At 58.6% G+C, this 57,671-nt stretch carries 50 protein-coding genes (2 of these 50 cut by a window edge); 2 read left to right on the forward strand and 48 right to left on the reverse strand.

Annotation, left to right across the window (positions count from 1 at the left end):
• From E0E20_RS04450 to rpsO, 14 genes are all read right to left on the reverse strand, one after another.
• Positions 1-847 carry the 5' portion of an SPFH domain-containing protein gene (locus E0E20_RS04450; protein ID WP_130837010.1) on the reverse strand. The gene continues 476 nt to the left of window position 1, outside the view, so 847 of the gene's 1,323 nt are visible here — the first part of the coding sequence; the start codon lies at positions 845-847; its stop codon lies beyond the left edge, outside the window.
• Between the two features lie 133 nt (positions 848-980).
• Complete coding sequence (gene recN, locus E0E20_RS04455) at positions 981-2,669, reverse strand: DNA repair protein RecN (protein ID WP_130837011.1); 1,689 nt, start codon at positions 2,667-2,669, stop codon at positions 981-983.
• A 22-nt stretch (positions 2,670-2,691) separates the two neighbouring features.
• A complete protein-coding gene (gene argR, locus E0E20_RS04460; protein ID WP_130837012.1) occupies positions 2,692-3,141 on the reverse strand; it encodes an arginine repressor in 450 nt (149 codons plus the stop codon).
• A gap of 257 nt (positions 3,142-3,398) precedes the next feature.
• Entirely contained in the window at positions 3,399-4,232 is an 834-nt protein-coding gene (locus E0E20_RS04465; RefSeq protein ID WP_330508793.1) for an NAD(+)/NADH kinase, read from the reverse strand.
• Positions 4,229-5,083, reverse strand: coding sequence for a TlyA family RNA methyltransferase (locus E0E20_RS04470; protein ID WP_130837013.1), 855 nt, complete (start codon positions 5,081-5,083; stop codon positions 4,229-4,231). The genes E0E20_RS04465 and E0E20_RS04470 overlap by 4 nt, the downstream gene beginning before the upstream one ends.
• A complete protein-coding gene (gene dxs, locus E0E20_RS04475) occupies positions 5,080-6,936 on the reverse strand; it encodes a 1-deoxy-D-xylulose-5-phosphate synthase (protein ID WP_130837201.1) in 1,857 nt (618 codons plus the stop codon). Before dxs ends, E0E20_RS04470 begins: the two co-directional genes overlap by 4 nt.
• Before the next feature lie 72 nt (positions 6,937-7,008).
• Positions 7,009-7,905, reverse strand: a complete 897-nt coding sequence (locus tag E0E20_RS04480; protein WP_130837014.1) for a polyprenyl synthetase family protein — start codon at positions 7,903-7,905, stop codon at positions 7,009-7,011.
• 29 nt (positions 7,906-7,934) lie between these two features.
• Entirely contained in the window at positions 7,935-8,195 is a 261-nt protein-coding gene (xseB, locus tag E0E20_RS04485; protein ID WP_130837015.1) for an exodeoxyribonuclease VII small subunit, read from the reverse strand.
• 9 nt (positions 8,196-8,204) lie between these two features.
• On the reverse strand, positions 8,205-9,494 hold the full coding sequence (gene xseA / locus E0E20_RS04490; RefSeq protein ID WP_130837016.1) for an exodeoxyribonuclease VII large subunit: 1,290 nt from the start codon (positions 9,492-9,494) through the stop codon (positions 8,205-8,207).
• A complete protein-coding gene (gene nusB / locus E0E20_RS04495; RefSeq protein WP_130837017.1) occupies positions 9,491-10,006 on the reverse strand; it encodes a transcription antitermination factor NusB in 516 nt (171 codons plus the stop codon). Before nusB ends, xseA begins: the two co-directional genes overlap by 4 nt.
• A gap of 19 nt (positions 10,007-10,025) precedes the next feature.
• Positions 10,026-10,679, reverse strand: coding sequence for an Asp23/Gls24 family envelope stress response protein (locus tag E0E20_RS14410; protein ID WP_330508796.1), 654 nt, complete (start codon positions 10,677-10,679; stop codon positions 10,026-10,028).
• A gap of 107 nt (positions 10,680-10,786) precedes the next feature.
• On the reverse strand, positions 10,787-12,376 hold the full coding sequence (locus E0E20_RS04505) for a peptide chain release factor 3 (protein WP_130837018.1): 1,590 nt from the start codon (positions 12,374-12,376) through the stop codon (positions 10,787-10,789).
• A 197-nt stretch (positions 12,377-12,573) separates the two neighbouring features.
• Positions 12,574-14,658: a polyribonucleotide nucleotidyltransferase gene (locus tag E0E20_RS04510; protein WP_130837019.1), complete on the reverse strand. Its 2,085-nt coding sequence runs from the start codon at positions 14,656-14,658 to the stop codon at positions 12,574-12,576.
• Between the two features lie 110 nt (positions 14,659-14,768).
• Positions 14,769-15,035, reverse strand: coding sequence for a 30S ribosomal protein S15 (rpsO, locus tag E0E20_RS04515; protein WP_130837020.1), 267 nt, complete (start codon positions 15,033-15,035; stop codon positions 14,769-14,771).
• 263 nt (positions 15,036-15,298) lie between these two features.
• Between rpsO and E0E20_RS04520 the strand changes: the two genes are divergently transcribed.
• Entirely contained in the window at positions 15,299-15,673 is a 375-nt protein-coding gene (locus E0E20_RS04520; protein ID WP_130837021.1) for a desulfoferrodoxin family protein, read from the forward strand.
• 138 nt (positions 15,674-15,811) lie between these two features.
• Here E0E20_RS04520 and ribF read toward each other — a convergent pair whose 3' ends face one another.
• The 17 genes from ribF to E0E20_RS04600 all read right to left on the reverse strand — a co-directional run bounded on the left by ribF (position 15,812) and on the right by E0E20_RS04600 (position 34,970).
• Positions 15,812-16,825, reverse strand: a complete 1,014-nt coding sequence (ribF, locus tag E0E20_RS04525; protein ID WP_130837022.1) for a bifunctional riboflavin kinase/FMN adenylyltransferase — start codon at positions 16,823-16,825, stop codon at positions 15,812-15,814.
• Between the two features lie 125 nt (positions 16,826-16,950).
• Complete coding sequence (gene truB, locus E0E20_RS04530) at positions 16,951-17,919, reverse strand: tRNA pseudouridine(55) synthase TruB (protein ID WP_130837023.1); 969 nt, start codon at positions 17,917-17,919, stop codon at positions 16,951-16,953.
• Positions 17,909-18,910 (reverse strand): DHH family phosphoesterase, encoded by a 1,002-nt coding sequence (locus tag E0E20_RS04535; RefSeq protein ID WP_130837024.1) that lies wholly within the window; start codon positions 18,908-18,910, stop codon positions 17,909-17,911. Before E0E20_RS04535 ends, truB begins: the two co-directional genes overlap by 11 nt.
• Positions 18,907-19,359 (reverse strand): 30S ribosome-binding factor RbfA, encoded by a 453-nt coding sequence (gene rbfA / locus E0E20_RS04540; protein WP_130837025.1) that lies wholly within the window; start codon positions 19,357-19,359, stop codon positions 18,907-18,909. The genes E0E20_RS04535 and rbfA overlap by 4 nt, the downstream gene beginning before the upstream one ends.
• A 67-nt stretch (positions 19,360-19,426) precedes the next feature.
• Positions 19,427-22,714 (reverse strand): translation initiation factor IF-2, encoded by a 3,288-nt coding sequence (gene infB / locus E0E20_RS04545; RefSeq protein ID WP_130837026.1) that lies wholly within the window; start codon positions 22,712-22,714, stop codon positions 19,427-19,429.
• On the reverse strand, positions 22,692-23,099 hold the full coding sequence (locus E0E20_RS04550; protein WP_130837027.1) for a L7Ae/L30e/S12e/Gadd45 family ribosomal protein: 408 nt from the start codon (positions 23,097-23,099) through the stop codon (positions 22,692-22,694). Before E0E20_RS04550 ends, infB begins: the two co-directional genes overlap by 23 nt.
• A complete protein-coding gene (gene rnpM, locus E0E20_RS04555) occupies positions 23,089-23,409 on the reverse strand; it encodes an RNase P modulator RnpM (RefSeq protein ID WP_130837028.1) in 321 nt (106 codons plus the stop codon). The genes E0E20_RS04550 and rnpM overlap by 11 nt, the downstream gene beginning before the upstream one ends.
• A 214-nt stretch (positions 23,410-23,623) precedes the next feature.
• Positions 23,624-24,898, reverse strand: a complete 1,275-nt coding sequence (gene nusA, locus E0E20_RS04560; protein WP_130837029.1) for a transcription termination factor NusA — start codon at positions 24,896-24,898, stop codon at positions 23,624-23,626.
• Positions 24,899-24,978: 80 nt separating this feature from the next.
• On the reverse strand, positions 24,979-25,533 hold the full coding sequence (gene rimP / locus E0E20_RS04565) for a ribosome maturation factor RimP (protein ID WP_130837030.1): 555 nt from the start codon (positions 25,531-25,533) through the stop codon (positions 24,979-24,981).
• Positions 25,534-25,602: 69 nt separating this feature from the next.
• The gene (locus E0E20_RS13850) at positions 25,603-25,758 is read right to left on the reverse strand and encodes a hypothetical protein (RefSeq protein ID WP_165443975.1); all 156 of its coding nucleotides are present in this window, start codon (positions 25,756-25,758) and stop codon (positions 25,603-25,605) included.
• A gap of 57 nt (positions 25,759-25,815) precedes the next feature.
• The gene (locus E0E20_RS04570) at positions 25,816-26,952 is read right to left on the reverse strand and encodes a rhamnose ABC transporter substrate-binding protein (RefSeq protein WP_130837031.1); all 1,137 of its coding nucleotides are present in this window, start codon (positions 26,950-26,952) and stop codon (positions 25,816-25,818) included.
• Between the two features lie 99 nt (positions 26,953-27,051).
• Positions 27,052-28,053: an ABC transporter permease gene (locus E0E20_RS04575; protein ID WP_130837032.1), complete on the reverse strand. Its 1,002-nt coding sequence runs from the start codon at positions 28,051-28,053 to the stop codon at positions 27,052-27,054.
• Position 28,054: 1 nt separating this feature from the next.
• Positions 28,055-29,035, reverse strand: coding sequence for an ABC transporter permease (locus tag E0E20_RS04580; protein ID WP_130837033.1), 981 nt, complete (start codon positions 29,033-29,035; stop codon positions 28,055-28,057).
• Positions 29,032-30,552 (reverse strand): sugar ABC transporter ATP-binding protein, encoded by a 1,521-nt coding sequence (locus tag E0E20_RS04585; RefSeq protein ID WP_130837034.1) that lies wholly within the window; start codon positions 30,550-30,552, stop codon positions 29,032-29,034. Before E0E20_RS04585 ends, E0E20_RS04580 begins: the two co-directional genes overlap by 4 nt.
• Before the next feature lie 197 nt (positions 30,553-30,749).
• Positions 30,750-32,633: a sensor histidine kinase gene (locus E0E20_RS04590; RefSeq protein ID WP_130837035.1), complete on the reverse strand. Its 1,884-nt coding sequence runs from the start codon at positions 32,631-32,633 to the stop codon at positions 30,750-30,752.
• Positions 32,634-32,670: 37 nt separating this feature from the next.
• Entirely contained in the window at positions 32,671-34,239 is a 1,569-nt protein-coding gene (locus tag E0E20_RS04595) for a response regulator transcription factor (RefSeq protein ID WP_165443976.1), read from the reverse strand.
• Positions 34,236-34,970, reverse strand: a complete 735-nt coding sequence (locus tag E0E20_RS04600) for an L-rhamnose mutarotase (RefSeq protein ID WP_130837037.1) — start codon at positions 34,968-34,970, stop codon at positions 34,236-34,238. Before E0E20_RS04600 ends, E0E20_RS04595 begins: the two co-directional genes overlap by 4 nt.
• Positions 34,971-35,213: 243 nt before the next feature.
• Here E0E20_RS04600 and E0E20_RS04605 point away from each other — a divergent pair, with 243 nt between their 5' ends.
• Complete coding sequence (locus E0E20_RS04605; protein ID WP_130837038.1) at positions 35,214-36,245, forward strand: DegV family protein; 1,032 nt, start codon at positions 35,214-35,216, stop codon at positions 36,243-36,245.
• Here the strand turns inward: E0E20_RS04605 and clpB are convergent, their stop codons facing one another.
• From clpB to E0E20_RS04685, 17 genes are all read right to left on the reverse strand, one after another.
• Positions 36,246-38,915: an ATP-dependent chaperone ClpB gene (gene clpB / locus E0E20_RS04610; RefSeq protein ID WP_130837039.1), complete on the reverse strand. Its 2,670-nt coding sequence runs from the start codon at positions 38,913-38,915 to the stop codon at positions 36,246-36,248. It abuts the gene before it with no gap.
• 2 nt (positions 38,916-38,917) lie between these two features.
• Positions 38,918-39,070 (reverse strand): hypothetical protein, encoded by a 153-nt coding sequence (locus E0E20_RS13855; RefSeq protein WP_165443977.1) that lies wholly within the window; start codon positions 39,068-39,070, stop codon positions 38,918-38,920.
• A 211-nt stretch (positions 39,071-39,281) separates the two neighbouring features.
• Positions 39,282-39,956, reverse strand: a complete 675-nt coding sequence (locus tag E0E20_RS04615; RefSeq protein WP_130837040.1) for an HdeD family acid-resistance protein — start codon at positions 39,954-39,956, stop codon at positions 39,282-39,284.
• A complete protein-coding gene (yihA, locus tag E0E20_RS04620; RefSeq protein WP_130837041.1) occupies positions 39,953-40,564 on the reverse strand; it encodes a ribosome biogenesis GTP-binding protein YihA/YsxC in 612 nt (203 codons plus the stop codon). Before yihA ends, E0E20_RS04615 begins: the two co-directional genes overlap by 4 nt.
• A gap of 44 nt (positions 40,565-40,608) precedes the next feature.
• Positions 40,609-41,919: an ATP-dependent Clp protease ATP-binding subunit ClpX gene (gene clpX / locus E0E20_RS04625; protein ID WP_130837042.1), complete on the reverse strand. Its 1,311-nt coding sequence runs from the start codon at positions 41,917-41,919 to the stop codon at positions 40,609-40,611.
• 9 nt (positions 41,920-41,928) lie between these two features.
• Positions 41,929-42,528, reverse strand: a complete 600-nt coding sequence (clpP, locus tag E0E20_RS04630) for an ATP-dependent Clp endopeptidase proteolytic subunit ClpP (protein WP_130837043.1) — start codon at positions 42,526-42,528, stop codon at positions 41,929-41,931.
• 185 nt (positions 42,529-42,713) lie between these two features.
• The gene (gene tig / locus E0E20_RS04635) at positions 42,714-44,018 is read right to left on the reverse strand and encodes a trigger factor (protein ID WP_130837044.1); all 1,305 of its coding nucleotides are present in this window, start codon (positions 44,016-44,018) and stop codon (positions 42,714-42,716) included.
• Positions 44,019-44,215: 197 nt separating this feature from the next.
• Positions 44,216-45,130 carry a CPBP family intramembrane glutamic endopeptidase gene (locus E0E20_RS04640; protein WP_130837045.1) on the reverse strand — a complete coding sequence of 305 codons (915 nt, stop codon included), beginning with the start codon at positions 45,128-45,130 and terminating at the stop codon, positions 44,216-44,218.
• Positions 45,102-45,875, reverse strand: a complete 774-nt coding sequence (locus tag E0E20_RS04645) for an HAD hydrolase-like protein (protein ID WP_130837046.1) — start codon at positions 45,873-45,875, stop codon at positions 45,102-45,104. The genes E0E20_RS04640 and E0E20_RS04645 overlap by 29 nt, the downstream gene beginning before the upstream one ends.
• Entirely contained in the window at positions 45,872-49,825 is a 3,954-nt protein-coding gene (gene addA, locus E0E20_RS04650; RefSeq protein WP_165443978.1) for a helicase-exonuclease AddAB subunit AddA, read from the reverse strand. Before addA ends, E0E20_RS04645 begins: the two co-directional genes overlap by 4 nt.
• Before the next feature lie 104 nt (positions 49,826-49,929).
• Positions 49,930-53,403 (reverse strand): PD-(D/E)XK nuclease family protein, encoded by a 3,474-nt coding sequence (locus tag E0E20_RS04655; RefSeq protein WP_130837048.1) that lies wholly within the window; start codon positions 53,401-53,403, stop codon positions 49,930-49,932.
• A gap of 75 nt (positions 53,404-53,478) precedes the next feature.
• The gene (locus tag E0E20_RS04660; protein WP_130837049.1) at positions 53,479-54,348 is read right to left on the reverse strand and encodes an HAD-IIA family hydrolase; all 870 of its coding nucleotides are present in this window, start codon (positions 54,346-54,348) and stop codon (positions 53,479-53,481) included.
• Between the two features lie 68 nt (positions 54,349-54,416).
• On the reverse strand, positions 54,417-54,926 hold the full coding sequence (locus E0E20_RS04665; protein ID WP_130837050.1) for a GNAT family N-acetyltransferase: 510 nt from the start codon (positions 54,924-54,926) through the stop codon (positions 54,417-54,419).
• A gap of 35 nt (positions 54,927-54,961) precedes the next feature.
• On the reverse strand, positions 54,962-55,456 hold the full coding sequence (locus tag E0E20_RS04670) for a GNAT family N-acetyltransferase (RefSeq protein WP_165443979.1): 495 nt from the start codon (positions 55,454-55,456) through the stop codon (positions 54,962-54,964).
• Positions 55,457-55,508: 52 nt separating this feature from the next.
• The gene (locus E0E20_RS04675; RefSeq protein ID WP_130837052.1) at positions 55,509-56,069 is read right to left on the reverse strand and encodes a GNAT family N-acetyltransferase; all 561 of its coding nucleotides are present in this window, start codon (positions 56,067-56,069) and stop codon (positions 55,509-55,511) included.
• Between the two features lie 183 nt (positions 56,070-56,252).
• Positions 56,253-56,615 carry a GNAT family N-acetyltransferase gene (locus E0E20_RS04680; protein WP_242622660.1) on the reverse strand — a complete coding sequence of 121 codons (363 nt, stop codon included), beginning with the start codon at positions 56,613-56,615 and terminating at the stop codon, positions 56,253-56,255.
• Between the two features lie 56 nt (positions 56,616-56,671).
• On the reverse strand, positions 56,672-57,671 hold the final stretch of the coding sequence (locus E0E20_RS04685; RefSeq protein ID WP_130837204.1) for a DEAD/DEAH box helicase. It continues 1,262 nt past the right edge of the window; 1,000 of the gene's 2,262 nt are visible here — the last part of the coding sequence; its start codon lies beyond the right edge, outside the window — the gene reads right to left on this strand; its stop codon occupies positions 56,672-56,674.

Consider the following 57,671-nt stretch of genomic DNA (forward strand, 5'->3'; position numbering starts at 1 on the left):
GCGCCGCATTCATCTGAAGCTGCTTGATTCTCTCCTCATCTTCCTCCGACGCCTTGATGGAGCTCATGCCGAAAGCGACGATACGGATTCCGCGCAGCTTGCTCCAGTTCTCGGAGAGCTCCTCATTCAGCGCGTCCGCCATCTCGGAGGTATGGCCGGGAACCGCGCTGTAACGGACACCCATCGCGGAAATTTTAGCAAACGCGGGCTGCAGCGCCGTCAGAAGCTCACTCTTCAGCTGGCTGTCGATCTGGTCGCGCGTGAACTCACTGCTGACATTCGCGCACACATTGGTATAGAACAGGATCGGATCCACGATGCGGTAGGAATATTCACCGAAGCAGCGCACCGAAATATCCACGTCCAGCCCGATATTCTGATCGACGACACGGAACGGAACCGGATTTGCCGTCCCGTACTTGTTGCCCATCAGCTCTTTTGTATTGATGTAATAGACTCTCTGATCCTTTCCGGAAGCGCCGCCGAACGTGAACCGGCGTCCGATGCTCTGGAACGTCGCGGCAATGCTGTTCCCCAGATCTCCCGCAAAGATGCTGGGCTCCGTCGAGCTGTCCCATGTAAACTCGCCGGGCTCCGCGCAGAGCTCCACCACCTTACCCTGCTCCACGATCAGCATGCACTGTCCGTCTCCTACGGCAATCACCGAGCCGTTTGAAATGATATTGTCGTCTCCCTTGCTGTTGGAGCCGAAATGCTTATTTCCGGTCTTTTTGCGCCCGCGCGTCATCAGCACGTTTTCCGGAAGCGCATCACAGTAGAAAAATTCTTTCCACTGCTCGGAAAGTGTTCCGCTTACCGCTGTTACCGCTGCCTGTATCAGTCCCATAATCCATCTCCTGCCGAAGCGCTTTATGAGAGGCTCACCGCCGGGACCTCTCTCCTCCCGCCTGTGAATGACCGCCGCCCGGGCTCCGTGTCGGGCGGGCCGCCATACCTCCTTTGACGATCCCTGTCACACTTTACGAATCTGCGCGCTTTACGGACTGCGCCATTTCGCGCATCTCCGCGGCATTCCGAAGCGTCGCCTCCGTGACGGCCGCGCCGCCGAGGAGACGTCCCAGCTCGCCGAGGCTCTCCTCTCCCGAAAGCTCCTCGATATGCGTATAGGTTCTCCCCTCCTCGCTGTCCTTGCGGATGCGGAAGTGCGTGTCCGCCATCGCGGTGATCTGCGGAAGATGCGTGATGCAAAGGAGCTGATGATCCCGGGAGAGCCTGCCCAGCTTCTCCGCTACCCTCCACGCGGTCTGGCCGCTGATGCCCGTATCGATCTCATCAAAGATGAAGCTGTGAATCTCATCGCGCCCCGCAAATACCGTTTTCAGCCCCAGCATGATGCGGGAGAGCTCGCCGCCGCTGGCGATCTGATCAAGCGGTCTCGGCGATTCGCCGGGATTCATGGAAATCAGAAACACCGTGCGGTCGATCCCCGTCCCGTCCCCACGGGACTCATCGCTCTCCACCTCGATATTCAGCATGACCTGCTGGAAATTCAGTTCAAGCAGCGCCTGCCGGAGCCGGCCGGCAAACTCCTTTGCCGCCGCGCGCCGCACCCCAGAGAGGTCACGCGCCGCCTGCAGATAGCTTTCCCTTTCCTTATCGAGACGCACACGGAGCTGCCCCCGCGTCTCCTCATAGTCCGTGAGAGCAAGAAATCTCTCCTGCCTCTCCGCGAGAGCCGCAGCAAAGCCGTCCTCCGAAGATCCGTATTTTTCGGACATGCGCCGGATCAGGTTGAGACGTTCCTCCGCCTCCTCCAGTTCCGAGGGATCAAAGGAAAGCTCCTCCGCATAATCCATAAGCGTCCGCGTAAAATCGGACAAAAGGATATCAATTTCTCCGATCTGTTCTGCGACCGGCTCCAGCGCCTCATCCTTGCCCGATACCTCCCGAAGCTCCCGACAGACTCTGGCGATCAGCTCCGCCGCCCCGCCGTCGCCGTCCACAAGCTCCGCGGCAAGTCCGATTTTCTCGCTGATTTTTCCGGCGGAAGCCATTCTGCGGCAGCGCCGGTCCAGCTCTTCCTCCTCGCCCGGCTTTACCGCCGCGGCTTCAATCTCATGAATCTCAAAATCGAGAAGCTCCAGCTCACGGCTTCTCGCCTGTCCGTCCATATCCCCGCGGTTCCACTCCTCCTCCAGCGCGCGCCGCGCCCGATCATGCTCCCGCACGCGCTGCTTCAGCGCCGCGGCTTTTTCTCCCGCATAATCATCGAGAATATCGAGCTGCCGCCCTCTCTGCAAAAGAGTCTGATTCTCCCGCTGTCCGTAGATATCAATGAGGAGAGAACCGATTTCCCGGAGCTGATGCGCGGTCACCGTCTCGCCGTTCACCGTGCATATACTGCGCGAGGGGAGGATTTTCCGCTTGATGAGAATGGTTCCGTCCTCCTCGACCGGCAGGGAAAGCTCCCGGAGCCTGTCGAGCTGCGCCTCATGATCCGCGGCAAAAAGCAGCTCCACCAGAGCGTACTCTGCCCCGTCCCGAATCACGGCCCGATCCGCCTTTGCTCCCAGCGCAAGATTTACCGAGCCGATCAGAATCGACTTTCCGGCTCCCGTTTCGCCGGTCAGAATATTGAGGCCGTCCGTAAAGCTGACCTCCTCCTCGGCGATCAGTGCAAGATCTCTTACATGTAAACTGAGTAGCATATATTCATCCCTTACGCCGCTGTCATTTCACCATTTCCGCCAGCTGCTCCATCACGCGCTCCGTCTCCTCACCCGTTCTTACGGCTGCAAAAATCGTATCGTCCCCGGCGATGCAGCCTGCCAGTCCCGGAAGCTGCAGCTCATCGAGCGCCACTGCGCAGGCCATCGCCATGCCCGACACGGTGTGGAGAACGATGATGTTCTGCGCTCTGACCATCGAGACATAGGCCTCGCGCAGCACACGGATATACTTGTCCGTCATGTGCCCGTCCTCCGACCGGAGAACCACGTATTTCTGGTGTCCCTGTCCGGTCTGCACCTTTGTCAGGCCCAGTGCGCGGATGTCCCGCGATACCGTCGCCTGCGTGACATTGTAGCCGCTGCGCCGCAGTTCGTCCGCAAGCTCTTCCTGCGTCTCGATGTCGCGGCTCTCGATGATCTGTATGATTCTGGCATGTCTGTCTTTTTTCATTGACGGCAAATCTCCATGGCAATCCCTTATGCCGATGCACTTTGTGCAAGGCACGCGCCGCAAAATCCGCGCAGGCGGTTTTGCGGCTGCGATGGGGGCTATTTGGGCTTGGGCACAAATAGCCGTGCGCAAAATCTCTGCGCCGGCGCGCAGAGATGCGAGCCGCTTCGCGTCTCGTGCCGTCCCACTACGTAACAGCACTTTTCGTTCACGGAATAAATCAGCGCATCAGCATGATTTTTCACACTAAAAGCATCCTACCCGGTCATTTTCCGGTGGAGTGTCTCCAGAAAGCTCCTCTGGCTGAGTTTCACGATCCGGACCGTTCTCCTGTCCCTGCAGACGCGTATTTCATCTCCCGGATGGACGATCCGACGGCTCCCGCTCCCGTCAAAATCGACCTCTACCTGCGCGTTCTCTCCCTCCCGGCTCTGCCCGATCACGATGGAGATCACGTCCTCCGCCGAGAGAACGATGCTGCGGGCATTCAGGGTATGCGGACAGATCGGTGTCAGCAGAAGAGCCCGGGCCGACGGCTCGACGATCGGTCCCCCCGCAGACATATTGTAACCGGTAGAGCCGGTCGGCGTCGAGACAATCACTCCGTCCGCCTGAAAGGTATTGAGATACTGTCCGTTGACGTATATCGCGTAGGAGACCATCTGCAGGGACCCGAAGCGCGTGATCGCCACGTCGTTCAGCGCGTGATCGGCGCGGCTCTCCCCGTTGACCACACCCTCGAGCATCATGCGCTCCTCGATCAGATAGTCTCCGGAGAGAAGCTGCCTCAGCGCCTGCTCCCAGCCGTTTTTCTCAATCTCGGCAAGGTAGCCCAGCGTCCCGAGGTTGATTCCGAGGAGAGGCACGCCGCGATCCACGTTCTCCCGCGCGGCCTGCAGCATGGTGCCGTCTCCGCCGAGCACCAGAATGCAGTCCGTATGGTCGCCGGGGCTTTTTTTTGCGCCGTCCGGCGTTTCACAGGCAAAACGGCAGCGCTTTCCCCGGGCCTCAAGAAAATCGGCAATTCTCCGCTGATACCAAAGCTCCGGGTCCTTATTCGTATTTGTGATGATAAAGAACTCTTCCATCATGCCTGCCGATCCAGCTCCTCGTGCGCCGCTCCGACCAGCGCCGCGATGCTCCCGTCCGTAAGCTCCGTCCTCTCCCCCGCGCCGCCGAGCCACAGGAGATACTCGATGTTTCCCTCCGGCCCGCGGATCGGGGAATAATCAAGTCCCCGCACACAAAATCCCGCTGCTTCCGCATATTCCGCGACGCGCCGGATCACCCCTTCGTGAACGGCCGGATCGCGGACGACGCCCTTTTTCCCGACCCTGTCGCGGCCCGCCTCAAACTGCGGCTTGATGAGGCATACCATCTCTCCCTCCATAGGGAGAATATCCCGCGCTGCCGGTAAAATTTTTGAAAGAGAGATAAAGGACACGTCGCAGGAGGCAAATTCCGGAAGCGCTGCCGGATCCTCTCCGCCGGCCTTTTCATCGGCTTCCTCAAGCTCCCTACGGGTAAGATAGCGGAAATTCGTCTTTTCCATACACACAACCCGGGGGTCGTTCCTCAGCTTCCAGTCGAGCTGCCCGTAGCCCACGTCGATCGCATAGACCCGCGCGGCGCCGTTTATCAGCATACAATCCGTAAAGCCTCCGGTGGATGCGCCGATGTCCATGCAGGTTTTCCCTCTGAGGGAAATGGGAAATACCGCGAGCGCCTTTTCCAGCTTGAGCCCGCCCCGGCTCACATACCGCAGCGCCTGCCCCCGGATCTCAATCGCCGTATGCTCCGGGTCCGGGTCAAAGCCGGTTCCCGCCTTGTCCTCCCTCTGCCCGTTCACATATACGATGCCGGCCATGATACAGGCCTTTGCTTTTTCCCGGGTCGGCGCGAGGCCGCGCTCCATCAGAAGAATATCCAGACGAGTTTTCAAATTGATCTCCACGCGGATGCCACGCGCTCCGCCGCCGATTCGGCATCGATGCCGCATTCTTTCCGAAGCTGCGGGACTCCTCCGTGCCGGACAAAGCTGTCCTCAATTCCGATGTTGCAGACGGAAACGCCTGCGTTCCCCGATGTAAAATACTGATCCACCGCCTCGCCGTAGCCACCGCGCAGCTCATTCTCCTCTATCGTGACAATCAGACGGTGCGTCCGGCACAGGGCATCCAGCAGCTCTGTATCAAGCGGCTTCACAAAGCGGGCGTTCACCAGCGAGCAGGAAAGGCCGCGCGCCCGGAGCAGCTCGCGGACCCGAACCGCCTCCCCGACCATATGTCCCACCGCAAGAAGAGCGATATCCTTTTCCTCATACAGAAGCTCCGACCGTCCGTATTCCACCGGCTGACGGAAGCTCTCAAGGCCGTCGTAGGCCTCGCCTCTCGGATAGCGCAGGGCGACCGGCCCGTCACAGACTACCGCAAATTTCATCATGTCCGAAAGCTCCCACTTGTTTTTGGGCGCCATGACCGTCATATTCGGCGCAGAGCTCAGGAATGAAAGGTCAAAGATCCCCTGATGGGTCTCGCCGTCCGCCCCTACAAGTCCCGCCCGGTCCACACAGAAAATCACATGGAGCTTCTGTATGCAGACGTCATGGATAATCTGATCATAGGCCCTCTGCAGAAACGATGAGTAAATACAGACGACCGGGATCATTCCCCCCGCCGCAAGCCCCGCCGCAAAGGTCACAGCATGCTGCTCCGCGATGCCGACGTCAAAAAAGCGCTCGGGGTAGAGCATGCGGAAGCGCTTCAGCCCCACGCCGTCCCCCATGGCCGCCGTGATCGCCACGATCTTCGGATTGCGCTGCCCCTGCTTGACCATGACCGTCGAGAACACATCTGTCCAGTCCGCCCTTGTCTTCTGGCTCTTCGGAAGTCCTGTCCGGATATCAAAGGGACCGGTCCCGTGAAATCTGGCCGGATGATTCTCCGCCGGCTCATAGCCCTTTCCCTTGCGCGTCACCACATGGATCAGCACGCACTTGTTGATACGCCGGGCATCCTGCAGCACGCGGAGCATGGAGTTCACGTCGTGGCCGTCCACCGGCCCCAGATAGGTGATGCCGAGATCCTCGAAATACATACCGGGAATCATGAGCTGCTTGATGGAATTCTTCGCCCTCCGGATTACGCTCACCGCCTTGGGCTGACGGTCGTTGATCGAATAGTAGACCTTGTCCCGCAGATGGATATAGCTGTCGGAGGTCCGTATATCATTGAGATAGCTCGAGAGCCCGCCCACATTCCGGTTGATCGACATCTCATTGTCGTTGAGAACAATGACCATGTTCGTGGTCAGCTTGGCCGCGTTGTTGAGAGCCTCGTAGGCCATCCCGCCCGTCAGCGCCCCGTCGCCGATCACTGCGACGACCGTATTCTTTCCTCCCTGCAGATCGCGCGCCCTCACAAGTCCCAGCGCCGCCGAAATCGACGTCGAGCTGTGCCCCGTGTCAAAGCAGTCGCAGTCGCTCTCGCAGCGCTTCGGAAATCCGCTCATCCCGCCGTACTGCCTCAGCGTGTCAAAACCGGCTTTGCGCCCTGTGAGGATCTTGTGCGTGTACGACTGGTGCCCCACGTCCCACACGATCTTATCCTCCGGAAGATTCAGCGCCAGATGAAGCGCCATCGTCAGCTCGACTGCCCCGAGATTGCTCCCCAGATGACCGCCGGTGACCGAGAGCTTCGCCACGAGAAATTCGCGGATCTCCTGCGCCAGACGGTCGTAATACTCCACCGGAATTTTCTTGATGTCATTGGTCTGTTGAATTGAATCCAGTAAAATACCCATAATTTGCATTCCGCCTGCAAAGCTCCCGCAGACGCCTCATTTCCCTGTCTTCCATGTCCCCGCCGGTCAGTGCGTCCGGCCGGCCAGAGAGACAATCAATTCCCGCAGAAACGGGTTCCTTGCCGAAAGCGCATCAAAACGCCGAAGCGCTTCCTCCGTCATGCGCTCTGCGTCCTCTTTCGCTTTTTCCATGCCGAAAATGGATACATAGGTCGCTTTCGCCTCCTCGGCGTCCTTTCCGAGCGTCTTGCCGAGCTCCTCCGGGTCTCCCTCCACATCCAGAATATCATCCCGGATCTGAAACGCAATCCCGATATCGTCGGCAATCTCCCCGAGGCCCCGAATATCGATCTCCGGCGCACCCGCAAGAATCGCTCCGATCTGGAAGCCGCTGCGTATCATCGCGGCTGTCTTATTGCGGTGAATATAGAGGAGAGTGTCTCCGTCGATCCGCTTTTTCTCAGAATCCAGATCGCAGCACTGGCCGCCCACCATGCCGAAGATCCCGGCTCCCGCCGCAAGGAGCTGCAGCGCCCTCACAACGCGCTCCGTCTCCTCCGCGCTCTGCGCCTCCGCAAAGCTCTTCATCGCCGTCTCGTAGGCATAATTCAGAAGTCCGTCGCCCGCAAGCACCGCCATGCCCTGCCCGTACACCGCATGGGTCGTTTTTTTCCCCCGGCGGTACTCGTCGTTGTCCATCTCCGGAAGATCGTCATGAACAAGAGAATAGCTGTGTATCATCTCCAGCGCCGCCATAAAGGGCTCCGCCAGAGCCGGACGGCTTCCGTACATGGCGCTTGTCTCAGCCGTCAGCATGGGCCGCAGGCGCTTCCCGCCCGCGCGGACGCTGTAATTCATCGCCTCGATGACCGTGCGGGGGTACCCTTTTTCCTCGGGAAGAAAGCGCTCCAGCACCCGATTGCAGTATTCCGTTCTTCCCCTCAGCTCTTCGTCAAATCCCATACCGCCTCCCTGCTTTCCGAATGTTCCCGTCACTCTGCGGACGACTCCTGCTCCTCGCCGCGCAGTGCAAAATCCTCCAGCGAACCGTCCGCGGCGAGCTTCTGCACTTTCTTTTCCACTGCGTCGATCCGCTCGCTGCAGGAGCGTGTAAGGCGCATGCCCCTTTCATACAGAGCAAAAGCCTCCTCGAGGGGAAGCTGCGGATCCTGCATGTGCTCCAGCAGTCCCTGCAGCTCCTCGAGAGACTGCTCTATGGTGTTTTCCTGCATTTCTTCCGGCTTTTTTTTCATAACTGATCCTTACTCCTCCGCGCTCACGCGGTCCACCGTCGCCTCCACGCGCCCGTCCTGCATCCGTATCGTCAGAGCATCCCCCGGCGAAAGCTCCGCCGCATGCTGCACGGCGAGCCCCGACCGACCGGTCACATAGCCGTAGCCGCCGGAGAGGCGCTTCAGAGGAGAGACGCCCTCGAGCTCCGCCGCCGAGAGTGCAAGCCGGTGCCAGAGAAGCTCAATTCTCTTCTGCATCTGCTCCGTAAGCGTTCCGGGAGACAAGGCCTCCGCCGACCGGTGCGCCGCAGCAAGCCGGGCCGTCATTCCGCTTTGCAGCGCCTCCTCCATATGCAGCAGCTCCATGCGCTGTCTGCGGATCCGGCTCTCCGGAGAGAGATGGCGCAGCGCCCGCCCGCAGCCCGCCGCTTCCGCCCGGAGACGGTCGAGGCGGGAACAGATCCCGCGATACAGCCCGTCATGAAAAGCGCTCAGCGTCTCGGCAAAGCGCCGGTATTCAAACACCGCCTTTTCCGCCGCCTCCGAGGGCGTCGCCGCCCGCAGATCGGCCACCCAGTCGGTGATCACGGTGTCCGTCTGATGTCCGACCGCGGAAATGATCGGAACCTTGCAGTCAAACACCGCCTCCGCAACCGCCCGCTCGTTGAACGCCCAGAGATCCTCAATGGAGCCGCCGCCGCGGCCCACGATAATCGTCTCCGGGCGGATCTCCTCCGGCAGCGCGCACAGCGCCCGGATGCCGTTTATGATGCTGCCCGGCGCTTCGTCCCCCTGCACGATGGCCGGATAGAGTATGATGCGCAGAAAGGGATTCCTGCGCAGCGCGATAGAACAGATATCCTGCACGGCGGCGCCGGTCTCGGCCGTCACCACCCCGAGCGTCCGGATGTAGACCGGAATCGGCCTCTTATAGCAGGGGTCGAACATGCCCTGCTCCTCCAGCTCCGCGCGCAGCTTCTCATAGCGCTCCGCCAGAACGCCGATCCCGTCGGCAATAATGCGGCTCGCATAGAGCTGGTACTTCCCGCTCTTTTCAAATACATCCACCGCACCGGCGACAATGACGCCGTCGCCCTCCCGCATGCGGAAAGTGAGACCGCCGCTGCGGGCCGTTCCTGCCCACATCACGCAGGACAGGGTTCCGCCGGCATCTTTCAGGGTAAAATAAATATGTCCGGAAGAATGGTATGTGCAGTTGCTGACCTCGCCTCTCACGAGAATCGACTGCAGCATATAATCCTGCCGGAACATATTTCTGATATATGCGTTTATCTGGGATACGGAATACGGCGTTCTCATTTCTTTGCTTTCACAATGTAGACGTTTGCCCGTTCCCTGTCCCTTGCCTCAGTCTGCTCCCTGCGGGCGAGACGTTTCGCCGCGGCGCTCCGCTCGGCCCGCGCCCTGCCCTCCTCGGTAAAGCGCGAGAGCACGGCGTTGACAAAGGACGGCGCACCCTCCTGTCCGAACTTCTTGCACAGCTCAACCGCCTCGTTGATGGCCACGCCCTCCGGAACAGCACTGTCATAGCGAAGCTCGTAGACCGCAAGACGCAGAATCGTCAACTCCACCTTGCCGATGCGGCTAAGATCCCAGCCCTCGGCAGCCTCCGCCAGCGCGCCGTCAATCCCGGGCAGAAGCTCTGTGATCCTCGCAAACTTCGCTTCGATCTCCTCCCGGTCCTTTTCCGTAAAGGTCACGTCGTCGTTCTGAAAAAAAAGCTTTTTCTGCTCCGCCATCGCCTCTTCGGAGTTAAACTCCACACGGAACAGCAGCTTGAACGTCTGCTCCCGTAAACTTCTTCTGTACATAAATGCTGAAATCCTCTGCTTATTTCTCCGACGGCTCCGTGCTTCCGCCGGGGACGGTGATTCCCGCAATGCGGACATTGACGTCCGTGACTGTAAGACCGGTCATGTTTTCAATCGCCTGCTTGACGCGGCTCTGTACCTTGGAGCTGGTCGCCGGAATATTATAGCCGTAGCCCATGACAATGGAGAGGTCTGCCCGGACGCAGCCGTCCTCCACCTCTACCTTTACCCCGCGCAGCGGATTTCTGTACCCGACTCTGCCGAGCCATTCTCCCGGTGCGGTTCCCGCCATATCCGTCACGCCGTCGATCTCGCGAGCCGCATAGGATGCGATCATGGCGACCACATCATCCGCAATCCGGATCACGCCGACGCCATCCCCGCCGCTCTCCCGCTTTGCGGCAGACTGCTCCTCCGGGCTCTTCCTGCGGAGCCTTGCCCCCGCATCATCCAGCTTCTCCCGAAGATCGCTGGCCGTATTCAGAATGCTCTCCCGGAGCTTTGCCGCCTTGCCGGGGCGCTGCTCCTCTCCCGCCTTTTCCTTTTCGGGCTGTTCCATGCCGATCACTTCGTCCCGCACCGCATCCTCCGGCTCCGCCGAAGTCTGAACTGCCGCATCTCTGGTCGCCTCCGCGGCAGCCTGCACCTCATTGTAGATTCTGTCATCTTCCATCGTTCCACCTCTCGCTGCGTCTGCCCCCTGTGCGGGACACAGATTTCCTGCCCGCCGCACAGTTTATTATGTAAATTGTATCATCGAAAGCATGATTTGCATAGAAATTAGTTTTTGCGGAAGTCGGAGAGCTCCAGTCCGCGGTTCCTCTCGAGCACCATACCCACCGACCACTCGTTGACAAAGAGCAGCAGAGGGTTCCCTTTCAGATCCTCGATCCGCTTCATATCCGAGGTTCCGACTATGCTCTTCACATCGCCGTCCCACTTCGAGACCCAGCGGATATGCTCATAGGGAAGCTGCTCCAGAATGATCTCCACATTGTACTCCGAGCGCAGACGGAACTGAAGAACGTCAAACTGCAGAACACCGACAACGCCGCAGATGATCTCCTCCATCCCCATGCCGATCTCGCGGAATATCTGAATGGCCCCCTCCTGCGCGATCTGATTGATCCCTTTCACAAACTTCTCGCGCTTCATGGTGTCGACCTGCCTGACCCGGGCGAAATGCTCCGGCGCAAAGGTCGGGATCCCCTCGTAGCGGAACCTGTCCTTTGGCATGGCCAACGTGTCGCCGATGCTGTAAATCCCCGGATCGATCACGCCGATGATGTCCCCGGCATAGGCCTCCTCCAGAATCTTCCGGTCGTCCGCCATGAGCTGCTGGGGCTGAGACAGCCGTCCGACCCTCCCGCTCTGCACGTGCGCCACATTCATGCCGGCCTCATACTTCCCCGAGCAGATGCGCATGAACGCGATGCGGTCCCGGTGCGCCTTGTTCATATTCGCCTGAATTTTGAAGATAAATGCGGAAAAGCCACGCTCACAGGGGTCGATCGCTCCGATGTCGGAAATGCGCGCCTCCGGCTCCCGGGCCATCCTCAGAAATTCGTGCATAAAAATCTCCACGCCGAAATTCTGCAGCGCCGAGCCGAAAAAGACCGGCGTCAGCTCTCCGGCGCGCACCTTGTCCGCATCAAAGCTCTCGCCCGCGCCGAGGAGAAGCTCCAGCTCCCCGTCGAGCGTTTCCTTTGCCCCAGCCCCGACCGCCGCGGCAATCGCCCCGCCGTCCCCGTAGGCAATCCTCTCCTCATGCCCCTCCTTGGTTCCTTTCAGCGTCTCCGAATAGGTGAGCACCTCATTCCGCTTCCTGTCATAGATCCCCCGGAAATTTTTTCCGGAGCCGATCGGCCAGTTCATGGGGCAGGTGGCCACACCCAGATTTTTCTCAATATCATCGAGAAGATCAAAGGTATCCAGCGCATCCCTGTCCATCTTGTTGATAAACGTAAAAATCGGAATATGCCGCATTGCGCAGACTCTGAACAGCTTCCTTGTCTGTGGCTCAACACCCTTGCTGCCGTCGATGACCATGACGGCCGAATCCGCCGCCATCAGCGTCCGGTAGGTATCCTCCGAGAAATCCTGATGCCCCGGCGTATCAAGAAGATTCGCCACATAGCCGTCGTATTCAAACTGCAAAGCCGAGCTTGTGACGGAAATTCCACGCTGCTTCTCGATCTCCATCCAGTCGGAAACCGCATGGCGTGCCGTAGCCTTTCCCTTGACGGAGCCGGCGGTGTTGATCGTTCCGCTGTAAAGGAGAAACTTTTCCGTGAGCGTCGTCTTTCCGGCGTCCGGATGCGATATGATAGCAAAGGTGCGCCGTCTTCTGATTTCATCTTGTACTGTCATTGCCTGTCACTGCCTTTCTGTCCGGATTTGGTGCACGGCCGCAGAGCTATCCTCCCCGACAACAAATCGGGGAGGAATGGGCCGCATGGTCTTTAAACGCAAAGATACCCGGCAGAAACAGAGCGGATTTCCGTCCGCCCTGCCGCCGGGTTGCTGCTGCGCACTGCCGCGGCGCGGTCAGCGTGCAGCCAGTATCGTCACTGTGCGTCTTTGATCGAGAAAGAAAGCCGTCCCATCCGGTCCTTGCCGAGGCACTTGACCGTGACTTTCTGTCCGAGCGAAAGGACATCCTCCACATGCGCGATACGGTGATCCGCAATCTTGGAAATATGAACCATACCCTCCTTGCCGGGCGCAAACTCAACGAACGCGCCGAATTCCTTCATCGAGACGACGACGCCGTCCAGAATCTGTCCCTCCTCAAAGTCCATGGTGATGATCTCGACCATCTCCCGCGCTCTCTCGAGAGCCTCCTTATCGGTTCCGCAGATCGAAACCTCGCCGTCGTCGTCAATATCAATCTGGACGCCCGTGCGCTTGATGATCTCGTTGATCGTCTTGCCCTGCTTGCCGACCACGTCTCCGATCTTCTCCGGATCGATCTGGGTGAAGATGATCTTGGGCGCGTACTCGGAGACCTCCTTGCGAGGCTCCGCAATGGCAGGGGTCATGACCGTAGCCATGATATACTCGCGCGCATCCTTGCAGCGCTGGAGCGCACCCTCCACGATTTCACGCGTCAGGCCATGAATCTTAATGTCCATCTGGATCGCCGTGATGCCGTCATGCGTTCCGGTCACCTTGAAGTCCATGTCGCCGAAGAAATCCTCGAGTCCCTGAATATCCGTGAGAAGCACGAAATCCTCGTCCCTCTCTCCCGTCACCAAACCGCAGCTTATGCCCGCGACCTGCTTGCGGATCGGAACGCCGGCTGCCATCAGCGCCATGCAGCTCGCGCAGGTCGATGCCATCGAGGTGGAGCCGTTCGATTCCATCGTCTCGGACACCGCGCGGATCGCGTAGGGGAACTCCTCAATCGAGGGAAGCACCGGCATCAGCGCTCTCTCCGCCAGCGCGCCGTGGCCGATCTCCCGCCGTCCGGGGCCGCGGCTGACTCTCGTCTCACCGACCGAATATGCCGGGAAATTGTACTGATGAAGATATCTCTTGGAGGTCACGTAGGGATCCAGTCCCTCGACCCGCTGCGCATCGCTTAAGGGAGCCAGTGTGACAATATCGCAGATCTGGGTCTGGCCGCGGGTAAACATGGCGGAGCCATGCACTCTCGGAATCAGATCGACCTCCGCCGCCAGAGGACGAATCTGCGTGATCTCGCGGCCGTCCGGTCTCTTATGATCCTTGAGAATCATTTTGCGGATCGTCTTTTTCTCGTACTGATAAACTGCCTCATCGAGCTGCGCGAGATATGCCTCGTTGTCCGCAAAGGCTTCTCTCATCTGCTCGGTGATCTCCACGATTCTCTTCTCTCGCGTCTGTTTGTCGTCCGTGAAGCAGGCCGTCTCCATCTCCTCCGGGGAGACGATCTTCCGCATGGCCTCGAACATCTCCTCCGGAACCGCCACCGAAGTATACTCCTGCTTCGGCTTGCCGGCCTCCGCCACGATCTGGTTGATAAAAGCGATGAGCTGCTTGTTCAGGGCGTCCGCACGGTAAATATAGTCAAGCATATCCCGCTCCGGGATCTCGTTGGCGCCCGCCTCGATCATAATGACCTTGTCGGCGGTCGAAGCCACCGTCAGCATCAGATCGCCCTTGTTCCACTGCTCCTGACCGGGGTTGAAGATCACCTCGCCGTCCACAAGTCCGACCTGCGTCGCCGCGCAGGGCCCGGCAAACGGAATATCCGAAATCGAGGTCGCGACCGACGCGCCGATCATGGCGACAAGCTCCGGCCGGCACTGCGGATCCACGCTCATGACAAGGCACTCCAGCGTGACGTCATTGCGCATGTCCTTGGGGAACAGCGGCCGCATGGGGCGGTCGATGACGCGGCTGGTCAGCATGGCGTTTTCCGAGGGCTTTCCCTCTCTCTTGTTGAAGCCGCCCGGGAATTTGCCGACGGCATAGTACTTCTCGGAATATTCCACGCTGAGCGGGAAGAAATCGATCCCGTCGCGGGGCGCTTTGGATTCGGTCGCCGTGCAGAGCACGGTGGTATCGCCGTAGTGCATCAGCACGCAGCCGTTCGCCTGCTTCCCCACCCGTCCGACGTCGATCGACAGCTGCCTGCCTGCCAGTTCCATGGAATACGTTTTGTACATCTCTCTCTCCTTCTTCTCTTCTGAACTTCCGGTACACGTCTGCAAGAAAAAACCAAAAAGACAACCATCAACCGGAAACCGGTCAATGGCCGTCTCTCTGCATACAGGATTTACTTTCTGAGCCCGAGCTCCGCAATCAGCGTACGGTATCTGTCGATATCTTTTTTCTTGAGATAATCAAGAAGACCTCTTCTCTTACCGACCATCTTCAGAAGTCCGCGGTTGGAATGGAAATCCTTGGGATTCTTCTGCATGTGCTCGGTGAGCTCCTGAATTCTCTCGGTCAGAACGGCGACCTGAACCTCCGGCGAACCGGTGTCCTGCTCGCTGCGTGCATACTTTTTGATCAGCTCTGTCTTCTTCTCTGCGGTAATCATGTCTGCTCCTTTCGCCGGTTCTTTGCCGGCCTGTCTCTTTGCTGTCTCCGGATACCGGGATGCGGTCGGAGTTGTCCGTCACCCAGGCATCGGTCTCCCGCCGTGTCCTGTACAGACACAGCGTAATGATAATAGCACGATTTCTCCGGCATTGCAAAGATTTTCTTTTCTCATCAAAATATACTTCCCTTATGTTAAAATAAATACATCAGCTTTACATCCACAATTTCACGGCATGCCCAAAGCATGAGAAGGAGTACGGAATGAAATTCTACAAGTGCAGCAAATGCGGCAAGGTCATCGAGATGGTGATGGAGACCGGTGTTCCCACCATATGCTGCGGCGAGGCGATGAGCGAGCTCATCCCCGGAACCACAGATGCCGCTCTTGAGAAGCACGTGCCGGTTGTTGCCGTCGACGGAAACCGGATCACCGTCAATGTCGGCGAGGTCACGCATCCGATGCTGGATGAGCACTTCATCGCCTTTATCGCGCTGGAAACCGAAAAGGGCGTGCAGCGCGTCGATCTGAAGCCGGGTCAGGCGCCCGAGGCGGTCTTTGCCGTCGCCGACGGAGACAAGGCTGTCGCCGCCTATGAATACTGCAATCTTCACGGCCTCTGGAAAAAAGATATCTGAAGCGCTGCCGTGCCGTAAGTGAAGCCGTTTCATAGACAGATCATTTTTACAAGAAGATCATTTCTCGGCAGTATTCGCCGAAATGAAAAAGCGGCGTCGGAGGGAAGTCCCCCGGCGCCGTTTTCCATTTCTGCCGTCTCAGTGCCCCGCATGGAATTTTTCCCCCGCTTCGATATCCGCGTCCATCGTCTCACGCAGCGCTTCGAGAGAGGCAAAATGCCGCTCCGGCCGGCGGAACCCGAGGAGCCGGCATTCCGCTGTTCTCCCGTAAACATCCCCGTCAAAGTCATAGAGATAGGTCTCCACGGTGACAGGCGGCCGCTCGCCCGGACGCTTTCCCTCCCGGATCGTGGGCTTGATGCCGATGTTCGTCATGCCGTAATAGCGTCGCTCACCGGCCGGGGCTCCGTCCTCCGGCCGCATCCCTGCCCCTGCCGGCTCCGGTTCGTTCTCCGTCCCGGCGTCCCGGAAGACCACCTCGGAATAGTAGACGCCGAACGGAGGCAGGAGTTTCCCCTCCTCCGGAACCTGATTCAGCGTGGGAATACCGATCGTTCGCCCGATCTGGTTTCCGCGGACAATCTCTCCCAGCACGGAGTACGGTCCGCCGAGAAACTTTGCCGCCTCCTCCATGCGTCCCTCCTGAATCAGCTCGCGGATATAGGTCGAGCTGACGGCTACTCCCTCGATCCTCAGCTTATCCACCTGCTGCGTGAGATAGCTGTACCGGTCGGACAGCCGATCAAGCAGCGCAAAATTCCCCCGCCCGCCCGCGCCGAACGAGATGTCGTTCCCCGCCACAAGATAGCGCACGTTCATCTGCTCTACGAGATAGCGGCGGATATACTCCTCCGGCTCCGTGGCCGCCGTCCCGGCATTCAGCGGAAACTCGATCAGATAATCGACGCCGAGCGCGGCAAAGCATCTTCGCTTCTCCTCTCTCGTCGAGAGCTCATGCACCGTCCGGCCTCTGCCGAAAAAGACCGCCGGAGACGGCACAAAGGTGAAGACCGCCGCGGCCAGTCCGAGCTCTTTTGCCTGCAGAAGTACGCGCAGGAGCTTCTGATGCCCGAGATGAATGCCGTCAAATTTGCCGATCGCCGCCGCAGTCGGCTCCGCAATATGAAATTCCGCAGAATTTATAATTTTCATAGTACCACCATACCGAAGCATCTTTATGCAAGGCACGCACTTCAAAACCGCCTGCGCGGATTTTGCGGCTACGATCAAAAGCAATTTGAGCTTCTGCGCAAATTGCTATGTAAAAAATCCGCGCATCAGTCCGGCAGAAACATTTTCTCGGGGCGCAGACGCTGTCCGTCAAAGGAATACAGCCCCGCGAAGCGGCCATCCGAAAAATACATCCGGACGCGGACATCTTCTTCTCCCTGTGCCGACGCCCGGAGAGCGCGGAGCGCCGCTCCGTCCCCGTCCGTCTGTCCGGGCTCCATGACGTTGCCGTTCCGCAGGCGGAAATCGTGCTCCGGAAGAACATGCAGCGGAGGCGCAGACGCAAAAAAGCTGTCCGGAGGAAGAATGTGCTCGCAGAGTCTCCCCTCCTCCTGCAGCTCTCTGATCCCATCCAAGGTCAGCGCATCCTCCAGAAAGAAGCCTCCGACCCGTGTGCGGAGGAGATGCTCCATCGCGCCGCCGACACCGAGCTTCGTCCCGATATCGTCGCACAGCGTCCGGATATAGGTTCCCTTGGAACACTGCACCCGCAGCGTAACGCAGGGGAGCTCGACGTTCTCAACGAGAAGCGCATGAATCCGCACCCGCCGCGGCGCGCGGGGCACCGTCTTCCCCTCGCGGGCGAGCTCGTAGAGCCTTCTGCCGTTCTGCTTAAGCGCCGAATACATCGGGGGGATCTGGTCATATTCCCCCACAAACGAGCGGCATACTGCCGCGAGGCGCTCCGGCGTAACGCTCTCCCGGATCCGCTCCCCGGAGCATTCCGAGAGAATCACCGCCCCCGCGGAGAGATCCTGCGTATCCGTCGCAATGCCGAGGCGGAGCAGGGCCACATATTCCTTGTCGCGCTCCGCGATGAGATCCACAAGCCGCGTCCCGTTCCCGAGGCATACCGGAAGAACGCCCTCCGCATCCGGATCCAGCGTTCCGCCGTGGCCGATTTTCCGCATATGCAGGATGCCGCGAAGCTTCGCCACCACATCGTTCGAGGTGTAGCCCGCCTCCTTGCGCACGGTCAGCATCCCGTTGTAATTCGACTGTATTCTATCTGCCATGTATTCTGTCCAGCTGAATGTCAATGCTGTCGGAAATGTTATTGATGATGTCGTGATACGGCGCGTTGATCGTGCAGCCGGCCGCCCGGTCATGCCCGCCGCCCCCGTAGAATGCCGCGATATTCGCCACGTTCACACAGCCGTCCGAGCGGAGACTTACCTTGTAGGTCAGCGGCGCGATCTCATAGAGAAAGATAGCGACATGAACGCCGGATGTCAGCATAAGCTGGCTGACAATTCCGTCCATATCCTTGGATTCCGCGTGATAAAAGGACATAGTCCGGCGGTCGATCACGCTAACGATGCAGGTGCCGCCGCGTATCAGCATACTCTCAAGCAGAGCACGGCCAAGAATCTGATGCTGAATATAGCTCTTCTTATAGAAAATCCCGTCGATCAGCTCCCCCGGCTCCACCTCTCGGAGAAAACGCAGGAGATGCCCGCCGACGCGCATGGTATGCTCGGAGGTATTGGCATAACGGAATACGCCGGTATCGGTGATCAGGCCGATATACAGCGCTCTGGCAATTGGCTCGTCAAGCAGCGTCTCCGCCGGTTTCCCATCCGGCAGCGTCTCTTTCATGATCAGGTCATAGACGAGCTCACAGGTGCTGCTGGCGTCCGGATAGATATAGTTCGTCATTGCGCAGCCGGTATTGCTCTCATGATGGTCGATGTTGATGGTCCGCACCGCATTGCGGAAGAACGGACGGACATCTCCGAGGCGGTCGTCCGCCGTATCCACCGCAATGAACACATCGTAGCGGCTCACATCGGCACGGGGCTCAAAGCATATCCGGTCCGTCGCCGGCATATACTCCCGCAGGGATTCCTTAAAATCCTCCGCGAAAATGTCAACACGGGCTCCCGGCAGCGCTTTTTCGATAAACAGTCCAAGCCCTACCGCCGAGCCCACGGCGTCTCCGTCCGGGTTCACATGACCGGAAATGCCGACCGTCTTCGCATTCCTGATTTCTTCTAAGATTCTCAAGACTCCGTCTCCGTTTCCCCGTCTCCTGCCGCGGGCGCTGTCTCCGTTCCCTCCGCGGGTTCCGTCTGCTCATCCCGCGCTTCCTCCGCCGCCCGGTCGGCCGCGATTACATCGTCGATCCTCTGGGACATCTCCACACCGTAGGCGATGGAGTCGTCGAGAATAAAATGCAGCTCCGGCGTATTGCGCAGATTGACGCTGCGGGCCAGAGCGGAGCGGATGTAGCCCTTTGCGCTTTCCAGTCCGCGGACAGTGCTTCTGCCCGATTCCGGGTCTCCGTATACGCTGATCCAGACCTTGCAGGTCTTGAGGTCCGGAGCCACCTCCACCTGCGTCACGCTGGTCATGGGACTGATGCGGGGATCCTTGATTTCCCTGCTGATGAGCGAAGCGAGCGCACGCTGAACCTCATCGTTGATCCGCCGGTTTTTCACACTGTTCTTTCTCATATTCGCCTCATTAAACGCTGTGCCGGAAAGCCTGACTCGCTTCCCGGCACAGAGCGTCCGTCTTTACTTATTTATTCTCCGCAGAAGCCTTTTCTGCCTCTGCCTTGGCCTTTGCCCTGCGCTCCGCCTTGATCTGCGCCGCCCTCTCGCCGATCACCTGCACCATCTCGTAGGCCTCTACCCGATCATCGACCTGAATCTCGTCAAAGCCGTCGAAGACCAGACCGCACTCATAGCCGCCCTTGACCTCCTTGACGTCGTCCTTGAATCGCTTGAGCGATTTCAGATCGCCGTCGAAAATCTGATCCCTTCCGCGGGTGATGCGCACCTTGCAGCCGCGGCGGATCACGCCGTCCACCACCGTAGAACCGGCGATGTTTCCGACTTGGGAAGCCTTGAAGATCTGACGGATCTCGGCATGGCCGATCACCTGCTCCTCATAGACCGGAGCCTCCATGCCCCGCATCGCGGCTTCCACCTCGTTGATCGCCTCGTAAATGACCTTATAGAGCCGGACGTCGACGCCCTCGTGCTCCGCAAGGCTCTTGGCCATGGGATCCGGTCTGACATTGAAGCCGATGATGACCGCATTGGACGCCGCCGCCAGAGAGATATCCGACTCATTGATCGCGCCCACGCCGCCGTGGATGCACTTGACCACCACCTCATCGTTGGAGAGCTTCATGAGGCTTGTTTTCAGCGCCTCGACGGAGCCCTGCACATCCGCCTTGATGATGACGTCGAACTCTTTCAGATTGCCCTCTTTCATCTGCGTGAACAGATCGTCGAGGCTCATCTTCATCTTGGTCTCTTCCAGCAGGTTTTCCTTGTGCTGGTTGCGGTAGGTTGTCGCATACTGCTTTGCGGTTCTGTCATCGTCGTGAGCAAGAATCACCTCGCCTGCGCTCGGAGCCTCGGAAAGCCCGAGAACCTCCACGGGCATCGACGGGCCGGCAGCCCGAATGCTCCGGCCGCGGTCGTCGACCATGGCGCGCACCTTGCCGGATGCCGCACCGGCGGAAATGAAGTCGCCCACGCAGAGCGTTCCTTTCTGCACGAGAACATTCGCCACCGGGCCGCGCCCCTTGTCAAGCCGCGCCTCCAGAACAAGACCGCGCGCCTTTCTGTCCGGGTTCGCCTTGAGCTCAAGGATATCCGAGGTCAGAAGAATCGTTTCCAGAAGATCGGTCACTCCCTGCCCGGATCTTGCAGAGACCGGAACGAACTCCGTGGTTCCGCCCCAGTCGGTCGCAACCAGCTCATACTCCGTCAGCTCCTGCTTCACCCGGTTGACGTCCGCCTCCGGCTTGTCGATCTTGTTGACGGCCACGATAATCTCAATGCCCGCCGCCTTGGCGTGATTGATCGCCTCGACGGTCTGCGGCATAACGCCGTCGTCCGCCGCCACAACGAGAATCGCGATATCCGTGGATTTTGCTCCGCGCATACGCATCGCTGTGAAAGCCTCGTGCCCGGGCGTATCAAGGAACGTGATCTTCTTTCCGTCGATCTCCACCTGATAGGCTCCGATGGCCTGCGTGATGCCGCCGGCCTCCTTATCCGCCACGCTGAGCGCTTTCATCTTCCTCTCGCGCTCACGCTTGTCCTCGTCGGTAATACCCATGGAGTAGGCTCTGATATAATCGAGCAGCGTCGTCTTGCCGTGGTCGACATGTCCCATGACGCAGACGACCGGCGCACGGTCCTCCATCGTCTCCGGGCTGTCCTCCTCCTCGCGCAGGAGCTCCTCGATCACATCGACCTGCTCCTCTTTCTCACACAGAATGTCGTAGTCGATGACGAGCTTCTCCACCTCCTCATAGCTGAGCTCGGTGTTGGGCGTGGTGATCTGTCCCTTGAGGAACAGGTTCTTGATGATATCGGCGTCGCGCATGCGCATCTTTTCCGCGAGATCGTGGACGGTGATCTTATCGGGTACGGAGATGGTCTTGATCTGCTCCTCCTGCACCTCTTCGATCTTGCGCTCCGGCTTTATGAAGCGGCCGGGCTTTTTGCTCTGCGCGCTGTTTCCGTCGTTGTAAAGGTATTCCCTGCGGCTGCGCTTATCGCGCTCCTGCCCCTGCTTGCGCCGGTTCTCGTCGCGATGCTTCTCGGCGTCCTTGACAAAGCTGTCTCCGCCTGCCGCCGGAGCAGGTCTCCCTCCCGGCGCTCTTCTCGAGCGGTCGAACGATCCTCCCGGGCCTCCGGCGCCGGGACGTCCGCTCCCGTAGCCGCCCTGTCCGCCGCGGTTTCCGCCGTAGCCCTGACCGGGTCTTGCTCCCGGGCCGCCGGTGCGTCCGCTTCCGTAACCGCCCTGTCCGCCGCGGTTTCCGCCGTAGCCACCCTGTCCGCCGCGATTATTGTTATTTCCATAACCGCCCGTGCGGGGAGCCGGCGTACTGATGATAAAGCTGCCGTCGCTCCGGCGCGGAGGCCAGCTCCGGGGAGCCTCTCCCTGCGTACGGCCCGCGACGCCCGAGCGGCTCTGTCCGTCTGCATTCTGGCCCCTTCTTGCCGGATTTCTCCGTTCCGGCGCAGGAGAGCGTCTCTCCTCCGCGCGAGGCGAGGTCTCCGCCGGCGCGGCAGAGGTTCCGCGGGAGGGCGTCTGCCCCTCGCCGGTCTGCGCCTGCGATACGGGCGTCTGTGCCGTCGTCTCCTGCGCCGCAGGCGTCTGCTGCTGTTCCGCGGCCTGTACCGTGTTCTCCTGCCGCTTCATCTCCTGTGCGGCGCTCTCCTCTGCACCCGCGGTGTGCTCCCGTCTCGGCTGTTCCGGCTTGTGATAATCGATCTCCATCTGGGACGGAACCGTCTTCGGCTTGATGATCCGATGTACCGGCTGCACAAAGGAATTCCGGCTTCCGCCCGCACTGCCGCGGCCGCCGTTCATGGGCGCGCCCTGACGTCCGCCGGATCTCCGCTGGCCTCCCTGACCGGAGCCCATCCCCTGCGCCGGCCCGCGACGCACGCCGCTGCTGTTATTGGTGACAATAATGATCTTCTTTTTTTTCTTGACCGGGACAGGAGCCGCTCCGGCATCCGGAACCGTCTGCTTCGCAGCGGCCGCCGCGGGCCGTGCCGCTGCATCTCCCGCCGCAGTTTTCCCCTCCGCAGGCGCAGACTTCTGCTCCTGTGTCTCCGGTTTTGCCGCCGGCGCCGACTCCTCCGGAAGCTCTTCTTTTACCGGGGCCGTCTGCTTCGCAGAGCCGAATTTCTTCGCTACCATGGCAACGGCATCGTCGTCGACACTGCTGCTCGCGGTCTTGACCTCCACTCCGTTCTCCTTAAGGAAATTCAGAATGTCTTTCCGCTCCGCATGATACTGACTTGCCAATTCACTGATTTTCGTTTTCGCCATTGCAACCTCTCTTATTCTTTCTCTGCTCTGCAGAGCCCTCTTCGGGCGTCTCTCTGTCCCTGCCGCGGGCTTCCTCTCCGCCGCAGGCATCCAGCATATGGATCAGCCGATTCGCAAAACCGCCGTCCAGAACCGCGAGAACCGTGCGGTCTTTCTTTCCGACCGACCGTCCCAGCGCATCTCTTGTTCCGTAGCTGCGCAGCGGCACATGATAAAACGCACAGGCGTCCCGGAAGCCCTTGGCCGTATTCTTCTGCGCGTCCTCCGCGACGATCACGAGAGCGGCCCTGCCTGCTTTCACGGCTTCATCCGCCGCAAAATTCCCGGCCGCAATCCGGCCCGCCTTTTCCGCAATTCCCAGAAATCCCAGCACCCTATCCTGCATCCGGCGCCTCCGTTCCGCGGCTTCGTCCGCTGTCCGCGCGGGGCAGTATGGCTTCAAAGCTGCCTTTGAGCCGCTCGGCCGCCTCCGGCGGAACCTCCGTCTCAAAAGCGCGGCCAAGCGCCTTTCTGCGGATTGCCCGGTCAAGGCATTCCGGATCCGAACAGAGGTATGCGCCTCTCCCCGGGGCTCTCCCCGTTCCATCCGGAACGATCTCTCCCTCCGGTGTACGAACAATGCGGACAAGCTCTTTCTTCGGTCGGTTACGGCCGCAGCCGATGCAGCTTCGCATCGGGATTTTCTTCTGCTGCATACTAATCCTCCATGCCGGAGCGTCTCTCAGCGAGGCACGCGCCGCAAAATCCGCGCATGCGGTTTTGAGGCTGCGATCAGGGGCAATTTGGGCTTCGGCACAAATTGCGTGTGCAAAAATCAGCGCATCAGCGTGATTTTTCACACGAATCCCCCATGCCGGAGCGTCTCTCAGCGAGGCACGCGCCGCAGGCACCTTGCACCGGAGCAGACGATTATTCCTCGGTTTCCGCCCCGTCCTCCTCATAGACCTCAATCGGATTCCCGTACTCATCGACCGGGTTGCCGTTCTCATCGACGTACATGATCTCTTCGGGCGGAAGAGGGTTACCGTTGATGTCGACCGGATTGCCGAACTCATCGATAAACTCGACTTCCTCGTCTCCGTCGCCTCCGTCCAGATAATCCTCATAGCGGAAGCCGGGCGCGTTTTTCGCCTGTGTCTCGCTCTTAATGTCAATTTTATAGTTGGTCAGCTTTGCCGCCAGACGGGCATTCTGCCCCTCGCGGCCGATGGCCAGCGAGAGCTGATAATCTGGCACGACAACCTTGGCGGTACGGGCCTCTGGATCCGCAAAGACCGCGGATATCTTGGCCGGGCTCAGCGCGTTCTGAATAAAGTTCCCGGGATTTTCATCCCAGTTGATGATGTCAATTTTTTCTCCGCCGAGCTCCTCGACGATGCTGCTGACACGGGTTCCGTTCACGCCGACGCAGGCTCCGACCGGATCCACGTTCGGGTTATTGCTCCAGACCGCGATCTTGGTGCGGCTCCCCGCCTCGCGGGCAATGCTGCGGATCTCGACGATGCCGTCCCGGATCTCCGCCACCTCCTGCTCAAACAGGCGCTTAACCAGCTCCGGATGGGTGCGGCTGACAAGAATGCGCGGCGCACCGGAGCCTCTTCCCTCTCTCTGCCCGGCTCGGACCTCCACGATATAGACCTTGATGCGGTCCGTGGGCTTGAGATGCTCGCCGGGAACCTGTTCGTTCTCGGGGAGCAGACCGTCCGCCCGGCCCAGATTGATGCTGAAATTGCTTCCGGTTCTGCGCTGCACGACGCCCGTGACCACGTCCTTCTGCATCGCCGCGTACTGATTGTACACCGCGCTGCGCTCTTCCTCACGGATCTTCTGCGTAATTACATTTTTGGCATTGGTCGTCGAAATGCGTCCCAGATTCATGCTGTTGATCGGAACACGGACGGAATCCCCGACAGCGGCGGCCGGATTCAGCTTCAGCGCTTCCTCAAGTGAAATTTCAGTCTGGCCGTCCATGACGTCCTCCTCTGTCTCCACCACGGTCTTCTCGGCCCAGACAGAGTAGGAATAGTTATCGCGGTCGATGTCCACAATGATGTTGTCCGTGCGGCCGAACTGATTGCGGCACGCGGACAGCAGTGCATTTTCGATGGTATCAAAGAGAATATCCCTGCTGATGCTCTTCTCCCTGACCAGCGCTTCAATGGATTCCTTTAATTCGTTCGACATGTTTTCTTTCTACCTCCGGGCATCCGCCCATTTCATTGTGCCGCCGCATCCCGCTGCCCTGTGCCGGCGGTCTGCGGGGTTCAGAGCTCGAGCTTCAGACGAAGCACCGCAATATCGCTGCGAAGAAAGCGAAAATCCTTTCGCTCCGCCGCGGCTGCCTCTGACCGGCGTGATGATTTCTGCCCTTTCCTGTGCACGGGCCCCTCCGACGACGGCATTTCGATCGTCACAGACTCCGCATCCCAGTCTTTCAGAACCCCCTCAAACTCTTTCCTTTTGTCACGATAGCCCTCCAGAGTCTGCGGAACGTAGAACTTCCCCTCTACCTCCTCGCCAAGCGACCATTCCAGATGCCGGTCCTTTGTGAGACTCCGCCCCAGCCCCGGGCTCGACACCTCAAGGATGTATCCGTCAGGAATGGGATCCCGCTCATCCAGAGCATCGGACATCGCCCAGTTCACATTCTCACAGTCACTCAGCGTCACGCCGCCGTCCTTGTCGATATAGCAGCGCAGATAGTATTCCGCGCCCTCCTTTACATAATCGACGTCATAAACACGGCAGCCGAACCGTTCCGCGACAGGCACAAGGAGCTCCTCGGCGATCTGCGCATATGATTTTGCTTTTCCGGACATCGTTTCCTCCGCTCTGAGGGCATAAAGAAAGTGGACTTCATCAGTCCACTTCTGCCGTTTGCTTGAAACCTATTGTATAGTATCACCGTTTTCGGACATTTGCAACTCTTTTATGCTTTTCGACGGAAGTGAGAAAGTGACAGGCTGCATCGGGGAAAGAGCATTGGCTTTTTCCGGCAGAATGTCCGCCGCCGGGTCGACATCCGCAGAAGAAGCCAATGCCATACAGACCTGTCCCCTGATCCTATCCTGTTCTATCCGGTCCATCCGTCAGCAGAGCGGTCAATAGACCTCCGCCCATTCGGCAATATTGTCCGGATCGAATCGGAAAGGAGGTCCCAGAATGATTTCCGTGCCTGTTCCATCCGACATATCGGTCACCGTGTAGGGGCTGTTCTCCATGTCGCCGGCCTCGAAGCTGTCTCCGGCTTTGCCTGTGATGGTTCCGTCCACAAGAGCAATGGAAGTATAGGCGGCAAGCTTTCCGAGATCAATCGGATTCCACAGGAACATATAGGGGCAGCTGTGCGCGCCATCGCTGCCGATATATTCCGCCATCTCTGAGGGAAGGCCGAGTCCCGTCAGCTTCACGGAAGACTTCTGATCCTGCAGCACCTTTGCCGCAGCAGAAATGCCGACCGTCGTAGGCGCACAGATCACTTTCAGCTCCGGATAATTCTGCAGGAGCGCCTGTGTCTGATCGGTAGACTTCTGCGGCTCGTCATCGCCGTAGGCAACCTCCACCAGCTCCAGCCCGGAATATTTGTCATCGTTTTCCGCGATGGTCTTCATGGCGTCAATCCATGCATTCTGATTCGTAGCCTGTGAGGTGGCGGAAAGAATCGCATACTGACCTTTTCCGCCGGTCAGATCATACACCGCGTCAATCAGCGCCTGACCGACCTCCTGTATGCCGGCCTGATTGCAGAAGGTTCTTCGGGCGGCGGCATTGACATCCGAATCCAGCGTCAGCACCTGTATCCCGGCATCCTTTGCTTCGGTCAGGGCGGCCGTCAGCGCATTCGCATCATTCGCCGCAACGGCGATGGAGTCGACGCCCTGGGAAATCAGAGACTGAATGACCGAAATCTGCGCATCTGCCGTCGCCGCTTCCGGATTCTGCACAATGCAGGTGCCGCCAGCAGCCTCAATGACACCCTGAAAGCCACTGGACATCCTCTCCATGTAAGGGTTGCCGGCTGCCTTGGTGACAATCGCGTAGGTGTGTCCCGCCGCACCGCTTCCGGAGGTTTCCGCCGCGCCGTCGGTTGCCGCAGTATCTGCAGATTCCGCGGGCTCTGCCGCCGCAGCCGCGCCGGACGATGCGGGGCTGCTTTCCGGAGTGCTGCTGCCGCATCCTGCAAGGAGCGCGGCAATCATGCCTGCACTTACAAGAACACTGATAAGCTTTTTCTTCATATTGATCCTCCTTTTACTCTGATTCACGGAGCTCCCTGTGAGCCCCGGAACAAGCACCTGACTGGAAGGCGATTCCCCGGCAGATACCGCGGCCGCCGCTCAGCGCTTCTGCTTTTTCGCGCGGAGCCCGTTTGAAATCGTCGGAAGCAGCACGGAGATAATCAGCATTGCACCGATGATGACCAGAATCAGCTGCGTATTGATATTGCGCTGACCGAGCGCAATCCGGATGCAGACAATGACAAACGCAGCGATAAAGGCGCCGGTCAGATTCCCCTTGCCGCCCGTGGTTGCGATGCCGCCGAACACACACATGGCGATGACCTCCATCTCAAATCCACTGCCGGTGGTCGTATTGGCGCCATACAGAGATGCCAGAAGAAATATTCCGCACACACCGGCGAGCCCCCCCAGCAGGGAATAGCAGATAAAACGATCTTTCTGAACCTCAATTCCCGCATAATAAGCCGCGGTTTTATTGGCGCCGACGGCATACAGTTCCCGGCCGAAAACGGTTCTGTTCAGCAAAACGGAAAAAATAACCGCTGTCAGCACCACAAAGAAAAGGGACAGCGGGAACGGTCCGAGCTTTTTGCCCATCTGCATCAGCCCGGCGACATCCTCCATGGAAACGGACCCGCCGCTTTTCAGCGTGACCTCCGCAATGCCGCGGAAGATAATCTGCGTTCCGAGTGTAATGATCATGGTCGGCAGCTCCTGAAGCTTTATGGCAAGGAAACCATTCACCATGCCGCAGAGAAGCCCAATGCCCAGACAGACCAGAACAACGACGGGGAACGGCGCCCCCGCATTGCCCGCAAAGCAGGCCATTGTGGCCGAGAGGCAGACAATGGAACCCACGGAGATATCAATATCGCCAAGGATCAGAATGCAGGCCATGCCGAACAGCATGAAGATTTCCGCCAGATACTTCGGCATTTCCCTCAGAACATTCGTAAAATTATAGTTGGGAGAAATGCTTACGCCAAAAATCTGCACCGCAAGGAATATCAATACCAGCGCGCCCTCCCAGGAGAGGATTCTGGAGCGGAGTCCGTCTTTCGGCGCGGCGGATATTGCTCTTCCGGATTTTCCAGCCATATCAGATCTCCCTTCTTCCCAGATTCTGCCGATTGATGGCGCGCTGTGTGAATACATTCAGACTGACGACCGCCAGAATGATGATGCCCTTTACGAGATTCTGTGTGATGGCATCAATCCCGACCAGCGGCAGCGCCTTGGCGATGATGGCAATGATCATCGCGCCCAGAAAGGTGCCGGCGACGCTTCCCCTTCCGCCGTTCATGGAAATGCCTCCGATGACGCAGGCTGCGATGACATCCATCTCCTTGCCGTACTGCATATTCGGCTGGGCCGACGCATAAATGGAAACGGAAAGGGCGCCGGAGATGCCGGCCAGCAGACCCATGACGGCATAAGCGGCCGCAATGGTTCTTGCCACATTGATGCCGGAGATCCGGGCCGCCTCCTTATTGGAGCCGACCGCATAGAAACGGCGGCCGAACCGGGTCCACCGCATGACAATGAAGAACAGAATGTAAGCCGCCAGAAGAATCAGATAAGGCCCTGCGGCCCCGTCCTTTCCGAAATCGGAAAATCCGGACACATCTTTTCCTGATGCCCATGCATTGTTGGAGATCACATAGGCCATGCCGCGCCAGATATACATGAAACCCATGGTACAGATGATCGGCGCAACCTTTCCCTTTGCGATCACAATTCCGTTCAGCATCCCGCAGCAAAGGCCGATCGCGGCGCCGATAACAAACAATAGCAGGGTATTGTGCAGAACATCGTATTTCTGCAGGAGACCGACGGTCATGCCTGCAAAAGCGAGGATCGATGTGATGGAAATGTCAATGCCCCCTGTCAGCATGACGCAGAGCATTCCCAGTGCCATCAGAAGCGTCAGCGCATTGTTCAGGAATATCTGCCGGACGTTGTTGAATGACAGAAACGACGGACTGAGAATCTCAATAACCGCCAGCAGCACGATCAGGACAAGAACCAGGCTGGCATCCCGGGAATCCGTTATTTTCTTCCAGAATGATTTTTTATTCATCCCCGCTCCTCCTTCCAGCCCGCAGACTTTTCCATTGCCAGACTGAGGATTTCCTCCTGCGTCACTTCCCCGCGGCTCAGACAACCGGTCACACGGCCCTTGCACATCACATAGATCCGGTCGCACATGCCGAGGGTTTCCGGCATTTCCGAGGAAATCATCAAAATGCCGTATCCCCGGCCTGCCAGTTCTCCCATGATCATATAAATCTCGGCCTTTGCGCCGACATCGACACCCTTGGTCGGCTCGTCCATGACGATGACCTTCATGTTCTTCTGCGCCAGCGCCTTGGCGACAACAACCTTCTGCTGATTGCCGCCGGAAAGAAAACTGACGGGATCAAAGATCGAAACCGCCTTGGTGTCCACCTCCTCCAGATGCTTTTTCGCGATCTCCCGCTCTTTCTTTTCATCGTTGAAGACGCCGCCCTTTGCAAGTTCCCGCCGAATGGGGAGCGTAACATTGCGTCCCAGTCCCCAGGAAAGGATCAGGCCCTGTTTCTGACGGTCCTCCGGCAGAAGAATCAACCCGGCCTTCATGGCATCGGCAGGTCTGCGGATGGTCAGCTCCCTGCCTTCAAGATAAACCCTGCCGGAATCCGCTCTTGTTATGCCGCAGGCAGCCTCCATGACTTCCGTACGGCCCGCCCCGACCAGCCCCGTCAGCCCCACAATCTCACCGGCGCGCACATGCAGGGATACATCCTCGAAGTAGCCCGTGCGGGAAAGCTTTTCCAGACGGAGCAGCTCCTTGCCGGGCTTCACTTCCGGCTTCGGATACATATCCGTAATTTCACGTCCGACCATCGCCTTGATGAGGTCGCTCTCCGGGATCTTATCCACTTCATAGGTCCCGATATAGCGGGAATCGCGGAAGACCGTCACCCGGTTGGCCAGCCGGTACATGTCCTCCATGCGGTGTGATATGAAAATTACCGAAATGCCGCTCTCCCGGAGCTGATCCACAATATGATAGAGTTCCTCTGATTCGGTCCTTGACAGCGCGGCGGTAGGCTCGTCCAGAATGATGATCCGCGCGTTCATGGACAGAGCCTTGGCAATTTCAACCATCTGCTGCTGAGCGACCGAAAGCGCTCCCATCTCTTCTGTCACACGAAAACCGGCATGGAGCCCTGCGAGAAGCTCCTCCGCCCTTTTGTTCATTTCATCCCACTGAATGATGCCGCCCCGGCTGAGCTGATGACCGATGAAAATATTCTCCGTCACGGAAAGCTCCGGATAAGACGTCGGATGCTGATACACTGCGGCAATCCCCGCATCCCGGGCGTCTCCCGGACCCCTGAAATGAACCTCTCTGCCGTCCAGGTACATTTTCCCCTCTTCGGCGGCATGGACACCGGTGATCACTTTGATGAAGGTGGATTTGCCGGCGCCGTTTTCTCCCATCAGAGCATGAACCTCCCCGCGGCGCAGCTCAAAATGGACTCTGTCCAGTGCTCTGACCCCGGGAAAAATCTTGGTGATGCCCTCCAGCTTCAGAATAATGTCCTCTGTCACGCCTGTCCTCCCCCTTGCCGGCGCTGCCGCAAAAAAAAGGAACAGGAAGGGGCGGAGCCCCGTTCCTCCTGCGGCAGTTCGTGACCGTTGTTAATTTCAACCATAAAAAGTATAGATTTGCAGAAAACAGGGAAACAGAGGAAAATCATTGGAAAAAGGGTAAAATTCTTCGAAATGATGAGCGCCGGGCCGCCGCTTCAGTACATTTTGGGCACACGCACCTCAACCTCCGTTCCTTCCCCGGGAACGGAGCGGAAAGAAAGTCCGCGGGACGGGCCGTACAGCAGCTGCAGGCGCAGATGTGTGTTGCAGATGGCGATATTGGTTCCGGAGCCGGCCTGCGGCGGCCCGCCGTCGAGAATCTGATTCAGTCTCTCTTCCGGAATCCCCACGCCGTTATCGGAAACCGTAATGACCAGATCTGTCATATGCGTGCCCGGGTCTGTCTCTTCCCAGGCCATAAGCACAACATCTCCCTCCTTGGACTCCTTTTCGTTGATGCCGTGCAAAATTGCGTTTTCCACGATGGGCTGCAGCACCAGGCTGGGAAGCGTGCAGTCCATAAGTGCGTCCGGCACGTCGATGTAAAAACGGATCCGGTCGCCGAACCGCATGTTCTGCAGAGCGACGTAGGCTTCCAGCTGCTGCAGCTCGTCGGCAAGGGTAGTCATGAACTTACCGCCGGCGAGCGCCAGTTTATAGAAGCGGGAAAGAGACTGAATTGCCCTTGACGCCTCCTCCGACCGGCCGGAAACATTGAGCCAGTTGATCATATCCAGCATGTTGTAAAGAAAATGAGGATTAATCTGCGCCTGCAGGGCTCTTGCTTCCGAGAGCTGGAGCCTGTCTTTCGTCTCCTCCTGCTCTTTCAGAAGACGGACGTTTTCCATTGCCGCCATATTATACGCTTCCATCAGACGCCCGATCTCATCACTGCTCTTCTCATTTTCCGGGAGCTTTTTCAGCTGTCCGTCCTGACGCACGCCTATATGCTGCGTCGCATAGGACAGGCGCTTTGTCATGGAATCGGAAAGTATCAGATGAAATGCCAGCACCGTCAGAATCACCGCCAGATAGATTTCAATTATCCTGGTAAAGAGCCGCTGTTCCTTCCGGAAAATACTGTCCGCCGGAATGCAGCACACCAGCCGCCAGTCCGTGCCGGTAATGTCGCGGTACGCCATATACACCTCGGAACCCAGAACTGAAATCTGCCGGAAATCCGTGCGGGAATCCACTGCCTCCGGTATGCCCGCATAGTCCATATGATACAGGCCGGCAAGGCCCTCATCCGAGGCAAGGACCAGATTGTCACGGCTGTTGACAAGATAGTAAACGCTGCCGTTGCCATGCCGGTTTTCCTGCAGAATCTGCCCGATCCTGCTGCTGTCAAAATAGACTGCGATGTACATATTGGCATATTTCAGCGCATTTGCGGCGCCGTCCGCGTCTGCACCGGCAGGCTCCGCATCCGAAACGCCGAAAGCCATGATCTTCTGCACATAGGCCAGATCTCCCAGTGTGTCTTTTTCCCTGTTGGTCAGATAAAAGGAGGGGCAGAAAAGGGAGGAACGTCCGGGCTGGCCCGCGAAAATACCGTACCAGTAGCTGGATCGGATCAAAGATACCGGTGCGAAAACATCGGTAAAGGAATAGTGGTCACAGACCGCCTGCAGGTCGTCATTGACATAAATACGGATGGCAGTCGCATTGGACTGCCTTTCCAGAGCCTGTACCGTCTGAAAAAAATCCCTGGCAAAGATGGCGGTCTGGGTTCGTCCCAGAAACTCCTCCACCTCCTCCGTACTGCTGACGCGGGATAAAAACGGCATGGTCGCCACCGTGCTCATGACCGTGCGGATGGTTTCCGTCGTTCCCTCGAGGGTGTTCGCCGTCTGTGTGATAATCATGCGCTCCGACTGAACCGCGTTGACCGTCATCGCCCTGCGTACCTGAATCAGAATGACGACAGAAACAATGGCCGTCACAGCCAGGGCAAGCAGATTGACAACCAAAAACTTGCTGCGTATGGAAAGTTCCCTGGACAGCCTGTGCCAGAGCCACGGGAAGAAGCGCATCATGCATCCTTAAAACCGGTCAGACCATACCGGCTGCCGCTCAGGATTCCCGGAATTCCGAGGGAGAGCAGCCATATTTTTTCCGGAAAAGCTTGCTGAAATAATTACTGTCGGAAAATCCCGTTACCGAAGAAATGTCGGCAATTCTGTTCCGGGGGTCCGCAAGAAGCTCTTTCGCTCTCTCAAGCCGACATTCGGTGATGTGCTGATTCAGCGTTTTGCCCGTCTCATTGCGAAACAGCGTACAGATATAGGAGGAAGACAGGTGGACGTATTCACTGATCGCTTTGATGGAGAGCGCGGGATCACTGTAGCACTCCGCGACATAGCTGCGGATCAGAGCGACCACGGGGGAGCACTCCGCATTTTTGCGCAGCGCCTGAAAATAGCGGTCCGTCTTCCGGTGCATCAGATCACGGAGACCGTATACGGAAACGCAAGCGGAAACCTGATTCCAGTTTGCCTTTCTGTCGTCCCGCTCACTTCCGGCACCGGCGAGGGCGGTTCGCTGATCCAGAAAGGTCAGCATCAGAATGCAGATATCCTTCAGTTGTCCGGGCAGAACGGTGCTGCCTCCCTTTCCCGTCGCCTTTTCCAGCAGCTGATCCAGATATGCGTCCACAGCCTCCTGCTTCTGCTCCAGCACAAGCTCCTGAAAATGCTCCACCAGTCTTTGTCCGGAAAGATCGGAAAAAAAAGCTCTGCCGTCCGTCTCCCGGTAGGGCAGGCAGGAATTCTCCGGGATAAAAAACGCCCTTTGCAGCCGGATAATGGCCGAATTATAGGAAGCATACAACTGCTCCGGACGGTCGACCTGTCTGCCCATGACAATATGGAAGCGAAGACCGGAGGAGCACAGAATCCCGGTCAGCCGGCTCCCCAAAAGCGCAAGCTGATGGTCTGACATCTCCCGTCTGCTGAAAAAAAGATACAGAAAGAGAGACGGATCCTTTATGGCATAGAGCCGCTCCAGACGCATGCTCCTGCAGAGCTGCTCCACACTGCCATCAAGCTTTTCCACAGCCCTGCCCGCTTCCTCCTGGCTGTGCTCTGTTCCGTAACATGGAAACAGCACACACAGACAGCCGTGCAGCTGTGAAGCCGGTATGCGGAAGCCGATCTCTTCAAGCTCATCCGCAGGCGTTCTGCCGATTTTATCCGCTTTTGTCAGCCGGACAGCAAGCGCGGCCTTCCTGCTGCGAAGCTCATCACTCAGATGCTGCCGCTCGCGTTTCTGCGCCCGAACCCGCTGGGCCGCCTCCTTCAGCGTCTCCCGCACCTCATCCAGCACAATCGGCTTCTCAACGTAGGAGACGGCTCTGAGCCTGATCGCCGCTTTCAGGTATTCTTTGTCAGAATAGCCGCTCATAAAGACAATGGCGATATCCGGGTACATTTCCTGCAACCGTTCCGCCATCTGAATGCCGTCCATCCGGGGCATCCGCACGTCGGTCAGCACGACATCCGGCGCAAAATCCGCACAGACCTCCAGTCCGTGCCGCCCGTCGTCCGCCGTGCGAACCTCATAAAAGCCCAGCGCCCCGTAATCCATACCGCTTTGAATGCCTTCGCGGGTCAGCTTCTCATCATCCGCAATCAGAAGATTCATGCCTGCGCCTGCACACCGCTCCCCGCGGCGCCGCTGTGAAAACCGATCCTCGTCACACGGGCATGACGCTCCCCGGTGATCCAGTCCACATCGTCCGTGATCCAGCTCATGATATCGAGCATGCCGGTTTCCCATGCAAGAACCTCGGCGCGGCTGTCGGCCGTTTCTTCTTTCTCCATGGAGGTATCGATCTCGTCATAGCCGAAGATATAGTCCTCCGCATTCCATATGGAGAAATTACTGTCGGGGCCGGGATCCGGCCTGCCTCCCCTCGCCGCTGCCAGCCCGTCATGGCGGCGCTTGTATTCCTCCCGCATACCCGGCTTCAGCTTCGTCACAAAGACCCTGTGCCGGATCAGCTCCTTGCTTTCCCGGACGATGCCGAAATCCTCATACATAAGCCGCATCCGGGAATCCGGTGCGCAGATCCAGCGGAAGCAGGAATTTTTCTGATCAAAAAGTTCCTTCAGACGTTTTCCGCCCCACGCAAAAGCGCTGTTCTCCCTCTCGCTCCCTGCTCCGCAGGGGCCCGGCGGCCGCTTCTTCCGGGACGTATCCTCATATATTTCATAATAACCAAAGACCAGACCCGCTGCGCTCCAGATGCTGAAATTACCTGCTCCCATTTCATCCAGCGTCCCGGTCACCGCTTCCCAGAGTTCCCCGAGTCCGGTGCGGAAGGAGGAAAAGCACCCGGGCCGAAGCTGCAGTGCGAAAGTATATCGTTCCATGCTCTGCCTTTCTTAAATCATACATTCTGTCCCTGTTCACCTCCAATATATCACAGCGAGGTCCCATTTTCTTCCTTTTTCTGCGCGCTCCTGTTTCCTGTGATATACTTTACAAAGGCTTTGCCGGCCGCCTGTGTCCCGAAACGACGCTCATCACAAGGCGGCTGACGGCGGTCTCTCCGACAGCGCAGGCTCTGCCGGAACTGTATCAGGTACCGAAAAACCTCCGAAAGGATCTCATGTATGAATTTCTCCAAAACGGCTGTCCTCTGCGATTCCGGCTGCGATGTTCCGCGGCAGCTCAGAGAACAATACGATATCCGCGTTGTCGACCTCATCGTCAACTACAGCGACCGCTCCTACCGGGACACCGAGCTCGAGGAGCTTGACCCGCTCTATGTCTACCGTCACTTTCACGACGAGATTCCCACGACCTCCGCGCTCAACACGCAGGAGGTCCTTGACGTGATCGCACAGGCCGTCGCCGACGGCTACGAGAACGTCATCGGCATCGGAATCTCCTCCGCCATGAGCGGCACATTCAACTGCATCCGCCTCGCACTCGAGGAGGCCGCCGACGAATACGACGGCATGAAGGTCTTCGCCTTTGACACCAGAAACATCTCAATCGGCAGCGGCTTCTTTGCAATCTGGGCCGCCGACCGGCTCGCCGCCGGCGGCAGCTTCGAGGAGGTTTCCGGTTCCCTGGAAAAGAAGCGGGACGATGTACACCTCGCGTTCTATATGGACACTCTCGAATACCTCCGGAAAGGCGGACGCATCACGCCCGCCGTCGCGATCATGGGCAAAATTCTGAACATCAAGCCCATCATCTCCGTCAACCGGAGCGGCGTATACTACACCGTCGGCAAGATACGAGGCTCCGCCCGGGCTGTCAGAACGCTCGTCGACCACATTCTTTCATTTCATCCGGACCCGGAGAAAACATGGTTCGCTCTGGAAAACGGGGACGGCCCGGAATTTGCCGCGCAGGCAAAGGCGATGATTCTGGAACGCCTCCCGGGAGCAAAATTCCTTATTGAAAAGCAGATCGTCCCCACCATGGCCATCCACACCGGCCCCGGGCTTCTCGGCATCGCCACGCTCTGCCTTGACTCCGCCGGCGGCGCTCCCCGCAGCGCCTCCCCGGTCTCTCCCTTGGAAGAAATTCACGAGAAGATCTCCGGAACCGTGAGCAGCCTCGAAAAGACCTTTGAGGAGCAAAAAAACCGGCTGGAGGAGAAGTTGGAAGAAAAAATTCACCGCGGCCGCTGATCACCGCACGGACCGCACGGCCGGAATAAGGCCGTCCGGCCCGCAGCCGATCTCAATCACCGCTCCCGCGGGCACCTCGTCCGCAAGGATCAGCTTCGCCGTCATCGTCTCCACATGCTTCTGAATAAAGCGCTTCAGCGGCCGGGCCCCGAACGACGGGTCATAGGCCTCTTTCGCAATGTATTCCGCCGCCTCCGCCGTAAGCTCCACCCGGAGCTCGCGGTCTGCAAGACGCCGGTTCAGATCCTCCATGATAAGCCCGATAATTCCCGCAATATTGGCACGGGAGAGCGGCTTGAAAAGAATGATCTCATCAAGGCGGTTCAGAAACTCCGGGCGGAAATGTCCCCGGAGCTGCGCCTCGATCGCCTCCTCGCAGGCCTCCGAAATCGAGTAGTCCTGCGGCGCGCCGTTTTCTGTTCCGCCGTCTCCGGCCGCGCGGCCGCCCTGCGCCTCCTGCTGCTCCAGATCTGCCAGAATATCCTGCGCCCCGAGATTCGAGGTCATGATAATGATGGTGTTCTTGAAATCCACCGTCCGCCCCTGCGAATCGGTGATCCTCCCGTCATCCAGCACCTGCAGCAGAATATTGAACACATCCGGATGCGCCTTTTCCACCTCGTCGAACAGAACCACCGAATACGGCTTTCTCCGCACTGCCTCGGTCAGCTGTCCGCCCTCCTCGTAGCCCACGTAGCCCGGGGCCGCGCCGATCAGACGGGAAACCGAGTACTTCTCCATATATTCGCTCATGTCGATGCGGACCATATTGCGTTCCTCATCGAACAGCGCCTGCGCCAGCGCCTTGGCCAGCTCCGTCTTGCCGACGCCGGTGGGCCCGAGGAACAGGAAAGAGCCGATGGGCTTCGTCGGGTCCTTGATCCCGGCCTTGCTGCGCATGATCGCCTCCGCGACCCTCTGCACCGCGTCGTCCTGACCGATCACTCTCCGGTGCAGCTCCCGATCCAGATGCAGCGTCTTGCTGCGCTCGCTCTCCGTCAGCTTCTGAACGGGGATTCCGGTCCAGCGGGAAATGATCGCGGCGATCTCCTCCTCCGTCACTTTTTCATGGACGAGAGACAGCGCCTTTTCCCGTATTCTCGCCGTCTCCTCCTCAAGCCTCTTCTGCAGCTCCGGGAGCTTCCCGTACTGAAGTTCTGCCGCCTTATTGAGGTCGCCGCTCCTCTGGGCGCTCTCCAGCTCGGCCCGGGTGCGCTCCAGCTCTTTCCGGAGCTCGGACTGCCGCCCGACCTCGGCCTTTTCATTCTCCCACTGCGCCGTTTTGGCCGCCGACTCGGCCTGAAGCTCCGCCAGCTCTTTCTGCAGATCGGCGAGGCGTTCCTTTGAGATCCGGTCGTCCTCCTTCTGCAGGGAAATTTCTTCCATTTTGAGCAGATTGATCCGGTGCTCCAGCTCGTCGATCTCGGTGGGCTTTGAATCCATCTGCGTCTTGATCATGGCGCAGGCCTCATCCACAAGGTCAATCGCCTTGTCCGGCAGAAAACGGTCCGTGATGTAGCGGTTCGAGAGCACCGCCGCCGAAACCAGCGCATTATCCTGTATGGAAACCTTATGATAATTCTCAAAGCGGTCTTTCAGTCCGCGGAGAATGGAAATGGTGTCCTCCACGGTCGGCTCATCCACCATGACCGGCTGGAAACGGCGGGCCAGCGCCGTGTCCTTTTCGATATACTCCCGGTATTCATTCAGCGTCGTCGCACCGATGCAGTGCAGCTCGCCCCTCGCCAGCATGGGCTTGAGCATATTTCCGGCATCCAGCGCGCCGTCCGTCTTGCCCGCGCCGACGATCGTGTGAAGCTCGTCAATAAAGAGAAGTATCTCTCCCTCGCTGCTCTTCACATCCTCGAGCACCGCTTTCAGACGCTCCTCAAACTCGCCGCGGTACTTGGCGCCTGCTACAAGAGAGCCCATATTCAGGGAAAATATCTTCTTGTTTTTCAGATTCTCCGGCACGTCCCCCGCCACAATGCGCTGCGCAAGCCCCTCGACGACCGCCGTCTTGCCGACGCCCGGCTCACCGATCAGAACCGGATTATTTTTTGTTTTGCGCGAAAGAATGCGGACGATATTGCGGATCTCCTCGTCGCGTCCGATCACCGGATCGAGCTCGCCCTTTTCTCCTGCCCGTCTTGCCGCCGAGACAAGCTCCGTCCCGTACTTTTCCAGCGTGTCATAGGTCGCCTCGGGGTTGTCGCTGTCAACGCTCCGGCTGCCGCGGACAGAGGCCAGCGCCGAAAGAAAGCCGTCGCGACTGATATGATATTCCTCAAACAGCGCGCGCACACTGCGGCTTCCGCTCCGGAGCAGTGAAAGGAACAGATGCTCTACGGAGACATAGGCGTCTTTCAGGGCTTTCGCCTCTTCCTCCGCGCCGATCAGTGCCTTGTTGCAGTCGCCGCTCACATAGAGTTGCGCGCCGCTTCCCTGCACTTTCGGCAGCCCCTCCACAAGCCTTTTGGCACGCCCGGTAAATTCCACGGGATCGATTCCCATTTTTTCAATCAAACCCGCGATCAGCGAGTCCTCAAGTGTCAGAAGCGAGTACAGGAGATGCTCCTGCTCAATCTGCTGATTTCCGTATTCATAGGCAAGCTGCTCACAGCGGTTCACCGCCTCAACCGATTTTTGCGTAAATTTCTGAATGTTCATCGTCATCCTCCATGCTGAAGCACCTTGTGCGAGGCACGCATCGTAAAATCCGCGCAGGCGGTTTTACGATTGCGATCAGGGGCGATTTGGGCTTCGATGCAAATCGCCGTGCGAAAAATCACCGCATCAGCGTGATTTTTCGCACTATCCTCCATGCCGAAGCGCTCTCTCCGCGGCGCATACGCCCTCACAACTCCACGGCATTCATTTTCTTTTATTGTTCTATATGAACTATAACACGCATTCTCCTTTCGTCAAGCACTCATTTCTTAAAAAAACGTAAAACCGCCGGAGCAGCTCTCCCGAGAAATGCTCCGGCGGCCGGAAAGCTCTTATTCACTGCCTCAAGCCGTGTACTTTAATCCATCAGTCCATTGTTTCCGGTTCTTCGGCCGCACCAGCGGCCACATCTGCCGCCGGTTCTGCCGGCGAAACCGGCGAAGCCGTCTGCACGGCCGTTCTCTGCCGGTACCCTTTCACGGCGCACCGGAGCCCGTAGAGCACCGCCGCCTCCGTCACGCCGTTCAGAATGAGTATCACCCCGATCAGCTTCACAAGAATTTTTGCCAGCATATCCGGACGGATGATCAGCACCACGCCGAACGCAATCAGAACCGCGCCGATCAGCAGCGTAGCCCACCAGCGTGGGAAGCCTGCCCGCGCCATTCCGAACGACTCAAAAATATCATTGACGCCGCTCACGCAGATAATAATACCGATCGCCACAGAAAACAGCGCCGTCGGATCCTGCGGGTTCCGGTACACCCAGATTCCCAGCACGATGAGCGCCGCGCCGCCGACAAGGGAAGCCGCACCGGTAAGAGAGCCGTCCCGCCTCACGAGAAACGCCGCCACCGCCGCCGCGCCCGAAAGCGCGAGCAAGGCGCCGAAAACGCGGAATGCGACGGCAATCGCGGTCCCGCTCCACGCAAAGAGCACCGCGCCGCACACAATGCTCACCGCCGCCGCAAGAAGCCGGTTAAAGCGAACCTGCTTCAAACGATTCTGCAGTCTGTCTCCCGCGTTCTTCTCTCCGCTCATGTCAGCAGTCCCTCCATGACCTCCAGAATTTCATCCCGGCCGCTCTTCGAGAGTCCCGACCAGACCAGCACCCGCATATCGCCGGTGCCCGACGCCCGGATCCGACTCTTCGCCTCCAGTATATCACGCAGCCTCTTCGTCTGCCCAGCAATCTGACTGCGGTTTAGCTTATCCGCTTTCGTCGCAATGATGATCGGCGCAAAGCCCGCCTGCAGGATCCAGTCGTACATCATGACATCGTGACCCGAGGGCTCATGACGGATATCCAGAAGAAGAAATACCGCCCGCAGAGCGCCGCTCCGGTTCAGATATCTCTCAATCATCCGTCCCCACTGCTCCCTTGCCGCCGACCCCGCCGTCGCATAGCCGTAGCCCGGCAGATCGACCAGATAGAACTCCTCATTGACGTTATAGAAGTTGATCGTCTGCGTCTTGCCGGGCTTTGCGCTGGTACGTGCATAGGAGCGGCGGTTCGTCAGTCCGTTGATGAGCGTGGATTTTCCGACATTGCTCTTCCCCGCAAAGGCAAACTCCGGGAGCCGGTTCTCCGGCAGCGTGCTCGTGACGCCGCATACCGTTTCCAGATTGACTGATTTTATTGTGAGCATCCGTCCCTCTTTCTCTGTACCCGGCCCCGTCCGCGCTGCTCTCTTCACTGCGCCATCAGCTCTTCGGGACGCCGGCGCAGCGCATCCTCGCCTCGGTGCACAATCAGCGGTCTGCCCGTTCCGTCCACTGCCTCTTTCGTGATGATGCACTCCTCGATCGTCTCGTCCGAGGGAATCGCATACATGACGTCCATCATCACCTTTTCCATGATGGAACGCAGCCCGCGAGCGCCTGTCCGCCGTTCCACGGCGAGCTCCGCAATGGCGGCGATCGCATCCGGCTGGAAGCTCAGACGGCAGCCGTCAAAGGAAAACAGCTTCTGATACTGCTTCACCAGCGCGTTTTTCGGCTCTGTGAGGATGCGAACCAACGCATCCTGATCCAGCCCGTCCAGCGAGATCGTCACCGGAACACGTCCGATAAATTCTGGAATCAGTCCGAACTTCACGAGATCCTGCGGCATCACCTCTTTCAGCGTGGCGCCGATATCCTTGACATCTTTCTGCGCAACGTCTGCATGAAAGCCCATGGAACGGTGATCCAGACGCGCGTTGATGATCTTTTCGATCCCGTCGAATGCGCCGCCGCAGATGAACAGGATGTTCTCCGTATTGATCTGAATCAGCTCCTGATGCGGATGCTTGCGGCCGCCCTGCGGGGGAACCGACGCCTCGGTGCCCTCCACGATTTTGAGAAGCGCCTGCTGGACGCCCTCGCCGGAAACGTCGCGCGTGATGGAGACATTCTCGCCTTTCTTCGCGATCTTGTCGATCTCGTCGATGTAAACGATACCGATCTCCGCGCGGGCCACGTCGTAATCCGCCGACTGAATCAGCTTCAGAAGAATGTTCTCAACATCCTCTCCGACATATCCCGCCTCCGTAAGCGTCGTGGCATCCGCGATGGCAAACGGCACATTCAGGATCCGCGCCAGCGTCTGCGCCAGATAGGTTTTTCCCGATCCGGTCGGACCGAGCAGCAGAATATTGCTCTTCTGCAGCTCAATGTCATCCTTGCGCCGGGCTCCCGGTGCCTTGATTCTCTTATAATGATTGTATACCGCGACAGAAAGAACCTTTTTGGCCTCCTCCTGCCCCACAACATATTCATCGAGGAAGCCCTTGATCTCCGCCGGCTTCAGGAGATTGATGTCCGCCGCAGGATCGCGGGTTTCCAGCTCTGCGCCCGCGGCGCTCTCCTCCTCGTCGATAATGTCATTGCAGATTCCGACGCATTCATCGCAGATAAAGATTCCATCCGGACCTGCGATCAGCTTGCGGACCTGATTCTCGGTTCTTCCGCAAAAGGAGCATCTCCTCAGCGATCCGGGTTCCATTTTCGTAGGATCTGACATAACTCAACCTCAGCCTGTGATTTCTTTTCTCGTTGTGTAAATCTGATCGATCAGACCGTATTCCTTTGCCTCTTCCGCCGTCATCCAGTTGTCGCGGTCGGTGTCGCGGACCAGCTCCTCATAGCTGCGGCCGGTGTTCTCGGCAAGGATGCGGTTCATCCGCTCCTTGGTGCGCGCCATATGCTGCGCCTGAATCGCGATATCCGAGGCCTGCCCCTGCGTACCGCCGAGGGGCTGATGGATCAGAACTTCGGAATTGGGCAGTGCAAAGCGTTTGCCCCGCGTGCCGCCGGCCAGCAGGAACGCGCCCATGCTCGCCGCCATGCCGACACAGATCGTGGAGACGTCGCACTTGACGAAATTCATCGTGTCGTAGATCGCCATGCCGGCCGAAATGGAGCCGCCGGGGCTGTTGATATAAAACTGAATGTCTTTCTCCGGATCCTCTCCCTCAAGAAAGAGCAGCTGCGCGACGACCAGCTCCGCCGTCTGATCGTTCACCTCGTCACCGAGGAACACGATCCTCTCTTTCAGAAGTCTGGAAAAAATATCATAGGAACGCTCGCCGTTCCCGGTCTGTTCAACAACATAAGGAATATATCCCGCCATGTATCTGTCACCCTCCATTCATCTGTGAATGTATTCATCTGTGAATGAACATTAAGGGCGCCGCAGCGGCCATATCTGTCTGGCAGCGCCGCAGTCGCCCTGTATCATACTGTAATCCATGCTGATGCCGTGTATCCGTCCGCGCGCAAAACCGGTCTCCCGCAGAGACGGAGCGCCACAGACAATCAGTCCTTTTTCTCTTCCTCGACCTCTTTTGCGCTGCCTGCAACAAACTCAACCGCTTTCTGCACGGCAATGTCTTTCAGCATCTGCTCTTTCTGGCTTTCCACCAGCTCTCTGACCTTGTCCGCATCCATCTTGTACTGCTCCGCCATCTTGCGGATCTCTTCGCTGTAATCGTCCTCCGTCGCCTCGATGCCCTCGGTCTTCACGATCTGCTCGAGCACCAGTCTTGTCCGGATGCGCTTCTCTGCCTCGGGGCGAAGCGTTTCCGCCATCTTGGCTCGGTCCGTTCCCGTATACTGGAAATACTGCTCCATCGTGAGTCCCTGCTGCATGAAGCGCTGACCCCATTCCTCGATCATCTGATCGACCTGCGTATCCAGCATGGGCGCCGGGATCTCAATCTTCGCATCCGCAGCGATGCGGTCGATCGCCTCGTTCTCTTTCGCATTCTTCGCGTTCTCAAGCTTTCTGGCCTCGAGCTGCGTGCGAAGCTCCGCTTTCCAGTCCTCGACGGTAGAGCCGTTCTCGCACTTCTCATCCGCAAACTCGTCGTTCAGCTCCGGAAGAACCTTTTCACGGATCGAATGAACAGTGCATTTGAAAACCGCCGGCTTGCCGGCCAGCTCTTTTGCCTGATACTCCTCGGGGAACGTCACGTTCACTTCTTTTTCGGCGCCGATCTCCGCGCCGATCAGCTGATCCTCAAAGCCGGGGATAAACGAGCCGGAGCCGATGGTCAGCGCATAGTCCTCACCCTTGCCGCCGTCAAACGCGACGCCGTCCACGAAGCCCTCGAAATCCAGCTTCACCTCGTCGCCGGCCTTTACGGCGCGGTCTGTCACCTCGGCGAAGCTCGCGCTTCTCTCGAGCTCCTTATTGATCTCGTCCATGACCTCTTCCTCGGTCACCTCAACGTTCTGCTTCTTTACTTCAATGCCCTTGTAGCTGCCAAGCTCCACCGGAGGCTTGACCGCAACCTCTGCCGTATAGATGAATTCCTTGCCGTGTCCGAGCTGCGTCACGCCGATCTTCGGCATGGAGGTGATCTCCTCGCCGCTCGCCGCCGCCTCGGCCGGATACGTGGAATTGATGACGTCGTTCGCCGCATCCTCATAGAAAATGCCTTCGCCGTACATCTTCTCAATCATTTTACGGGGAGCCTTGCCCTTGCGGAAGCCGGGAACAGATATGCTGTTTCTCTGTCTGCCATATACCTTATCGACTGCTTTCTCGAACGCCTCTGCGGGCTCGGTGACAGTCAGTCTGACCATGCTGCCTTCCAGCTTCTCAACCGTAACGCTCATTTTATTTCTCCTCACTTCATCATTTTTTATTCATCGGTTTGCGGCTTCTGTCCGATTTCCCGCAAAACAGACCTGAACACAAGTACAGATGATTATAGCATACCGCTTTCAGAAAGCACTACTGAATTTCATAAAAAAAGAATAAAAAGATGGGCTTCGGGAGACGCAGAAACGGCGGAAATTCATGCAATAAGAGCTTACGGTCTATCTTTCATTCCTTTCCCCGTCCCGCGCATTCCTTCCCGTATCAAGAACGCAGCGCTCACTCCGGCCGCGGCAAGAAAAACGGCGGAGCCTCCGGGGCCTGCAATTCCCTCCGGGGCGCTTTGCAACACGCCGAGACCTCCAAGAGTAAAAATCACCGTATTTGTGAGTCCGTGCAGAAAAACGGGTATTCTGAGCTCCTCCGAGCTCTCATAAAGCAGAGACAGGACAAGTCCCATTGCAAAGCCGTACAGACCCTGCCGCAAATTCCCGTGCCACACGCCAAATAGCGCGGCCGATACCAGCGCCGCCGCGGAAACGCCGCCCGCGCGGCGGAGCCGCCCATAAACAACGCCCCGGAATATCAGCTCCTCTGCCAGAGGACAGACCAAACCGTAGCACAGAAAGGCGACCGGCCACACCGTTCGGAATACCAGCCCCTCCGCTTCTTTCCCTGTTCCCGCTTCGACGGGACCGCTCTGCATCAGGAGAATATTCAGCGCAAGGCCGAGACTGACGCACAGCGCCGCCGAGAACAGCTTCTCCCTCATCCGCCACGGGCTCCGCGGCCGGAGAGACACCTCCGGAAATCCCCTCAGAAACGACTCCCCGGCGCCGCGGCGCGCGGCAAGCTCTTCCGCAAGCCGCGCGGCGCCAAGCCCGGCTCCCGCCGCAAGCATCAGAACAAGCGCCTGCCATTCCCCGGGATATTCCGCGGGAAAATGAGCCGCCCATCCGCCGCCGGATGAGAACCGCTGCGAAAGCTCCGTCAGAAGAAGCTGCACGGCATCGCTCACCAGCACGAACAAAAGAAAAGGGAGGAAAACCGCACGCAGCAGGGCCGCCGGACGGCGGCTCCCTTTTTCATTTCTGCACTGCTCAGATCCTCGCTTCCGTTCCCGCCGCATCCGGCCCCTCCCCCAGAATCAGCCTGCGCAGCGCCTCCGCGTCCTCCGCGATGTATTCCGCTCCGGCTTCTTCAAGCTCCTCCCGCGAGCCGTAACCATAGAGCACACCCACGGGGAAGAGGCCGTTCGCCGCGGCTCCCAGCATGTCAAAGCTCCGGTCCCCGATCATCGCGGCCCGCGAAAGCACCTCCGGCCTCCCCGTTTTTTCCTCAAGGCTGCGAAGCGCAAGACGTACGATTTCCTCCTTGTCGCTGAACCGGACCTTTCCGTCACGCTCCCTCTCAATCGGAGAGCCGCAGATCACATCGAAATACGCTGCGATATCAAAATAAGAAAGGACGGTTCGTACATGCTCCTCCGGCTTGCTCGAGGCCACGGCGAGCCGGACGCCGCGCTCCCAGCAGGCCATAAGAAGCTCTTTCACTCCGGGATAGAGCGCATTTTCATAGATTCCGGTCACCGCATAGCGCTCGCGGAAAAATTCCACCGCCCGCCCGATTTCCTCCGGGGAAAGGCAGCAGTAGCGGGCAAAGCTCGCGCTGAGCGGCGGCCCCACGAAGTCCCGGAGCTCCGCTTCGCCCGGTATCGCCGCGCCAAGCTTCCAGAGCGCATACTCCACGGACCGGACGATTCCCGGCGCGGACTCCGTCAAGGTTCCGTCCAGATCAAACAAACAGCAGTCAAAACGGTTCATATTCTGTTCCTCTCCTCCCTCCGCATCCGCCCGGTATTGCCGCGCCGTCACGGAACCTCCGCCTCGCACTCCAGTGCAAACGACCAGATCAGCTTCTGCGCCGTCTCCATCTCCAGCATCGCGGACAGCGCCTCCGCATAATAATCAAGCTGAATCCGATAGCGTTCGGTCAGCTCCTCCGCCCGGCGCACATGATCTGTCTTGTAATCCACAATAATCAGCCGCCCGTCCTCGACAAAAAAGGCGTCGATGATTCCCTGAATCAGCATGGTTTCCTGTTCCGGAAACTGCGGATCAATCCGGCTTGCGGGAAGTCCCATGACAAAGGGCTGCTCCCGGCAGAGGACGCCGGCCCGCTCCGCCGCCGCCATACGCGCGCAGAGCGGAGAATGAAGAAACGGCAGAATGACCTCCGGGGTGAGAAGCTCCGCCTCCTCCGGCGTAAAGCTCCCGTCCGCCTCCAGTGAGGCTCTCCAGCGGAGAAAATCCTCTTTTGTCACCGATCCGAGCTCGGCAAACACCCGGTAATCAAGCCGCTCCATCCCGCGGTGAATCACCGTTCCTCTGGCCGCTCCCCCCCCGCCGTCTCCGGCCGTCCGGTCCGTCGGAAACAGGAACCGGCCCTCCTGCGCTTTTGCCGCACTCTCCTCATTGCTCCACAGGCGCTTCCCTGCGGCTCTCTTGAGCTCCGTGACGGTGGTCTTTGTATAAAGCCCGTGCAGCTCCTCATGGGCGTACCGGCGGGAGAAGCGCTCCGTCAGCCGCCGCGCCAGCTCCGGATCCGGGAGTCCTGCTGCGCCCCGCAAGACAGCCATCCGCTCTGCGGCGTCCAGCTCCCGCTGTCCGAGGAACAGCCTGTCCTGTTCCCCTGCCGCCGCAATCTCAAGCTCCTCCCCGTCGATACGCACAATCCGCAGCGGAACCGGCCCGCCGGTCTGCCGGGCCGCCTCGGCCGCATAGAGGAGGAAATCATAATAGCTTCTCGCGGAAAGAAGAAGCGACACCGGAAGCGGCGGCGTATCCCCGCTGCCGTCCTCTCTGTCCTGCCGCTCCTCTCCGGCCTGCTGCCCCTCCCGCACCGCCGCCGCGATGCGGAGCTCCCGCCTTGCCTCCTCCGTCTCATAATTTTTGCAGGAGCCGGTGATGATCAGCTTCTCTTTCGCACGGGTCAGCGCCACATACAGGACGCGCAGCTCCTCTCCGAGGCTGTCCGTGACGATATGATCCGCGATCACCTCCTTGCGGAACGTCGAGGAAGAAATACGCCGCTTCGTGTCGCACCAGTCGATGCCGATGCCCCACCGGCTGTCGCACAGCAGCGCCCCGGAGGCATCCCGGGTATTGATTTTCCGTGAGGTTCCCGCAAGGAAGCAGATCGGAAATTCCAGCCCCTTGCTCTTATGCACGGTCATCAGACGGACGACGTCTGCATTCTCATCGAGAATGTTCGCCTCGCCCATATCCACCTCGCGCTGGTGCATCTGATCGAGATAGCGCAGAAAATGGAACAGCCCGGAATAGGAGGTCTTCTCAAAATCGGCGGCAAGCGACATGAAAAGGCTCAGGTTCGCCGCCCTCTGCGCGCCTCCCGGGAGCGCTCTCACATAATCCTCGTAGCCCGTTCCCGAAATCAGCTCCTCCAGAAGCTCATGCACCGAGAGGAAGCGGAGCTTCTCCCTCAGTGCGCCAAGCTGCATCAGAAACCGCCTGCACTTCTCCGAGAGCGCCGGATCCCGTCCGTCCGGAGAACCGTTTCTTCCATCTGTCTCCCCTGCGCTCTTTCCGCCCGTCTCTCCCGCGGATGCGGCGGCTTTCTCTCCTGCCCTCTCTCCGGCAGACGCATACCATTCCAGCGCGTCAGACAGTCCTCCCTCCCGGCATGCTGCGCGGATCAGGGCACATTCCTCCTCGTCAAAGCCGCCAAAGAAGCCCCGCATCACGCCATAGAGCGGAATATCCTGCCGCAGATTGTCCAGCGCGCGGAGGAGCTGGATCAGCGTGCGGATCTCATCGGCCGCAAAGTATCCGGCGCGTGAAACGATATGGCAGGGGATTCCCTCCGCCTCAAAGACCTCGCGGAACTCATCCTCCCAGCTCGCCGCAGACCGCAGAAGAATCACAATGTCCTTAAAGCGCACGCGGCGGAGCTCCCCCGTCTGCGCGTCCGTCACCGTCTCCTCTTCCGTAAGGCGCCGGATGCGCTGGGCGATCATGAGAGCCTCCCTGCGCTTTGCGTTCATGCCGGTCAGCACGTCCCCGCTCTCCGCCTCGTCATCCTCTTCCCCCTCTTCACCGTTCTCACTCCCCGTGGAATCTGTTTTCTGATCCAGAATCCAGAACTCCGTCTCGAACATTTCCCCGCTGTGCGGCTGCGGCCTGCCGTCCTCCGTGTCCTCCGGCTCCCCGGGGTAATACGAGGCCCCGTGCCTTAACAGCGCATACTCGTCATAACGTATTCCGCCGATCTCCGGGCGCATGATCCGTTCGAACACACTGTTGACCGTGTCGAGCACCGCGAGCCGCGAGCGAAAATTCCGGTCGAGGTCGATGCGCTCGGTCCGCGGATCATCCGGACGGTACGAGGCATATTTTTCCATAAAAATCTCAGGACGCGCAAGACGGAATTTGTAGATGCTCTGCTTCACGTCGCCGACCATGAAGCGGTTGTTCTGTCCCTGCTCCTCCCTCGAAATCATGCGGAGCATCAGCTCCTGCACATCATTGCTGTCCTGATACTCGTCGATCAGTATCTCATAAAAATACTGCTGGTAGGCCTGCGCCGCCCGGCTCGGATGAACCCCGCCCTCCCCGTCGCGCACCGTCAGAATCTGCAGCGCAAAGTGCTCGAGGTCATCAAAATCAATGACGTTCCTCTCCCGCTTTGCCTCATGGAACGCGTCCATAAAGCGCCCCGCAAGACGGAGAAGCTCCCGGAGGGGGCCCGCCGCCTCCGCCATTTCCGCGGCAATCTGTCCGGGATCTGAGCCGAAATACCGCTTTCCCAAAGCCTGCATGCTCTTTTTGATGCGGTCGCGCTCTCCCTGCACCGCCCCTTTCCGCTCAGGCTCCACATCCGTATTGTTTCGTCCCACCGCCGGAATACGATCCCAGCTTCCCGTGCAGGCTGCGGAAAGAGCCTCCCACAGCCTTTGGTTTTCCTCGGCCGGTGTCCCTTTTCTGCCCTGCAGGTCCGGCCGCCCGCGCTCCGCAAGAGCCCGGCGCACGCCGCCGAAGAGCTGCTCTTTCTCTGCCCGGAGAAACTCCTCATAGGGATAGGGCCCTCCGGGGGCGAGAGACAGACGGATCAGCTCGTCGTACTCCCTGTCGTACTCCTCGAGGAGCGCCGCCTTGCGCAGAAGAAAATCCTCCGTCCATGCCGTGCACAGAAGCTCCTCCGCATCCTTGCAGTCATAATCCCTCTCCCGCTCCCGCAGCCATTCTGCGGGCCACGGGTGACTCTCGGCCTGACGGCAGAGCGCAAGGATTCTCTCTCCTAATGCCCGGTCGCTCATGTCCGGACAGAAATATTCCACACAGCGGTGAAAGGCCTCGCTTCCCTCCGCGTACATCTCCTCCAGCAGCGCTTCGAGCGTATCATTCCGCAGAAGCTCCGTCTCCATTTCATCCATCTGCCGGAAGCCGGGATCCAGACCGATATCTCCGAAATTATTGCGCAAAAGGAACGTACAGAAGCTGTCGATCGTCGTGATCTGGGCGTGATGCAGGAGCGTTTCCTGTCTCTGCAGATGGCGGTTCTCCGGGTCTTTTTCGAGCCGCTCCGCAATCGCCGCCGCGATCCTCTCCCGCATCTGCGCCGCCGCCGCGCGGGTAAAGGTCACAACAAGAAGACGGTCGACATCCAGCGGCGTCTCCCCCTCCGTGATCTCGCGGATGATGCGTTCCACAAGAACCGCCGTCTTGCCGCTGCCCGCCGCCGCGGAGACCAGAATGTTCCGTCCCCGCGCATCAATGACCTTTTGCTGTGCCTGAGTAAATTTCACGCTTATTTCCCCTTTATGTGCTTCACTTCCCAATGCTTCGTTTTCTGATGCTTCGTTTCCTGACGCTTCCTGCACAAGAACCTCATCTCCTGACGCGCCGCGGTCTAATGCTTCGTCTCATAGCCCGGCGTGCGCGGATCGAAGCCGCAGGCGTCCCGGTAGGGACACCATGTGCAGGCATTCTCCGTGCCGTTCCGGTACGGCTTCAGCTCGATATCGCCGTCCAGAATATTCCGTCCCATTTCCCGCATCACGGCCCGCGCAGCCTCCGCGAGGTTCTCGAAGCCCGCCTCATCAAAAAGCCGGGAGGACGTGCGCGCCGCGCCGTTTTTCAGATAGCTGACCGGGAGAAGCTCCGACGCCCCCGCCTCCCGGTTCGTCTCCAGCCGGTCGAGAACTCCCGGATCGGCGTTCAGCATGCCGGTCGGCCGCAGCGCACGGTTTCGCAGATGCTCCGCCGTCTCCGCATCCTCCCGGCGGGAAATGCCGATCAGAGGGTCCTGCATCCGGTAATAGAGCATGGCCGCCGGAATCACGCGGCGCGCTGGATGCCGTTCTTTCTCCCACGCAAGCGCCGCCAGCATGTAGACAAGAAGCTGGAGCTGCCGCCCCTCCCGGATCTTCGCGGGATTCAGCTCGCGGCTTCCCGATTTGTAGTCGATGATTCCGACATAGGAAGTCTCCCTGTCGAGGCAGATGTCGAGCCGGTCGATTCGGCCGCGCAGAATCAGGCGTTCTCCCGACTCTCCGTTCTCCCCATCGAGCGGAAGCTCCATACCGCGGGCGCTGCCGCTCCGCCCCTCCCCGAACGAAAGCTCAAAGGCCGCCGGTTCAAAGCGTCCGCCCCGAAGCTGCCTCTGCAGGCTCATGACGGTCCGCTCCAGTACCCGCTGCATCCGCATGAGAAGATAGCGGTTCCGCGCGGATGAAAGCAGAATCTGTCCGTCGTAGCGTTCCGCCTCCTCCCGCAGAATCCCGTCAAGAAGCGCCGACGCATCCTGCGCCGAGAAGTCGCGCCAGCTCAGCCTCCTCTCTGCAAGCGCAGCGGCAAAACGATCCAGACAGTCGTGCAGCACCGTGCCGGAATCCGTCGGCCGGAACACATATTCCTCTCTCTCCCGGAGCCGGAGACCGTACTGCAGAAAATGCCGGCCGTAGCAGTCCGCACAGCGTTCCAGCCGGCTCACACTTCCCATAAGCTCGGAGCCGTAAAGCCTTCCCGCGGCACTTCGGGAAAGAGGCTTCGGGCGATAACGCCTGAACGCCGCGTCCCGGAGCCGCTGCACCTCGCCCGCGCCGCGGCTCGCGCACAGCCCGTATATCGTGTACAGCTGCGCCCTTTCCCAGGACTCTCCCGGACCGCTGTACGCCCCTTCGGCGAAGCGGCGAAGCTCGGCGGAAAGAAAAACCCGGCTGTCCCGGAAGCCGGTCAGACGCTCCGCCGCCGGCGCGCTCTCCGGGAACGGGATTTTCCCGCCCGGCGCAGCCATAGGAAACAGCTTCTGCAGCGCGGTCATGAGATAAGACGGCCGGATGCTTTTTCCATCCTGTGACACCGCGCAGCAGGATACGCACAGCAGCTCCTGCGGCTTCGTGAGATTCAGATAGAGATAGAGGCGCTGAATATACATCTGCTGCCTCGGCGTCGGCGAAAGCTCCACGCCCGAGCCCTGCAGAAATTCACGGTCGAGATCGGAAATCAGGCCGCCCTTGGAAGTCCCTTTCGGAATATTCCCGTCATTCGCCCCGAGCACAAAGAGCACCTTCGTCTCCGTGAGCCGCGTCCTTTCCAGATCGCCGACAAGAACCGTGTCAGTCTGCTGCGGCAGCGTCCCCAGACGAATCTCCTCAAACCCGGTTTCCAGCAGCGCCATATAATCCTTTGCAGAAAGTATCTCACCCCCGAGAAGCTCACGAATCTGGGAAAGGAGGTCCTCCACCGCCGGGAAAATCTGCCGGTATTCGGCCGCGCGCACCGGGTCGCCCGCCGCGGCAAAACGCTCCGACAGCTCCTCCATCCGGGGGCCGCTCTCCCTCGACGCCAGAAATTCTTCCAGCTGCTCCGTCCGCTCCCCCGCCGTGCGCGCCTTTCCCTCCAGCGGCAAAAGCTCGAGCAGGACTCTCTGCCGGAGCTCCTCGCAGACCGGATTTTCAAAGCGGCTCTCCCAGCGCTTCCTGCTGCGGACGCCATGCTTCAGGCAGTAATTTTCCAGCAAATCCGTTTCATCCGCCGTAAGCCCCGTGAGGCCGCCCCGCAGATAATGAAACACCGCCTCATAGGACCAGCTTTCCGCCCGGACCCGCAGCGCACCCCGCACCGTCTCAATGAGGGGGTTATGGCGTATCTCTCTTGTTGTATCAAAATAGCACGGGATCCCGTACAGCAGCGCCTGCCTCCGGACAGGCGCCTCATAGGCGGCAAGATCACCGCAGACCACCGCAAAATCGCGGTAGCAGAGTCCCCGCTCCGCGATAAGCCGCTTCATCGCGATGCACATCTGCTGCGCCTCATTCTCCGGCGTCGAGGCCTCGAACAGACGAAACGCCGGGGCGACGAGCTCCGCGTCTCCCTGAAACGCCCTCGCCGGATAGCGAAAGAGAGAGCGCTCGAGATGCGCCAGCGCAGGATTCCCGGCAAAGCGGACAGGCAGGGACGGTTCCGCCCCGTCCGCCGCTTCCCCGGCACTCCCCAGAAAGACATCCTCTCCGTGCATGAGCCCCCGTTCCCCCGCAAGAGCGCCGAGATCGCGCACGGTCTTTCGCGTAAGATAAAACAGCTCCTGCCCGGAGCCTGCCGTACCGGACTGCACAGCCTGCGCCGGGAGCGGCCCGCCGTCGGGAGAAAACGTCAGGCTGATCCAGACCTCCGGCGCATACTGCATGAGCTGAAGCATCACACGGTACTGCACGGGGGTGAAGCCCGTAAAGCCGTCAAAAATGAACACAGAATCCGCCGCGAGACGGGAGGACGGAATCGCCTCCGCCACAAGATCCAGCGTCTCTTCAGACGTGATGAAGCGCTCTCTTTCATATTCCAGAAAACGGCGGTAAATCGTCTGAAGATCCCGGAGACGGGCCTCCAGCGCGCCGTGTTCCTTTGCATACGCGATCAGCGCATCGAGACCGTCCGGTGAAATTCTGTACTGCATGAACTCCGAAACGGCGGATTTTACCTCGGCGATATAGCCCTCGCGCCCGAGACTCGCGCCGAGCACCGGCAGCTCGTCGCCGAGCTTCCCTGCAAGGCGGCGGAGAATCAGGCTTTTCCCGATGTCTCCGATCACCGCCCGCTTCTCTGCGCCCGCCTCTTCAAAAATGCGGTGCGTAAGGCGGCCGAAGCTCAGGACATCCACATTCAGGATCCCTCCTGCCGGATGCGCTTTCACCAGCGCTTTCTGCGTCTCGAGCGTAAACTGCTCCGGCACAATGAAAATGAAATTTCCCGCCTCCGCACCGTTCCTCTCCATCCCGGGACGAAAACGAGCCCGCAGAGCCTCCTGCGCCCTGCGTATCATCTCCTTATGCAGATATGTGCTTTTCCCCGCGCCCGAGGCGCCGAATACGAAGTGATAGCTCATGTCCCGATCGCTCCCTGATCTGTTTTTTCTTCTGTACGCAACTCTTATATGTGCAGCTTTTCTATGCGCAAAAAATCACCGGGACGAAATAGGAAGAGGAATATCCCGCAGCGCCGGATAAATGAGGTCCGGCCGTTCCGGAGAGGCCGCGGCGTCCTCTGCCCGCGCCTCGCCGCTCAGCACAAGAATGGAGGTGAGGCCGCCCCGTATGCCCGCCGTCACGTCCGTATAGAGACGGTCCCCCACCATGGCTACCGCGCGGCGGTGCACATCCGCAAGCTCCGGCCGCACCGCCCCGATACGGCGAAGCAGATAGTCGGAAATATCCCGGTTCGGCTTGCCGATGATATGGTCGGGATCGCGGAACGCCGACGCGCGGATGAACGCCTGAATCGCACCGATATCGGGCATAAAGCCGTCCTCCGTCGGACAGTTGAAATCCGGATGGGTCGCAAGGTACGGAAGACCTGCGCGCACGAAATCGCAGACTTTCCGCAGCTTTTCATAGGTCAGCGTCGTATCAAAGCCGGTGACGACAAGCTCCGGGTTCTCCTCGTCAAGCGAGATCCCCGCCTGTATGAATTCCTCCCGCAGCCGCTCGTTTCCAAGGAGGAACACCCGTTTCCCCGAATAGTGCTCCCCGATGTACCAGATCGTCGCCTGTCCCGAGGTGATGATTCTGTCCTCCGGGACGGAAAGTCCCATGCGATCCAGCTTGTTTACATAATCTGCCGGCGATTTGGATGAATTGTTTGTCAGAAAGAAGCAGCTCCTCCCGCTCCTCTCCGCCGCAAGGAGCCACTCCCTTGCCCCCTCGATCCAGCGCTCTCCCAGATAGACGGTGCCGTCCATGTCGAGAGCAAAGGCCCGGATCCCGGCAAGCCTCCCCTCTGCGTCCTCGCCGATCTGAGGCAGCGCATTGTTTTCCGCACTCCTGTCCTGCATCGCTTCTCCTATCCGCTTCTCTTATCCGCCTCTTCTATCTGTCTCTTCTATCTGCCTCTTCCGCCCGGTCAGCCGAGAATTTTACCCATATAGTATTCGTCGACAAGGCGGCCGTCTACCCTCATGGATTGAGAGCGTACTCCCTCCACGCGAAAGCCCTGCTTTTCATACAGACTCTTCGCCCCGGTATTCGCACATTCTACCGTGAGCTCCAGACGAATGATATCATTTGTTTTTGCCCAGCGCTCCAGCTCCTGAAAAAAGGCGGTTCCGATTCCCTGCCTGCGATATGCCCTGCGTATGCCGATCACAATGTACGCCGTATGCCTGATACGGTTAAGCCTCCCGCGTTCTGCCCGGATATATCCTGCGATTTCTCCGTTTTCATTCTCTGCAGCCATTAAGAAATCACTTCCGGAAACCGCCTCCGCAATGCTTGCGCTCAGGCGGCTGAGGTCCCTCGTTCTTTTCTGTCGTTCACCGGGTTCGTACAGCATATAGTTCGTCTCTTCATCGAGACGGCACATCATCTGATACAGGTTTTCCGCATCCTTTTCCAAAATGGATCTGATGATCATTTCATTCCTCCATACCAACGCACAGATTTGCCGGATTATAACAGCAATTCATATATTCCTCCGTCAAAGACGATATCCTTTCCGTCGGCATCCTTATAGAACGACAGCTTTTCCGTTCCCGTCTGGTGAAACCCAAGCGAATGCAGAAGATGAACCGAGGGTGTATTTTTCAATGCCGTTCCTGCCGTGATCCTTAATGATCCTTTGTTTTTCAAATAAGCCAACGCTCCTGATATGCTCTCTTTCGCATATCCTTTTCCATGATAATCCGAATGAAAGCAGTACCCGATCTCATAACCACATTCCATCCGATTCAATGCAATATATCCGATAACGGTTTTGTGCAGACATACCGCCAGAAAAATGTGTTCATCTCCGCAGGCGAAAGAGGCCCACATCGTGATCCTTTTGGCTACCGCCTGATCCTCTAAATCATTTGATTTGTCAAACTGTGCGTATATGGATTTTGCCTCATCCGCCCATATGGTCTGTATGGCTTTCCAATCATCCGAACAAACCCGTCTGATCATAAGCCGCTCTGTATGAATCATTTGCTTATCCTCATATCAGGATTTGATTTCCTCATTTCCTGATCCGCATAAAAAAGTGATGTTCATCTTCCCCCGCCAGACGGGCCCCGTTGTTCAACATGACCCGCTGTGACGCAATATTGTCCTTATTCACACGCAGGTATATTTCATCTTCCGGAATAATGGCCCTTGCAAGCTGTACCGTAAGCCGCAGTCCTGCCGTCCCGTAGCCTTTCCCGCGGGCGTCTTTCCGGATGCTGTAACCGATATGCCCTGCACCGCTGCGGAGCGCTTCCGTCAGGCGGTGCCGGATCCGAAATTCTCCGATCAGACGATCTTCATCCCACAGATAGTAATATGTTTCGGGAACAAACCAATCCGGCATATTGACCGGATGCTCATGAGAGATCAGCTCCGGGAGCGTTTTTTCCATATATTCCCCAAAGGAAACGCCATGATACGGGTTCGTCAGGCCGTTTTCATCCGCCGGCAGAGCCGTTGTGTATTCCCATTGTGGGGCCGCATCCCGTCTGTTGAGTTTCCGCAATTCGAGTTTTCGTGATTCGAGCTTTTGTGATTCGAGCTGTTGCATTTCCGTTTTTTGCAGCCGCATTTTAATCCTCCATGCCGAAGCGGTCCTCAGCGAGGCACGCGCCGTAAAATCCGCGCAGGCGGTTTTACGGCCGCGATCAGGGGCTATTTGGGCTTCGGCACAAATAGCTGTGTAAAAATCAGCGCATCAGCGTGATTTTTCACACGAAACTCCCTTACAAGCCTCATCGGATCCGATACCTTTTCATCCCGATAAAACAGATTCTTCCCTCGCGGGCCGTCTTCTCATCAGCAGCAGGCGTTCTATCGTTCCGCTCTCATACTTCTTTTCCCCGGTGACATAAAAGCCATGCGTCTCATAGAAGCGGATGGCCCTGACGTTTTTTTCGAGAGCCCACAGAAAATCAGAATGATATTTCTTCTTGGCAAACTCGATCAGCGCCGCGCCGATCCCCTGATTCTGAAAAAAATGATCTACATACAATTCTGCAATCTCTGTCCCCTCCAGATGAATCAGCCCCTTGACTATGCCGTCATCAAAGACATGGATTTTTTTCAGGAGACAAAGGTCTGCATATTCTTCGGCAACGGCTAAAACCTGCAGCACGCTATCTGATCATTTTCATCCTCATGCCGCGGAACAGCGTGCCATTGATGCACAGCTCATACATCAGCTGCGGCCTCCGGCCTCTCTCCGAACTGACCCCAGCTCAGTACCCGCCGCTTCATCGCATCCACGTCGAGCACGCCGTAAGCGAAGCCCTTGCGAACAAGCTCCGCCGGCACATATTCGTCATATTTCTCAAAAACGGGCAGCTCCCCCGGATAGACCAGCGCAAGCGGTTCAAATTCCTTTTCTGCTTCTTCGCAGACGATTTCATAGAACTCCGCTTCATCCGCCTGCATGGTGAACTGCATGTAATACGGGCGGGAGGCCTGCAGCCCTTTGAGGCCGAGCCGTTTTCCGCAGCGCAGCTTTAAGAAGCGTTCCATGGCAAGAAAGGCGTAGGTCCCGATCCACGGAAACAGCGCCCACATCCTGCCCCCTAAGTGAACAAGGGGCCGCTGCGGCATCTGCGACCTGCGGAATGTCTCCCGCGCGTCAGCCAGACGGCAGACCGCATGCGGCATCAGATAAGGATAGCTCTTGTCCTCGCTGAGCACACGGTACATTCTCTCCAGAATATGTGTGTGAATATCCCCTGCGACATCGCCGAAGTAGGCGGGGATATTTCCCCTCACAAGCGTGCAGAGCACCTCGCGTCGCTGGTGATCCACATCCTCCACGACCCAGACCCGTCCCGCAATCGCAATCTTGTCTCCCGCAGGGGGCGGCTTCACGATGGTGCCCAGCTGCTCCGCGCCGGCACGCACAATGTATTCTATGTTCTCCTGAAAGACGGCATAGAACTTATAATTGTTCACGATCCGCTCTCCGGCCATGCCGACGATCAGCCCCCCGTTCTCCGTGCGGCTGACATGGTCGATTCCGATGAGATGCTTAAGCAGTATCCGGTAATCCTCCTGCGTAATCCGGTGAAAGCAGCTCAGCGTCAGCACGCGGGATGCCAGCTCCCCGGGCGTCATCTCTCCATGAGAGGCCAGTGTGCTCATGGTCTGGTGATAGAGGAGGCTGTATGGCAGACGGCCCGGCCGGGGCGGC

Source organism: Lachnoclostridium sp. Marseille-P6806 (assembly GCF_900625025.1).
Taxonomy (GTDB): Bacteria; Bacillota; Clostridia; order Lachnospirales; family Lachnospiraceae; genus CAG-791.

Coding starts and splice junctions, on each gene's coding strand:
- recN (WP_130837011.1), bottom strand. CDS start 2,669: ATGCTACTCAGTTTACATGTAAGAGATCTTGCACTGATCGCCGAGGAG.
- argR (WP_130837012.1), bottom strand. CDS start 3,141: ATGAAAAAAGACAGACATGCCAGAATCATACAGATCATCGAGAGCCGC.
- E0E20_RS04465 (WP_330508793.1), bottom strand. CDS start 4,232: ATGATGGAAGAGTTCTTTATCATCACAAATACGAATAAGGACCCGGAG.
- E0E20_RS04480 (WP_130837014.1), bottom strand. CDS start 7,905: ATGGGATTTGACGAAGAGCTGAGGGGAAGAACGGAATACTGCAATCGG.
- xseB (WP_130837015.1), bottom strand. CDS start 8,195: ATGAAAAAAAAGCCGGAAGAAATGCAGGAAAACACCATAGAGCAGTCT.
- xseA (WP_130837016.1), bottom strand. CDS start 9,494: ATGAGAACGCCGTATTCCGTATCCCAGATAAACGCATATATCAGAAAT.
- nusB (WP_130837017.1), bottom strand. CDS start 10,006: ATGTACAGAAGAAGTTTACGGGAGCAGACGTTCAAGCTGCTGTTCCGT.
- E0E20_RS14410 (WP_330508796.1), bottom strand. CDS start 10,679: ATGGAAGATGACAGAATCTACAATGAGGTGCAGGCTGCCGCGGAGGCG.
- E0E20_RS04505 (WP_130837018.1), bottom strand. CDS start 12,376: ATGACAGTACAAGATGAAATCAGAAGACGGCGCACCTTTGCTATCATA.
- E0E20_RS04510 (WP_130837019.1), bottom strand. CDS start 14,658: ATGTACAAAACGTATTCCATGGAACTGGCAGGCAGGCAGCTGTCGATC.
- rpsO (WP_130837020.1), bottom strand. CDS start 15,035: ATGATTACCGCAGAGAAGAAGACAGAGCTGATCAAAAAGTATGCACGC.
- E0E20_RS04520 (WP_130837021.1), top strand. CDS start 15,299: ATGAAATTCTACAAGTGCAGCAAATGCGGCAAGGTCATCGAGATGGTG.
- ribF (WP_130837022.1), bottom strand. CDS start 16,825: ATGAAAATTATAAATTCTGCGGAATTTCATATTGCGGAGCCGACTGCG.
- truB (WP_130837023.1), bottom strand. CDS start 17,919: ATGGCAGATAGAATACAGTCGAATTACAACGGGATGCTGACCGTGCGC.
- rbfA (WP_130837025.1), bottom strand. CDS start 19,359: ATGAGAAAGAACAGTGTGAAAAACCGGCGGATCAACGATGAGGTTCAG.
- infB (WP_130837026.1), bottom strand. CDS start 22,714: ATGGCGAAAACGAAAATCAGTGAATTGGCAAGTCAGTATCATGCGGAG.
- E0E20_RS04550 (WP_130837027.1), bottom strand. CDS start 23,099: ATGCAGGATAGGGTGCTGGGATTTCTGGGAATTGCGGAAAAGGCGGGC.
- rnpM (WP_130837028.1), bottom strand. CDS start 23,409: ATGCAGCAGAAGAAAATCCCGATGCGAAGCTGCATCGGCTGCGGCCGT.
- nusA (WP_130837029.1), bottom strand. CDS start 24,898: ATGTCGAACGAATTAAAGGAATCCATTGAAGCGCTGGTCAGGGAGAAG.
- rimP (WP_130837030.1), bottom strand. CDS start 25,533: ATGTCCGGAAAAGCAAAATCATATGCGCAGATCGCCGAGGAGCTCCTT.
- E0E20_RS13850 (WP_165443975.1), bottom strand. CDS start 25,758: ATGGCATTGGCTTCTTCTGCGGATGTCGACCCGGCGGCGGACATTCTG.
- E0E20_RS04570 (WP_130837031.1), bottom strand. CDS start 26,952: ATGAAGAAAAAGCTTATCAGTGTTCTTGTAAGTGCAGGCATGATTGCC.
- E0E20_RS04575 (WP_130837032.1), bottom strand. CDS start 28,053: ATGGCTGGAAAATCCGGAAGAGCAATATCCGCCGCGCCGAAAGACGGA.
- E0E20_RS04580 (WP_130837033.1), bottom strand. CDS start 29,035: ATGAATAAAAAATCATTCTGGAAGAAAATAACGGATTCCCGGGATGCC.
- E0E20_RS04590 (WP_130837035.1), bottom strand. CDS start 32,633: ATGATGCGCTTCTTCCCGTGGCTCTGGCACAGGCTGTCCAGGGAACTT.
- E0E20_RS04595 (WP_165443976.1), bottom strand. CDS start 34,239: ATGAATCTTCTGATTGCGGATGATGAGAAGCTGACCCGCGAAGGCATT.
- E0E20_RS04600 (WP_130837037.1), bottom strand. CDS start 34,970: ATGGAACGATATACTTTCGCACTGCAGCTTCGGCCCGGGTGCTTTTCC.
- E0E20_RS04605 (WP_130837038.1), top strand. CDS start 35,214: ATGAATTTCTCCAAAACGGCTGTCCTCTGCGATTCCGGCTGCGATGTT.
- clpB (WP_130837039.1), bottom strand. CDS start 38,915: ATGAACATTCAGAAATTTACGCAAAAATCGGTTGAGGCGGTGAACCGC.
- E0E20_RS13855 (WP_165443977.1), bottom strand. CDS start 39,070: ATGGAGGATAGTGCGAAAAATCACGCTGATGCGGTGATTTTTCGCACG.
- E0E20_RS04615 (WP_130837040.1), bottom strand. CDS start 39,956: ATGAGCGGAGAGAAGAACGCGGGAGACAGACTGCAGAATCGTTTGAAG.
- yihA (WP_130837041.1), bottom strand. CDS start 40,564: ATGCTCACAATAAAATCAGTCAATCTGGAAACGGTATGCGGCGTCACG.
- clpX (WP_130837042.1), bottom strand. CDS start 41,919: ATGTCAGATCCTACGAAAATGGAACCCGGATCGCTGAGGAGATGCTCC.
- clpP (WP_130837043.1), bottom strand. CDS start 42,528: ATGGCGGGATATATTCCTTATGTTGTTGAACAGACCGGGAACGGCGAG.
- tig (WP_130837044.1), bottom strand. CDS start 44,018: ATGAGCGTTACGGTTGAGAAGCTGGAAGGCAGCATGGTCAGACTGACT.
- E0E20_RS04640 (WP_130837045.1), bottom strand. CDS start 45,130: ATGCGGCGGGAACGGAAGCGAGGATCTGAGCAGTGCAGAAATGAAAAA.
- E0E20_RS04655 (WP_130837048.1), bottom strand. CDS start 53,403: ATGAGCTATCACTTCGTATTCGGCGCCTCGGGCGCGGGGAAAAGCACA.
- E0E20_RS04660 (WP_130837049.1), bottom strand. CDS start 54,348: ATGCAGGACAGGAGTGCGGAAAACAATGCGCTGCCTCAGATCGGCGAG.
- E0E20_RS04665 (WP_130837050.1), bottom strand. CDS start 54,926: ATGATCATCAGATCCATTTTGGAAAAGGATGCGGAAAACCTGTATCAG.
- E0E20_RS04670 (WP_165443979.1), bottom strand. CDS start 55,456: ATGATCAGACGGGTTTGTTCGGATGATTGGAAAGCCATACAGACCATA.
- E0E20_RS04675 (WP_130837052.1), bottom strand. CDS start 56,069: ATGCGGCTGCAAAAAACGGAAATGCAACAGCTCGAATCACAAAAGCTC.